The sequence below is a fragment of the Streptomyces sp. CNB091 genome, from assembly GCF_000377965.1.
Genome location: NZ_KB898990.1, coordinates 634878 through 692548, shown reverse-complemented (window position 1 = coordinate 692548; position 57671 = coordinate 634878). Strand labels below are relative to the sequence as shown.

General features: G+C 72.5%; 42 protein-coding genes and 1 pseudogene (1 of these 43 only partly in view). 21 read left to right on the top strand and 22 right to left on the bottom strand.

The features are described from left to right. The 4 genes from D581_RS0102915 to D581_RS0102900 form a co-directional block, all read left to right on the top strand. Nucleotides 1–335 carry the 3' portion of an AMP-binding protein gene (locus tag D581_RS0102915; protein ID WP_018955731.1) on the top strand. The gene continues 1297 nt to the left of window position 1, outside the view, so the window shows 335 of its 1632 coding nt (coding positions 1298–1632); its start codon lies beyond the left edge, outside the window; its stop codon occupies nucleotides 333–335. A gap of 147 nt (nucleotides 336–482) precedes the next feature. Continuing rightward, nucleotides 483–5243 carry a non-ribosomal peptide synthetase gene (locus tag D581_RS0102910; protein WP_018955730.1) on the top strand — a complete coding sequence of 1587 codons (4761 nt, stop codon included), beginning with the start codon at nucleotides 483–485 and terminating at the stop codon, nucleotides 5241–5243. Beyond that, complete coding sequence (locus tag D581_RS0102905) at nucleotides 5240–9991, top strand: non-ribosomal peptide synthetase (protein WP_026290133.1); 4752 nt, start codon at nucleotides 5240–5242, stop codon at nucleotides 9989–9991. Before D581_RS0102910 ends, D581_RS0102905 begins: the two co-directional genes overlap by 4 nt. After that, nucleotides 9988–17562 (top strand): non-ribosomal peptide synthetase, encoded by a 7575-nt coding sequence (locus D581_RS0102900; RefSeq protein WP_018955728.1) that lies wholly within the window; start codon nucleotides 9988–9990, stop codon nucleotides 17560–17562. Before D581_RS0102905 ends, D581_RS0102900 begins: the two co-directional genes overlap by 4 nt. 86 nt (nucleotides 17563–17648) lie before the next feature. Here D581_RS0102900 and D581_RS0102895 read toward each other — a convergent pair whose 3' ends face one another. Beyond that, the gene (locus tag D581_RS0102895) at nucleotides 17649–18686 is read right to left on the bottom strand and encodes an ABC transporter substrate-binding protein (protein ID WP_018955727.1); all 1038 of its coding nucleotides are present in this window, start codon (nucleotides 18684–18686) and stop codon (nucleotides 17649–17651) included. 424 nt (nucleotides 18687–19110) lie between these two features. On the opposite strand from D581_RS0102895, the gene D581_RS0102890 reads away from it, so the two are divergent. Then, on the top strand, nucleotides 19111–20040 hold the full coding sequence (locus D581_RS0102890) for a TauD/TfdA family dioxygenase (RefSeq protein ID WP_018955726.1): 930 nt from the start codon (nucleotides 19111–19113) through the stop codon (nucleotides 20038–20040). Between the two features lie 184 nt (nucleotides 20041–20224). Here the strand turns inward: D581_RS0102890 and D581_RS0102885 are convergent, their stop codons facing one another. After that, nucleotides 20225–21670: a dihydrolipoyl dehydrogenase family protein gene (locus D581_RS0102885; RefSeq protein ID WP_018955725.1), complete on the bottom strand. Its 1446-nt coding sequence runs from the start codon at nucleotides 21668–21670 to the stop codon at nucleotides 20225–20227. Between the two features lie 125 nt (nucleotides 21671–21795). Between D581_RS0102885 and trxA the strand changes: the two genes are divergently transcribed. Beyond that, entirely contained in the window at nucleotides 21796–22194 is a 399-nt protein-coding gene (gene trxA / locus D581_RS0102880) for a thioredoxin (protein ID WP_018955724.1), read from the top strand. A gap of 158 nt (nucleotides 22195–22352) precedes the next feature. Here the strand turns inward: trxA and D581_RS0102875 are convergent, their stop codons facing one another. Then, nucleotides 22353–22625 (bottom strand): hypothetical protein, encoded by a 273-nt coding sequence (locus D581_RS0102875; RefSeq protein WP_018955723.1) that lies wholly within the window; start codon nucleotides 22623–22625, stop codon nucleotides 22353–22355. Between the two features lie 55 nt (nucleotides 22626–22680). Then, entirely contained in the window at nucleotides 22681–23703 is a 1023-nt protein-coding gene (locus D581_RS0102870) for a LacI family DNA-binding transcriptional regulator (protein ID WP_018955722.1), read from the bottom strand. Between the two features lie 145 nt (nucleotides 23704–23848). Between D581_RS0102870 and D581_RS0102865 the strand changes: the two genes are divergently transcribed. Next, on the top strand, nucleotides 23849–24316 hold the full coding sequence (locus D581_RS0102865) for a type II toxin-antitoxin system PemK/MazF family toxin (RefSeq protein ID WP_018955721.1): 468 nt from the start codon (nucleotides 23849–23851) through the stop codon (nucleotides 24314–24316). A 150-nt stretch (nucleotides 24317–24466) separates the two neighbouring features. Here D581_RS0102865 and D581_RS1000000138485 read toward each other — a convergent pair. Next, nucleotides 24467–24899, bottom strand: a pseudogene (locus D581_RS1000000138485) (TIGR02452 family protein); the annotation flags it as partial. Nucleotides 24900–25045: 146 nt separating this feature from the next. Between D581_RS1000000138485 and egtA the strand changes: the two are divergent. The 4 genes from egtA to egtD are packed head-to-tail and all read left to right on the top strand — an operon-like array spanning nucleotide 25046 to nucleotide 29584. Next, nucleotides 25046–26470 (top strand): ergothioneine biosynthesis glutamate--cysteine ligase EgtA, encoded by a 1425-nt coding sequence (gene egtA, locus D581_RS0102850; RefSeq protein ID WP_026290129.1) that lies wholly within the window; start codon nucleotides 25046–25048, stop codon nucleotides 26468–26470. Beyond that, nucleotides 26467–27870 (top strand): ergothioneine biosynthesis protein EgtB, encoded by a 1404-nt coding sequence (gene egtB / locus D581_RS0102845; protein ID WP_018955719.1) that lies wholly within the window; start codon nucleotides 26467–26469, stop codon nucleotides 27868–27870. The genes egtA and egtB overlap by 4 nt, the downstream gene beginning before the upstream one ends. Next, complete coding sequence (egtC, locus tag D581_RS0102840; protein ID WP_018955718.1) at nucleotides 27870–28625, top strand: ergothioneine biosynthesis protein EgtC; 756 nt, start codon at nucleotides 27870–27872, stop codon at nucleotides 28623–28625. Before egtB ends, egtC begins: the two co-directional genes overlap by 1 nt. Continuing rightward, complete coding sequence (gene egtD / locus D581_RS0102835; RefSeq protein ID WP_018955717.1) at nucleotides 28622–29584, top strand: L-histidine N(alpha)-methyltransferase; 963 nt, start codon at nucleotides 28622–28624, stop codon at nucleotides 29582–29584. Before egtC ends, egtD begins: the two co-directional genes overlap by 4 nt. On the opposite strand, the gene D581_RS0102830 is transcribed toward egtD, so the two are convergent. The 3 genes from D581_RS0102830 to D581_RS0102820 form a co-directional block, all read right to left on the bottom strand. Then, complete coding sequence (locus D581_RS0102830) at nucleotides 29527–30408, bottom strand: lysophospholipid acyltransferase family protein (RefSeq protein ID WP_018955716.1); 882 nt, start codon at nucleotides 30406–30408, stop codon at nucleotides 29527–29529. The genes egtD and D581_RS0102830 overlap by 58 nt on opposite strands. After that, entirely contained in the window at nucleotides 30405–31241 is an 837-nt protein-coding gene (locus D581_RS0102825; RefSeq protein WP_018955715.1) for a GNAT family N-acyltransferase, read from the bottom strand. Before D581_RS0102825 ends, D581_RS0102830 begins: the two co-directional genes overlap by 4 nt. 291 nt (nucleotides 31242–31532) lie before the next feature. Further along, nucleotides 31533–32786 (bottom strand): extracellular solute-binding protein, encoded by a 1254-nt coding sequence (locus D581_RS0102820; protein WP_018955714.1) that lies wholly within the window; start codon nucleotides 32784–32786, stop codon nucleotides 31533–31535. A 204-nt stretch (nucleotides 32787–32990) separates the two neighbouring features. Here D581_RS0102820 and D581_RS0102815 point away from each other — a divergent pair, with 204 nt between their 5' ends. Beyond that, nucleotides 32991–33206, top strand: a complete 216-nt coding sequence (locus D581_RS0102815; RefSeq protein WP_018955713.1) for a dodecin — start codon at nucleotides 32991–32993, stop codon at nucleotides 33204–33206. Here D581_RS0102815 and D581_RS0102810 read toward each other — a convergent pair whose 3' ends face one another. Further along, nucleotides 33207–33674: a phosphatase domain-containing protein gene (locus D581_RS0102810; protein ID WP_026290128.1), complete on the bottom strand. Its 468-nt coding sequence runs from the start codon at nucleotides 33672–33674 to the stop codon at nucleotides 33207–33209. Between the two features lie 129 nt (nucleotides 33675–33803). On the opposite strand from D581_RS0102810, the gene D581_RS0102805 reads away from it, so the two are divergent. Both D581_RS0102805 and uvrA read left to right on the top strand, forming a co-directional pair. Then, on the top strand, nucleotides 33804–34874 hold the full coding sequence (locus D581_RS0102805; protein WP_032752458.1) for an MsnO8 family LLM class oxidoreductase: 1071 nt from the start codon (nucleotides 33804–33806) through the stop codon (nucleotides 34872–34874). A 109-nt stretch (nucleotides 34875–34983) separates the two neighbouring features. After that, a complete protein-coding gene (gene uvrA / locus D581_RS0102800) occupies nucleotides 34984–37398 on the top strand; it encodes an excinuclease ABC subunit UvrA (RefSeq protein ID WP_018955710.1) in 2415 nt (804 codons plus the stop codon). 66 nt (nucleotides 37399–37464) lie between these two features. Here uvrA and D581_RS0102795 read toward each other — a convergent pair whose 3' ends face one another. From D581_RS0102795 to D581_RS0102785, 3 genes are read right to left on the bottom strand one after another with little or no spacing between them, the layout of a single operon-like run. Then, on the bottom strand, nucleotides 37465–38211 hold the full coding sequence (locus tag D581_RS0102795; protein WP_018955709.1) for a succinate dehydrogenase/fumarate reductase iron-sulfur subunit: 747 nt from the start codon (nucleotides 38209–38211) through the stop codon (nucleotides 37465–37467). Beyond that, the gene (locus D581_RS0102790) at nucleotides 38208–40157 is read right to left on the bottom strand and encodes a fumarate reductase/succinate dehydrogenase flavoprotein subunit (protein ID WP_018955708.1); all 1950 of its coding nucleotides are present in this window, start codon (nucleotides 40155–40157) and stop codon (nucleotides 38208–38210) included. The genes D581_RS0102795 and D581_RS0102790 overlap by 4 nt, the downstream gene beginning before the upstream one ends. Nucleotide 40158: 1 nt before the next feature. Further along, nucleotides 40159–40827, bottom strand: a complete 669-nt coding sequence (locus D581_RS0102785; RefSeq protein ID WP_018955707.1) for a succinate dehydrogenase — start codon at nucleotides 40825–40827, stop codon at nucleotides 40159–40161. Between the two features lie 132 nt (nucleotides 40828–40959). Here D581_RS0102785 and D581_RS0102780 point away from each other — a divergent pair, with 132 nt between their 5' ends. Further along, nucleotides 40960–41856 carry a LysR family transcriptional regulator gene (locus D581_RS0102780; RefSeq protein WP_018955706.1) on the top strand — a complete coding sequence of 299 codons (897 nt, stop codon included), beginning with the start codon at nucleotides 40960–40962 and terminating at the stop codon, nucleotides 41854–41856. A 41-nt stretch (nucleotides 41857–41897) separates the two neighbouring features. Here D581_RS0102780 and D581_RS0102775 read toward each other — a convergent pair whose 3' ends face one another. Both D581_RS0102775 and D581_RS0102770 read right to left on the bottom strand, forming a co-directional pair. Continuing rightward, the gene (locus tag D581_RS0102775; RefSeq protein WP_018955705.1) at nucleotides 41898–44072 is read right to left on the bottom strand and encodes a putative bifunctional diguanylate cyclase/phosphodiesterase; all 2175 of its coding nucleotides are present in this window, start codon (nucleotides 44070–44072) and stop codon (nucleotides 41898–41900) included. Beyond that, entirely contained in the window at nucleotides 44069–44887 is an 819-nt protein-coding gene (locus D581_RS0102770; protein WP_026290126.1) for an SAM-dependent methyltransferase, read from the bottom strand. The genes D581_RS0102775 and D581_RS0102770 overlap by 4 nt, the downstream gene beginning before the upstream one ends. Before the next feature lie 1382 nt (nucleotides 44888–46269). Between D581_RS0102770 and D581_RS0102760 the strand changes: the two genes are divergently transcribed. Both D581_RS0102760 and D581_RS0102755 read left to right on the top strand, forming a co-directional pair. Then, the gene (locus D581_RS0102760; RefSeq protein WP_018955702.1) at nucleotides 46270–47034 is read left to right on the top strand and encodes a bestrophin-like domain; all 765 of its coding nucleotides are present in this window, start codon (nucleotides 46270–46272) and stop codon (nucleotides 47032–47034) included. Nucleotides 47035–47216: 182 nt separating this feature from the next. Continuing rightward, the gene (locus D581_RS0102755) at nucleotides 47217–47774 is read left to right on the top strand and encodes a hypothetical protein (RefSeq protein ID WP_018955701.1); all 558 of its coding nucleotides are present in this window, start codon (nucleotides 47217–47219) and stop codon (nucleotides 47772–47774) included. A 91-nt stretch (nucleotides 47775–47865) separates the two neighbouring features. Here the strand turns inward: D581_RS0102755 and D581_RS0102750 are convergent, their stop codons facing one another. Beyond that, nucleotides 47866–48348: a hypothetical protein gene (locus tag D581_RS0102750; protein ID WP_018955700.1), complete on the bottom strand. Its 483-nt coding sequence runs from the start codon at nucleotides 48346–48348 to the stop codon at nucleotides 47866–47868. A gap of 360 nt (nucleotides 48349–48708) precedes the next feature. Between D581_RS0102750 and D581_RS0102745 the strand changes: the two genes are divergently transcribed. Continuing rightward, nucleotides 48709–49371, top strand: coding sequence for a class F sortase (locus tag D581_RS0102745; RefSeq protein WP_018955699.1), 663 nt, complete (start codon nucleotides 48709–48711; stop codon nucleotides 49369–49371). Between the two features lie 32 nt (nucleotides 49372–49403). Here the strand turns inward: D581_RS0102745 and D581_RS0102740 are convergent, their stop codons facing one another. Further along, the gene (locus tag D581_RS0102740) at nucleotides 49404–50255 is read right to left on the bottom strand and encodes a polysaccharide deacetylase family protein (protein ID WP_018955698.1); all 852 of its coding nucleotides are present in this window, start codon (nucleotides 50253–50255) and stop codon (nucleotides 49404–49406) included. 152 nt (nucleotides 50256–50407) lie between these two features. Here D581_RS0102740 and D581_RS0102735 point away from each other — a divergent pair, with 152 nt between their 5' ends. Then, entirely contained in the window at nucleotides 50408–50869 is a 462-nt protein-coding gene (locus D581_RS0102735) for a universal stress protein (RefSeq protein WP_018955697.1), read from the top strand. 7 nt (nucleotides 50870–50876) lie between these two features. Here D581_RS0102735 and D581_RS0102730 read toward each other — a convergent pair whose 3' ends face one another. Beyond that, nucleotides 50877–52073, bottom strand: a complete 1197-nt coding sequence (locus D581_RS0102730) for a CapA family protein (protein WP_018955696.1) — start codon at nucleotides 52071–52073, stop codon at nucleotides 50877–50879. Between the two features lie 268 nt (nucleotides 52074–52341). Between D581_RS0102730 and D581_RS0102725 the strand changes: the two genes are divergently transcribed. Continuing rightward, on the top strand, nucleotides 52342–52914 hold the full coding sequence (locus tag D581_RS0102725; protein ID WP_018955695.1) for a sigma-70 family RNA polymerase sigma factor: 573 nt from the start codon (nucleotides 52342–52344) through the stop codon (nucleotides 52912–52914). Here D581_RS0102725 and D581_RS0102720 read toward each other — a convergent pair. After that, the gene (locus D581_RS0102720) at nucleotides 52848–53045 is read right to left on the bottom strand and encodes a zf-HC2 domain-containing protein (protein ID WP_018955694.1); all 198 of its coding nucleotides are present in this window, start codon (nucleotides 53043–53045) and stop codon (nucleotides 52848–52850) included. The two genes, D581_RS0102725 and D581_RS0102720, sit on opposite strands and share 67 nt — an antisense overlap. A 112-nt stretch (nucleotides 53046–53157) precedes the next feature. Here D581_RS0102720 and D581_RS0102715 point away from each other — a divergent pair, with 112 nt between their 5' ends. Continuing rightward, entirely contained in the window at nucleotides 53158–53658 is a 501-nt protein-coding gene (locus D581_RS0102715; RefSeq protein WP_026290125.1) for a hypothetical protein, read from the top strand. A gap of 9 nt (nucleotides 53659–53667) precedes the next feature. Here the strand turns inward: D581_RS0102715 and D581_RS0102710 are convergent, their stop codons facing one another. From D581_RS0102710 to D581_RS0102695, 4 genes are all read right to left on the bottom strand, one after another. Next, nucleotides 53668–54861 carry a histidine kinase gene (locus D581_RS0102710; protein ID WP_018955692.1) on the bottom strand — a complete coding sequence of 398 codons (1194 nt, stop codon included), beginning with the start codon at nucleotides 54859–54861 and terminating at the stop codon, nucleotides 53668–53670. Continuing rightward, nucleotides 54858–56363, bottom strand: a complete 1506-nt coding sequence (locus D581_RS0102705; RefSeq protein ID WP_018955691.1) for a sodium/solute symporter — start codon at nucleotides 56361–56363, stop codon at nucleotides 54858–54860. Before D581_RS0102705 ends, D581_RS0102710 begins: the two co-directional genes overlap by 4 nt. After that, nucleotides 56360–56722 (bottom strand): hypothetical protein, encoded by a 363-nt coding sequence (locus D581_RS0102700; protein WP_047180039.1) that lies wholly within the window; start codon nucleotides 56720–56722, stop codon nucleotides 56360–56362. Before D581_RS0102700 ends, D581_RS0102705 begins: the two co-directional genes overlap by 4 nt. Before the next feature lie 62 nt (nucleotides 56723–56784). Continuing rightward, nucleotides 56785–57537, bottom strand: coding sequence for a LytR/AlgR family response regulator transcription factor (locus D581_RS0102695; protein WP_018955689.1), 753 nt, complete (start codon nucleotides 57535–57537; stop codon nucleotides 56785–56787). Nucleotides 57538–57671: the final 134 nt, after the last annotated feature.

The following is a 57671-nucleotide window of genomic DNA, read 5'->3' as shown; positions in this document are numbered from 1 at the left end:
AGGGACGGGTGAAGGACGTCGTGAACCGCGGCGGTGAGAACGTCTCCGCCACAGAGCTGGAGGAGCACCTGCTCGCCCACCCGGCCGTCGCCCAGGCGGCGGTGGTGGCACTTCCCGACGTGACCATGGGGGAGCTGGTCTGCGCGGTGATCACCCTCGCCGCGGAGAGCGCTCCTCCCTCGCTGAGGGAGCTCGGCGCCCATCTCACGGAGGTCGGCCTCGCGACCTTCATGCACCCGGACCGGCTCGTCGTGCTCGACGCACTGCCGCTCACCGCTGTGGGCAAGATCAGCAAACGCGACCTGATCGACAGGCTGGCCGGCGGGGGCGACTGACCGCCCGCCGCCCGGGCCCGTACCACCGTGGCGCCCTCGCACCGCCCAGGCGACAGGGCGGCCGGCTCCGACCCGGCCTTGCCCTCCGACCACTGTCCGCCCCCCGGTCACCCCACCGATGCCGAAGCCGATGGAAGGCGAAGCCCCGTGACAACCGATGCTGCCCGGACGGAACGAGAAGCGCTGGAGCGCAGGCGCGAACTGCTGCGCCGGGCCAAGGCCCGCGCGCAGCTCGGCGAGGCGCCCGAGCCCCGGGCCGCGGGCGCCCCGGTCCACCGTGAGCTGCCGCTCTCGCCCGGCCAGCGCCGCATGTGGTCGATCCAGCAACTCCACCCCGACAGCGTCGCCTACAACGTGCTGATCGCCCTGGACCTCCGGGGACCGCTGGACGGCGACACTCTCGGCCGGTCCCTCGCCCGCCTCACCGCGCGGCACGACATCCTGCGCACCACCTACCACTCCGGCCCCGACGGCTCTCCGGTCCAACGCGTCCGGGCCGAGCTCACCGCCCCCTACGACCAGGTCGACCTGCGTCGGCTTCCCGCCTCCGAGACCGAACTCCGCACCGAGGAACTCGCCCGTTCCGCCGCCGGACACGTCTTCGACCTCGGTACGGACTCACCCCTGCTCGTACGGCTCATCCGCACCGGCGACGAGACGTTCAGCCTGGTCCTCGTCGCCCACCACATCGCCTGGGACGACGCCACCTCCGGTGTCTTCTTCGGCGAACTGATGGAGGAGTACCGCGGGCTCCTCGCGGGCAAGGAGTCGACGAGGGGGCCCGCGATGCAGTTCGCCGAGGCCGCCGCCCCCGAAACGCCCGTCGTCCCCCGGCCCGAAGGTCTGGCGTACTGGCGCGACCACCTCGCCGACCCACCGCCGCCGGTCGGCCTGCCCCGGCTCAGCGGCGGCAGTGGCGGCGCCGGGCGCTCCGGAGACGACCAGGCGCACCGGCTGCGGCCCGGCACCGGCCGCCGGATCCGGGAGTTCGCCCGTCGTCAGGGCGCCTCCCCCTTCATGGTGCTGTTCGCCGCCGTCAACGCGCTCCTCCACCGCTGCACCGGGGCACGGGACTTCGTCATCGGTGCTCCCGTCGTCAACCGGGACTTCCCACGCGCCGAGGAGGTCGTCGGCTACCTCGGCAACACCCTTGCCCTGCGTGCCTCGGTAAGCCCCGGCGACACCTTCACCGAGCTGGTCGCCAAGGCCCGCACCACCTGCGTCAGCGCCTACGAGCACCAGGACATCGAGCTGGACCAGGTCGCGCGCGAGGCGGACCCGCACCGGCGAAACGGCGAGCAGGGGCTGTTCAACGTCGTCCTGTCGCTGCGCAGCACGGTCCTCGAACCCTTCGCCGCCACCGGGCTGACCGCGACCCGCCGCCACGTCTACAACGGCAGTGCCCGCTTCGATCTGACCCTGGCCGCCGAGTTCATCGGCGACGAGGTGGGCGTCGAGGCCAACCACTGGGCGGACGACGGCGCCGCGGCCATGGCACGGCAGCTGCTCCAACAGCTGGACACCCTGATCGACGCGGCGCTGGAGCGGCCCGACACCCCCGTCTCCGCGCTGGAGCTGCTGGGTGCCGACGAGCGTCGGCGGATCGTCGCCGCCGGGCTGGGAGCAAGTCTCCCGGAGCTGTCAGGCATCCTGCTGCCGGCCCTCTTCGAGGCTCAGGCAGGGCGCACACCGGAGCGCACCGCCCTCCTCTCCCCCGCGGGCTCCCTGACCTACGCCGAGCTGAACGCCCGTGCCAACCGGCTCGCCCGCCATCTCATCGCACGCGGCGTCGGCCCCGAGAGCCTGGTGGCCCTCTCCGTACCCCGTTCCACGGACACCGTCGTCGCGGCACTGGCCGTGCTCAAGGCCGGCGCCGCCTACGTTCCGGTCGACCCGGCCTACCCGGCGGACCGGATCCGCCTGATGCTGACCGACGCCGCGCCCGCCCTGCTGCTCACCACCGTCGCGGCCGGCCCCGGACTGCCCAGTGCCGAGCAGGTGCCCCGGCTGCTGCTGGACTCCCCCGACACCGTCGCCGGTCTGACCGCGTACGGCGCGGACGACGTCGGCGACCGCGAACGGACCGTGCCGCTCCACCCGGACCACCCGGCCTATGTCATCTACACCTCCGGCTCCACCGGCACCCCCAAGGGCGTGCTCGTCGCCCACCGGGCGCTCGCCGCCCATCTGGAGTGGGCCGGACGGATCTTCACGGGCCTCGCCGGGCACACCCTGATGCACTCCTCGGTCTCCTTCGACTTCTCGGTGACCCCGATGTACGGCCCGCTGCTGCGGGGTGGAGTCCTCGAACTCTGCGAGGACACCCTGGACGCACTGGCCTCGGCCGCCGGGCGGGCGAGTTTCCTCAAGATCACCCCCAGCCATCTGCCGCTGCTCCCCGCCGTACGGTTCTCCGAGACCGGGCCGCGCACCCTGGTGATCGCCGGTGAGGCGCTGCACGGCGAGGCCCTGGAGGGATGGCGTCCGCCGGGGGACGGCTCCGTCGAGGTCATCAACGAATACGGTCCGACCGAGACGACGGTCGGCGCGCTCCTCCATGCCCTCGGCACCGCCGAGGACGTACCACCCGGCCCTGTCCCGGTCGGCCGGCCGGTGCCGCACACCGGCTGCCACGTCCTGGACTCCGCCCTCGGCCCTGTTCCCGACGACGTCACGGGCGAGCTGTACATCGGCGGGGTCCAGCTCGCGCGCGGCTACCTCGGCCGCCCCGGTCTCACCGCCGGCCGCTTCGTGGCCAGCCCCTTCGGGCCCGGTGAACGTCTCTACCGCACGGGCGACCTGGCGCGACGCCGCCCGGACGGCACGCTGGAGTTCGTGGGGCGTGCGGACGACCAGGTGAAGATCCGCGGATTCCGGATCGAACCCGGGGAGATCGAGGCGGTGGTCGCCGCCTTCCCCGGCGTCACCGCCGCCGCCGTCACCGCCCACCACGACGGCCCGGGCGGCTCCTACCTCGCCGCCTACGCCGTGCCGTCCGCACCCGACACGGTCGACGAGGCCGCGCTCCGCGAACATCTGACGGCCCGGCTGCCGGAACACGCCGTGCCGGCCGCGATCGTCCTGCTGGACTCGATGCCGCTCTCCCCGTCCGGAAAGACGGACCGCCGAGCCCTCCCCGCCCCCGGCTTCACCACGGCCGCACCGGCGCGGGAGCCCCGCACCGAGGCAGAGCGTGCCCTGTGCGACCTCTTCGCCGGGTTGCTGGGCGTCGAACACGTGGGCGTGGACGACTCGTTCTTCGAGCTCGGGGGCGACAGCATCGTCATCATCTCGCTGGTCTCACGGGCCCGTGCGGCCGGACTGCCCATCTCACCCGGTGACGTCTTCGCCCACCGCACCCCCGCCGCCCTGGCCGCGGCCTTCGCCGAAACGGCCCCCGACCCCGCTCCGCAGACGGCCGCCACGGGCGAGGACACCGGAACGGCCGCGCCCACCCCTCTGATGCTGGCCTTCGACGCCCGCCCCGGCGGGCTGCTCCCCCGCCACCACATGTCCACCCTCCTCAGGGTTCCCGGCGAGCTGCACCTCGTCGGCCTGACCGCTGTCCTCCAGGCCCTCATCGATCATCACGGCGCCCTGCGTTCCGTACTCGAAGCGGGGCCGAGCCTGACCGTGCGGCCCCGGGGCGACGTACGGGCCGGGACGCTACTGCACCGGGTCGACGTCACCGGGCTCCCCGAGCCCGAGTGCACCGCCATCGTCGAGCGGGAGCACACCGCGGCCCTGGAACGGCTCGACCCCGGGGCCGGAACCATGCTCCAGGCCGTCTGGTACGACGCGGGCCCGGACGACGGCCGGCTCTCGCTGGTCGTCCACCACCTCGCCGTGGACGGCGTCTCCTGGCGCATCATCACCGAGGACCTGGCCACCGCCTGGGAGTCGGTGCGAGCCGACAGGGCTCCTCGACTCCCCGACGTACAGACCTCTCTGCACCAGTGGACCGGCGGCCTCGCCGAAGCGGCCCACAGCCCCGCCCGCACCGCCGAACTCGATCTGTGGCACGCGGTCCTCGACGGACCCGACCCGGTGCTCGGCGCCCGGCGCCCGGACCCCGCTCTCGACCGGTGGTCCACGGTCCGGACCGTCACCGTCACCGTGCCGACCGCCACCACCTCGGCCCTTCTCACGACCGTGCCCTCCGCGTACTTCGCGGGCACCGAGGACATCCTGCTGACCGCGCTGGGCCTTGCCGTCACCGCCTGGCGGCGCGACCGGGGTGTCGCCGAACCCACCACCCTCGTCACCCTGGAGGGGCACGGCCGGGAGGAGAGCGCCGTGCCCGGCACGGATCTGACCCGCACCGTCGGCTGGTTCACCAGCCAGTACCCGGTCCGCCTCGACACCACGGGAGTCGATCTGGACGAGGCGCTCTCCGGCGGCCCCGCCGCCGGAACCGCCGTGAAGCGCATCAAGGAGCATCTGCGCTCACTGCCGGACCGGGGGCTCGGGTACGGCCTGCTCCGTCATCTCAACACCGACACCGCGCCCTCCCTCGCCGCCCTTCCCGAGCCCCAGATCGGCTTCAACTATCTGGGCCGGTTCCGCGGCGACACCGGGGAGAGCGCCGCGCCCTGGAGCTTCGGCCCCGGGGGTCTGACCGCCGCCTCCGACGCCGACATGCCCACGCCCTCCGCCGTCGTCGTGAACGCCCTCACCGAGGACGGCCCCGACGGCCCCCGGCTCACCGCCCACTGGACCCATCCCGCCGGGGTCCTCACGACCGGTGACGTCACCGCGCTCGCCGAGCACTGGCAGCGCGCCCTCACCGCTCTCACCGCCCACGCCGACCGCCCCGACGCGGGCGGTCACACTCCCTCGGACCTGGCCCTGGTCACCATCGACCAGAGTCGGCTCGACGCCCTCGAATCGAGGTGGCGCACCGCATGAACAGCCGTTCCCCGATCGAGGACGTCCTCCCGCTGACCCCGCTCCAGGAGGGTCTGCTCTTCCACTCCGTCTACGACGAGACCTCCGTCGACGTCTATGTCGCCCAACTCCTGGTCGACCTGACCGGCCGGCTCGACCACGCCCGGCTGCGCCGCGCCGCCGAGGCCCTGGTGCGCCGTCACACCTGTCTGCGATCCGGGTTCGTCCGCGACGGCGACTCGCCCCTCCAGGTGGTGCTTCGTGAGGTCACCGTCCCGTGGCGGCACACCGATCTCTCCGCACTCGGCGAGACCGACCTCGCCGCCGAGGTCGACCGGCTGGTCGAGGCCGACCGGCGCGACCGCTTCGATCTGGAGCAGCCGCCGCTCATCCGCTTCCTCGTCATCACCACCGGTCCCGGCCGGCACCGGCTGGTGATGACGAATCACCACATCGTCCTGGACGGCTGGTCCACCCCGCTGCTGATGCGCGACCTGTTCGCGCTCTACGCGGCCGACGGCGATCCGTCCGCCCTCCCCGCGGCGCGGCCGCACCGTGACTTCCTGGCCTGGCTCGCCCGCCAGGACCGGGAGGCGGCGCTGGACGCCTGGCGCGCCGCGCTCGACGGAGTGACCGGGCCGACCCTTCTCGCCCCGGACCGGCCCGACCGGCCCCAACTGCCCGACGAGGTCGTCGCGGAGCTGTCCGGCGAGCTCACCGGGCGGCTCACCGCCCTCGCCCGCGCCCGGGGCGTCACCCTCAACACCGTGGTCCAGGCGGCCTGGGGCATCCTCCTCGGCAGACTGACCGGACTGCGCGACGTCCTCTTCGGCGGCACCGTCTCCGGCCGTTCCCCCCTGCTGCCCGGTGTGGAACAGATCGTCGGGCTGCTGATCAACACCTTGCCCGTACGGATCCGGCTCGACCCCGGTGAGAGCGTCGAGGAGCTGCTCACCCGTGTCCAGGCCGAGCAGGCCGCTCTCATCGATCACCAGCAGCTCGGCCTCGCCGACATCCAGCGCATCACCGGCACCGGGGAACTCTTCGACACGCTCACGGTCTTCGAGTCCTTCCCGTTCGACGCGGACTCCATCGCCACGGCCCAGCAGGACTCCGGCCTCACCGCTGTCTCCACCACCCGGCCCATCGCCACCCACTATCCGCTCGCCCTGATGGTGATGCCCGGCCCCACCGGACTGGAGCTCACCCTCAAGCACCGCCCCGACGTCTTCGACGAGGCCGAGGCCAGGACCGTGCTGGACCGGTTCCGCCGCGTCCTGGAAGCCTTCGTGGACGCCCCCGGCGCGAGCTGCGCGAGCATCGACGTCCTCTCGCCCGCGGAGCGCCGTGCCCTGGCGGGGCCCTCCCGCGCACCGGAACCCTCCGATGCCACCCTGCCCGCGCTCTTCGAGGAGCAGGCCGCCCGCACCCCCGACCGGGTCGCGGTGGTCCACGACGGCGACCTGCTCACCTACCGTGAACTGAACACCCGTGCCAACCGGCTGGCGCACCGGCTGATCGGTCTCGGCGCGGGCCCCGAGCAGCTCGTAGCCCTCGCTCTTCCCCGCTCCGCGGAACTCGTGGTGGCCGTACTCGCCGTCCTCAAGACGGGTGCCGGATACCTTCCGGTCGACCCGGACTACCCCGCCGACCGGATCCGTCTGCTGCTCACCGACGCCGAGCCGACCGCTCTGCTGACTCTCTCCGGCGCCGCGCCCGGCACACCTCCCAGGCGCCTCACCGAGACCACTCTCCTGCTCGACGACCCCGAGGTGCTCGCCGACCTGGGCGCCCGCCCGGACACCGACCCGGACGACGGCCATCGCCGTACCCCGCTCCACCCGGACCACCCCGCCTACGCCATCTACACCTCCGGCTCCACCGGCACCCCCAAGGGCGTACTGATACCGCACCGCAATGTCGTGCGGCTCTTCACCGCCACGACCGCCCTGGTCAGCCCTGGTCCCGACGACGTCTGGACCCTCTTCCACTCGTATGCCTTCGACTTCTCCGTCTGGGAGCTCTGGGGTCCCCTGCTGCACGGCGGCCGACTGGTGGTCGTCCCTTCCTCGACGAGCCGCTCGCCGGAGGACTTCCTCGCTCTCCTCGACGAGCACCGGGTGACCGTGCTCAACCAGACCCCGTCGGCCTTCCACCAGCTCGCCCGCGCCGTCCACGACCGCGGCGGACCCACCAGGACGCTGCGCACCGTCATCCTGGGCGGCGAGGCCCTCCAGCCACCGCGGCTGGCCGAGTGGTACGCCGATCACGCCGGAGCGGACTCCCCGGACCTGGTCAACATGTACGGGATCACCGAGACCACCGTCCATGCGACCCACCAGCTCCTGCGTCCCGGGATGACCGCCTCGGCGGCCAGTGTCATCGGACGGCCGCTCCCCGGATTGACCGCCCATCTGCTCTCCCCCGAGCTGGGCCTCGTACCGCCCGGGGTGACCGGCGAGATATACCTCGGCGGCCCCCAACTCGCTCGCGGTTACCTCGGGCTGCCCGCACTGACCGCGGCCCGCTTCGTCGCCAGCCCCTTCTCCCCCGGGGAGCGTCTCTACCGCACCGGCGACCTGGCCCGCCTCGCCACCGACGGCACTCTGGAATTCGCCGGACGAGCCGACGACCAGGTGAAGATCCGCGGCTTCCGCATCGAGCCCGGCGAGATCGAGACCGCCGTGGCGACCCACCCCGGGGTCTCCCGCTGTGTCGTCCTCCCCCGCGACGACGGCACCGGCGGCACCCGGCTGCTGGCCTGGGCCGCCACGGCCGACGGCCCGCGGCCCACCTCAGCCGAACTGCGCGCCCACACCGCGGCGCTGCTGCCGCCCCACATGGTGCCCGCCTCCTTCACCGTCCTCGACGTTCTGCCACTCACCGCGCACGGCAAGGTCGACCACCGGGCGCTGCCCGCCCCCGACGCCGGGGGAGCCGAGGCCGCCAGGCCGCCCGCCGGGCCCGCCGAGACCGCCCTGTGCGAGCTCTTCCGCGAGGTCCTGCACGTGGAACGGGCGGGTCCTGACGACTCGTTCTTCGAGCTGGGCGGTGACAGCATCCTCGCCATCACCCTGGTTTCCCGCGCCCGCGCGGCCGGGCTGCCGTTCACCCCGCGGGATGTCTTCACCCGCCGCACCCCGGCCGCCCTGGCCGGCGCGGCTACCGCGACGGCCCCGGTCACCTCGCCGGCGGACGACGGCACGGGTGAGGTCGGCCCCACTCCCATCACCGCCTGGCTCGGCGCGCTCCACGGTCCGGTGGACGGTCTCTCCCAGTCCGCCGTCGTGGCCGTCCCGGCCGGAACCACCGAACGGCAGATCACCACCGCCCTCCAGACCCTTACCGACCACCACGACGCGCTCAGGCTCCGCACCGAACGCTCCGCGAACGGCTGGACCCTGCACGTCCGGCCGCCCGGCTCGGTGCCCGCCGCGCCCCGGCTGCGCCACGTGGAGTGCGCCGACGCGACCCCGATCGAGCTGCGTCGCACCGCACAGGAGCGTGCCGGGGCGGCCCGTGGGCGGCTCGACCCCGGCGCCGGAGCCGTTCTGGAAGCCGAATGGCTGGACCCCGGCCCCAGCCGCCCCGGCGTGCTTCTGCTCGTGCTGCACCACCTCGCCGTGGACGGCGTCTCCTGGCGCGTCCTGCTGCCGGATCTCGACCTCGCCCTGACCGCGGCCAGGGCGGGCACTCCCGCCGAACTCCCCGCCCGCACCACCTCCCTGCGACGCTGGGCTGCGCTCCTCGCGGAAGAGGCACACAGCCCGCGGCGCATCGCCGAACTCCCGTTGTGGACCGAGACACTCGCTTCCCCCGGGCCTCTCCTCGCGGGGCGCCGTCCCGACCCCGTACAGGACACCGCGGGCACCGCCGGGCGGCTGGAGCTGGAGCTGTCCGCCCGGCACACCGAGCCGCTGCTCGGCCGGGTCCCGGGCCTCTTCCACACCGGGGTCCAGGACATCCTGCTCGCCGCGCTGGCGGTCGCCGTCGGACAGTGGCCTCAGGGCGGTCTGCCCCTGGTCGTCGATGTGGAGGGCCACGGCAGGCACGACCACCTCTTCCCCGGTACGGACCTCTCCCGCACCGTGGGCTGGTTCACCACCGTCCACCCGGTCCGGCTGACCACCGGCCCCCTCACCGCCGAGGGGATGCGCGCCGACCCCGCTGCCCTCGGCCGCGCGGTCAAGGACATCAAGGAACAGCTCCGCGCCATCCCTGACAACGGCCTCGGTCACGGACTTCTCCGCCACCTCAACGCCGGCACCGCTCCCGCCCTCGCCGCCCTTCCCGAACCACCCCTCGGTTTCAACTACCTGGGGCGATTCGCGGATCCGGACACGGCAGCCTCGGCCCGGGGCGCGGGCGGACCAGTCGGCGGCGGAGCCGACCCCACCATGCCCCTCGGCCACGCCATCGAGGTGAACGCCGCCACCTGGGACACGCCTGCCGGCCCCCGGCTCACCGCCCGCTGGACCTGGGCCCCGTCCCTGCTCACGCGGGAACAGGTCCAGGACCTCGCCACCACGTGGTTCAGCGTCCTGGAGGCCGTGGTCGAGGGTGCCGAACTGCCCGGGACCGCCGGGCACACCCCTTCCGACCTGCCTCTCGTCGAGCTGACGCAGGACGACATCACCGCCCTGGAGGACGAGTTCGGCTTCGACGACGCCGACAGCACGGCGGCAGGACCCGACACCCCTGGGCCCGGCCCCTCGACGGCCTCCGCCCACGAGGACACCTCCATCGACATCGACAGGATGCCGTCATGACCCAGCAGTCCCGCATCGAGGACGTCCTGCCCCTGACCCCCCTCCAGGAGGGGATGCTCTTCCACACCCAGCTCGACGACGGAGTGGGTCCCGACGTCTACACCGTCCGGCTCGGCGTCGACCTCACCGGGCCCACGGACGCCCGCGCCCTGCGCCGCGCCGGACAGGCCCTGCTCGACCGGCACGCCAACCTCAGGTCCGCGTTCCGCACCAACGCCAAGGGCCGGCCGATGGCCGTGGTGCTCCGGGGTGTCGAGCTTCCCTGGGCCGAGCACGACCTGTCCGGCCTGGACGACGCCGGCCAACGCGCCTCTCTCGATGATCTGGCGGCCGGCGAACGCACCCGCCGCTTCGACATCCGTACCCCTCCCCTGCTGCGGATGGCACTGATCCGACTGGCGCCGGACCGTAACCGTCTCACCCTCACCTTCCACCACGTGCTGCTCGACGGCTGGTCCTCCCCTCTGGTGCTGCGCGAACTGCTCGCGCTGTACGAGGGGTTCGTCTCCGGCCCCACCCCGGCAAGGCTGCCCGCCGTCACCCCCTACCGCGACTACCTGGCCTGGCTCGACGGCCGGGACCGGGCTGCCACCACCGCCGCCTGGGACGAGGCACTGGCCGGTCTGGAGTACCCGACCCTGCTCGCCGGCCCCTCCCCGGCCCGCGCCTCGGTGCTCCCGCACCGCTACGACCTCACCACCCCGCCGAACCTCGCCGCCGCCCTGCACGCGCTCGCCCGCGGCCGCGGGCTGACCACCAACACCCTGGTCCAGGCCGCGTGGGGGCTGCTGCTGGCCCGTCGCACCGGCCGGAGCGACGTGGTCTTCGGCGGTGTCGTCTCGGGCCGCCCCCCGGAGATCCCCGGCGTCGAGTCGATGATCGGGCTCTTCATCAACACCGTCCCGGTCCGTGTCCGGCTCGATCCGGCCGAATCCGTCGGCACCCTGCTGGGCCGGATCCAGGAGGAGCAGTCCCGCCTGCTCGGGCACCAGTACCCGAGCCTGTCGGAGATCCGGCGCTCGGCCCCGGCGGCCGACAGCGGCGAGCTCTTCGACACCCTGGCGATCGTGGAGAACTACCCGCCGGCCACCACCGGGGAGGCCGTGGCCGGCCTACGGGTCACCGGGCTCGACGGCGAGGACTCCACGCACTATCCGCTCACCCTCACCGCCGTCCCCGACCGCGCCACCCCGGGCGGCCTCCAGCTCACTCTGGACTTCCGGCCGGGCACCTTCGACCGGGACGAGGTCGCGCTCCTGGGCGAACAACTCCTGCGGGTACTCGGCGAACTGACCAAGGATTCCGAGCGCCCCACCGGGAGCATTGAGGCCGTCGCACCCGAACAACTGGACCGGATCCTGGAGAGCTGGCGCGGCGAGAGCGCGCCGTCGACCGCCGAGACGCTGCCGGAGCTCTTCCAAACGCAGGCCGCCGCCGAACCGGACGCCGAGGCACTGGTTCACGAGGGCCACAGGCTCACCTACGCCGAGCTCAACACCCGCGCCAACCGGCTCGCCCGGGTCCTCACCTCGCGCGGTATCGGCCCCGAGGACACCGTCGCGCTGGCGCTGCCGCGCTCGCCCGAACTGGTCACCGCGATCCTCGCCGTGCACAAGGCCGGAGCCGCGTACCTGCCGATCGATCCGGACTATCCGGCCGAACGCGTCACCCTGATGCTGTCCGACGCCCGGCCCGCTCTGCTGCTGACCCCGCCGGATGCCCCCGGCGGCACCGACCGGCCCGCGACACCTCGGCTGGCCGTCGGCCCCGACACCGGCCGTGAACAGCCGGGGCACGACCTGCTTCCCGGTGAGCGGACCGCGCCGCTCCACCCCCTCCACCCGGCCTACACCATCTACACCTCCGGCTCCACCGGCCGTCCCAAGGGCGTCACCGTCCCGCACACCGGAATCGTCAACCGGCTCCGCTGGACCCAGCACGCCTATCCGCTGGGCCCCGGCGACCGGGTGCTCCAGAAGACCTCCGCCGGGTTCGACGTCTCCGTCTGGGAGTTCCTGTGGCCGCTGGCCTCCGGGGCCACCCTGGTCCTGGCCCGCCCCGGGGGCCAGGGGGACCCCGCCTACCTCGCGGAACTGATCCGGTCCGAAGGCGTCACCACCGCCCACTTCGTCCCTTCCATGCTCGACGCCTTCCTGGAGGAACCGGCCGCGGCCGACTGCCGCTCCCTGCGCCTGCTGCTCTGCAGCGGCGAGGCCCTGCGCCGCGAGAGCGCCGACCGCTGCCACCGCGTGCTGGGGCTGAACCCGCACAATCTCTACGGGCCCACCGAGGCCTCGATCGACGTCACGGCCCACCCGCACGACCCCGGCGCCCCTCCCACCGCGACCGTGCCCATCGGCAGGCCCGTGCACAACACCCGGGTGTACGTCCTGGACCGCGCGCTGCGTCCGGTCCTGCCCGGTGTCACCGGCGAACTCCATCTCGCCGGGGCCCAGTTGGCCCGCGGCTACCTCGGCCGCCCCGGCACCACCGCCGAACGCTTCTGCGCCGACCCCTTCGGACCCCCGGGGACCCGGATGTACCGGACGGGCGACCTGGTGCGCTCGGACCGGGACGGTGTCCTGGAGTTCATCGGCCGCACCGACGACCAGGTGAAGATCCGCGGCTTCCGGATCGAACCGGGAGAGGCGGAAGCCGCACTCACCGGTGCGCCGGGAATCTCCCAGGTCCGTGTCGTCGCACGGGAGGACCGCCCGGGCGATGTCCGCCTGGTCGCCTACGCCGTGCCCTCCGCCGGTGTCCCGGCCGAAGAGGCGGACCTCGAAGGGCTCCGCGCCCACGCCACTCGCCTCCTGCCCGAACAACTGGTGCCCGCCGACTTCGTCGCGCTGGCCGCCCTGCCGCTCACCACGAGCGGCAAACTGGACCGCCGCGCCCTGCCCGCCCCGGGGCGCCGTCCGGCGGACGGGCGCCGGGAGCCGCACACCGCGCGCGAGCGGCAGCTGTGCGCGCTCTTCGCCGATGTCCTGGGACTGCCCGCCATCGGAGTGGACGACCACTTCTTCCGCCTCGGCGGGCACTCCCTGCTCGCCGCCCGGCTGGTCAGCCGGATCCGTACGGAACTGAACACCGAGGTGCCCCTGCGCGCCGTCTTCGACGCGCCCACACCCGCGCGGCTGGCCCTCGTACTGGATGGCGGGCCCGCCACCCGGCCGCCGCTCGCGCCCGCCGTCCGGCCCCCGGCGATTCCGCTCTCCTTCGCCCAGCGGAGGCTCTGGTTCCTCGACCGGCTGGACCGGGAGGGCACCACGTACAACATCCCCTGGGCCTGGCGGCTGACCGGAAGGGTCGACTCCGCCGCGCTCCAGGCCGCCCTCGGCGACCTGACCGAGCGCCACGAGGCCCTGCGCACCGTCCTGCCCGACAGCGACGGCGTACCGCGCCAGCAGGTCCTGCCCCCGCACGAGGCCCGTCCCAAGTTGCACACGGAGGAAACGACCCCGGCGGAGCTGCCCGAACGGCTGGCCGCTGCCGCGGGCCACCGCTTCGCCCTGGACCGGGAGATGCCGTTCCGCGCCCATCTGCTGACCACAGGACCCGATGAACACCTCCTGGTCCTGCTCGTTCATCACGTCGCCGCCGACGGCGCCTCGCGCGGACCGCTGCTGCGCGATCTGGACACCGCCTACTCCGCCCGCCTGAGCGGCCGCGCTCCCTCGTTCGCACCGCTGCCCGTCCAGTACGCCGACTACACCCTGTGGCAGCGTGACCTGCTGGGACCGGAGGAGGATCCGGACGGCCTCGGCCGCCGCCAGGAGGAGTACTGGACCACCACCCTCGCGGGCCTCCCCGAGGAGCTGGCCCTCCCCGCCGACCGTCCCCGGCCCGCCACCGCCGGTCACCGGGCCGAGGCCGTCGCCTTCGCCGTACCGCCCGCTCTCCACCGGGCGGTGAAGGACCTCGCCCAGGGATGCGACGCCAGTGTCTTCATGGTCTTCCAAGCCGCGCTGGCAGCCCTGCTGACCCGGCTCGGAGCCGGAACCGACATCCCGCTCGGCACTCCGGTGGCGGGCCGTGCCGACGAAGCCCTCACCGATCTGGTGGGGTCCTTCACCAACACCCTCGTCCTGCGTGCGGACACCTCCGGCGACCCGGGTTTCCGCGAGCTCCTGGGCCGGGTGAGGGAGACCGGCCTCGCCGCCTACTCCCACCAGGACCTGCCGTTCGAGCGGCTGGTGGACCTGCTCAACCCGGCCCGTTCGCTCGCCCGGCACCCGCTCTTCCAGGTCATGCTGGCCCATCAGGTCGCCCCGCCCCCGCGCCCCACGCTGCTGGGCGTCAGCGCGACCCAGCACGACACCGGACTGCGTACCGCCAAGTTCGACCTCGCGCTGGACCTCACCGAGCACCCGGACGGGGGTGGCGTCAGCGGTCGAATCGACTTCCGCCTCGATCTCTTCGACCCGTCCTCGGCCGAGGCGCTGGCCGAACGGCTGGTACGGGTGCTCGAGGCGGCCACCGCCGACCCGGACCGGCCGCTCAGCCGGATCGAGGTGCTCTCCGCCGACGAGCGCGCCAGGCTCCTCGGCGAGTGGAGTGGCGCCGGGTCGGTCCAGACCCCGGTCACCCTGGTCGACGCCTTCCAACAGCAGGCCGCGCTCCGGCCCGACGCGGTCGCCATGGTCCTGGAACGGGAGGAGGTCACCTACCGCGAGCTCGACGAGCGCGCCAACCGCCTCGCCCGACTGCTGCTGGCGAGCGGCGCGGGCCGGGAGAGCCTGGTCGCGCTGGCGCTGCCCCGCTCCATCCACACCACGGTGGCCCAACTCGCCGTGGTGAAGGCGGGCAGCGCCTATCTGCCGCTGGACATCGACCATCCTGCCGAGCGCGTCGCCATGATGCTGCGGGACGCCGCTCCGCCCATCGTTCTCACCGTCGCCGGGCAGGCGGCCGGCCTGGCCGCGGCCTGGCCGGCCGCCGAGGTGCTCGCTCTCGACGACCCGGCCGTCACCGCGCGGATCGGGGAGCTCGCCACGGTGCCGGTCACCGATGCCGAACGCGGTGGGCCGGTACTCCCGGAGAACGCCGCCTACCTCGTCTACACCTCGGGCTCGACCGGCCGCCCCAAGGGGGTTCTGCTCACCCACGCCGGAGTGGCCGGGCTGATCGCCACGCAACGGGAGCGCTTCGGGGTGGGCCCCGACACCCGGGTTCTCCAGTTCGCCTCGCCCGCCTTCGACGTGGCGTTCTGGGAGATCTGCCTCGCCCTGTGCACCGGCGGACGGCTGATCATGGTGCCGAAGGAACGGCGGGTGGCCGGACCCGAGCTGACCGAGTACGCCACCGAGCACGGAGCCGATCTCCTGATTCTGCCCCCCGCGCTGCTGGAGGCGTTGCCCCCCGAATGCGTGCTCCCAAAGGACTCGGTGCTGCTGGCCGGCACCGAGCGGGTCTCACCGCAGTTGGTCACCCGCTGGGGGGCGGGTCGCCGGCTCTTCAACGCGTACGGTCCCACGGAGGCCACCGTCAACTCCACCCTCGGCGCCTGCGATCCGGGCGAGTACGCGAACACCGCGCCCGGATCGGTGCCCATCGGGGTGCCGGACCCGGGCACCCGTGCCTATGTCCTCGACGCCGCGCTGCGTCCCGTGCCGCCATCGGTCCCCGGTGAGCTGTATCTGGGTGGCGCGGGGCTCGCCCGCGGCTATCTGGGCCGGGCCGCGCTGACCGCGGAGCGATTCGTCGCCGACCCCTACGGCCCCGCGGGGTCCCGGCTCTACCGCACCGGCGACGTCGTGCGCCGCCGTCCCGACGGGCGGATCGACTTCGTCGGCCGCTCCGACGACCAGGTGAAGATCCGCGGTTTCCGGATCGAACTCGGCGAGGTCGAGGCGGCGCTGACCGCGCTCGACGGGGTGGTGTCGGCGGCCGTGGCGGTCCGGGAGGACCTGCCCGGCGGACGGAGGCTGGTCGGGTACGCGGTCGGCGGCGGGGGCCCGGCCCTGGACCCCGAGGCACTGCGGACCGCGCTGGCTGCCGTGCTGCCCGGCCCCATGGTGCCGTACACGGTGGTGGTGCTCGACGCTCTGCCGGTGACGGGCAGCGGGAAGCTCGACCGGGCCGCGCTCCCGGCTCCCGCCCGGCGGAGCCCGCAGGACGCGGACCGGCCGTCCGACCCGGTTCGGAAGACGCTGGCCGATCTCGTCGCGGACCTGCTGGATCTGCCCCAGGTGGGTGTGAACGAGGACTTCTTCTCGCTCGGCGGGCACTCGCTGCTGGTGCCCCTGCTCCTGGCCCGGATCAGGACCGAACTGGGTGCGCGGGTGGAGACCCGGGCCTTCTTCGAGGGTCCGACGGTGGCGGAGCTGGCAGCGGTGGTGGAGGCGGCGCGGGCCCCCGTCCCCGCACCGGGGCCCGCCGCCGGGGACGGCAGGGGCGACCCGCTGGCCCAGCTCCGCCTCGACGCCCGGCTCGACCCGGCTCCGGTACGGCCTCCCGGAACCGTGGCGGCCGCGGATGCCCCCTCCGAGATCCTGCTCACCGGCGCCACCGGATTCGTCGGCGCCTTCCTGCTGGACACCCTGCTGGCCCGGACCGACGCCCGGGTGCACTGCCTGATCCGGGCGGCGGATCCGCAGCAGGCGGCCGTACGCCTCCGGGAGACCCTGGACCGCTTCGGGCTGCCGGCCCCGCCGGCGGACCGGGTCGTCGCCGTCCCGGGCGACCTCTCCCGGCCCGGTCTGGGCCTGTCCCCCGCCGACCACCGGGATCTCGCCGAGCGGATCGACACCGTGTTCCACAACGCGGCCTCGATCAGCCTGCTCCGCGGCTATCCGGCGCTCCGTGCGGGCAACACCCTGGGAACGGCCGAGATCGTGCGGTTCGCGATGACGGGCCGGTTCAAGCGGCTCCACCACACCTCGACGCTCTCGGTGATCCCCCGACTCGCGTCGGGAGCCGCCCGGTGGCCGGCCGAGGCGGAGCTTCCCGAACTCGACGGGTCCGGAAACGGCTATGTACTGAGCAAGCGGGCTGCCGAGTCGCTGGTGGCCCAGGCCGGACGCCTTGGGGTTCCCACTACCGTCCACCGGCTGGCCCGGGTCACCGGGCACAGCCGTACGGGGGCGTGGACCGTGGACGATTTCCTGGCCCGACTGCTGGTCGGCTCGCTGCGGGTGGGGCTGCTCCCCGCCCACGGACCGGCCGAGCTGTGGACACCGGTCGACCAGGTGGCCGAGGGCATGGTCCACCTGGCGCTGCGACCGGAGTCGGAGGGTGGCGTCTTCCATCACGCCGACACCACGGCGATCGCCATGACCGACCTGGGAGAATGGATGGCCGCCTGCGGGCGGCCGGTGGGCCTGGCGGAACCGGCGGAGTGGGCCGAGGCGCTGGCGGGGGACCCCGGTAATCCGGTGGCGCCGTTCCTGCCCCAGCTCCGCGGCGGGGGGCCGCGGCCCCCCGCTCCCTGGGTGCCGGAGCCGTTCGACACCGGGCGGCTGCGTTCCGGGCTGGCGGACTCCGGGCTCCTGCGCCCGGCGCCCGGCCCCCAGCTGTTGAACCTGTATCTGAGGTTCTTCGACGCCCAGGGGGCGCTTCCCCCGCGGTGACTCGAACCGGAGCGCCGTTCCGCCCGGTCGCGCGGCCCCGTTCGGGGCCGCGCGACCGGGCGGGAGCGGTAGTGCCCTCCGAGCGACTACTTCTTCTTCAGCGCCTCTGCGAGCAGGGGTTCGATGCCCTTCACCGCGTAGGGGATGCTCAGCACGGAGGAGCTGGACAGCGCCAGGCCGACCGAGGGGTCCGCGGGGAAGACAAGCCGGTTCTCCTTGGCTGCCTTCATGGCGGCGACCTGCGGATACTGCTTCAGCGTCTGGTCCAGGGGCAGTTGCTGCTGGCTCAGAAGAATCACCACGTCCGCGTCCGCCTCGCCGGTCTTCTCCGCGGAGAGCTCGGCGAAGTACTCCTCCGTGCCCAGGCCCTCGACGAACTCCGACGGCTTGAGTCCGAGTGCCGTGACCAACTGCATCCGCGTGTCGCCGGCCGTGTAGACGCCGATCTTGCCGCCGAAGGCGAGCAGGATGGAGACGGTCTTGCCGGCGAACGCGGGGTTCCTGTCGGCGGTGGCCTGCAGCAGCTCCTCGGTCTCCTTGATGAGCTCCTCGCCCTGCTTCGCCCGCCCCACGGCGCCGGCGATGACCCTGGTGGAGTCCCGCCACGGCACGGTGTTGGGTGCGGCTCCCTTCGGCAGACCGACGGTGCGGGCAATGTCGGTGAGCGTCCTGTACTCGGTCTCGTCACCGCCGGACTGCACGTTCACGATCAGGTCGGGGGCGAGCGATGCCACCTTCTCGAAGTCGAACGGCGGCTTCAGGAAGGCGGGTGTCTGCCCTCCCAGGGACTTCTCCGCCCAGCTGCCCACACCGCGCTTCATCACCGGAATGAACTGCCACACCCCTACGGGCACGATGCCCAGCGCCAGCAGCACGTCGTGGTCGGTACGACCGAGCGAGAGCACACGCTTCGGCTGTGCGGGGATCTCCACCGAGCCGAACTTGTCCTGGACGGTGACGGGGAAGGTTCCGGACCGCCCCGGGGCGGAACCTGCGGACCCGGCCGCCTTGGACGGTTCGTCCTTCCCGCAGGCCGCGAGGAGCGCGGTCGAGCCGAGCAGCGCGCCGAGCGAGAGCAGCCGTCGGCGGCTCAACGGAAGTTCGCGGTCGGTCGGTCTGGTCATGGCATAGCCCTGTCTGTGAGTGTCGAAGCGGTGGCCCGCCGGCCGCGCGTTGACGATGAGGCCCGGCCTTCCTCAGGTGCGGAACCACATGCACGCGGCCCTCCGGCGCACGGCCCGGTAGCACCGCGTGCGAGTCGCCGGGGCCGACCCTAATCAGGTAAGGCTCACCTTGGCAAAGAACGGGAGGCGAACGACAGCAATTGACGATGCGTCAATGACAGCGCGAAGCAATCCACTTGATCCAGATCCTGAGGTTCCCCCTTCGAGAACAGACATCTTAGGTTAGGCTACCTTTACTTGAGAGATCGGCACCGCCCGAGGTCCGCCCCTGAAGGCACCTCGACCCATAGTCACCGCGCGGATGAGTCGACGACGGCGCCGACCATGCGCCACGGTCCGACCAAGGCGACAGGAGATCACGTTGATGGCTGGTTCGACGCTCGCTCTGACGATCCAAGGGGACGGAGGCCCAGCCTCAGACACCATCCGCCGCGACCGCACGCAACTCCGGGAACTGCTGCACCAGCACGGCGCCCTGCTCCTGCGAGGCTTCGATGTCGGCGGTGTGGACGGCTTCGAAGCCGCGGTACGCGAACTCTCCGGGCCGCCACTGACGTACACGGAGCAGTCGTCGCCCCGCAGCGTCATCAAGGGCAAGGTCTACACGTCGACGGAGTATCCGGCCAAGGCCGAGATTCCGTTGCACAACGAGATGTCCTATCAGGCCACTTGGCCCCTGGTTCTCTACTTCCACTGCGTGGAGCCGCCCTTGACCCAGGGCGCCACCCCGCTCTCCTCCACCCGCGTCGTCCATGACCTGATCGATCCCTCCGTCCGCGAGGAATTCGTCCGCCGCAAGTGGATGGCGGTGCGGAACTACCGGGACGACATCGGGTTGCGCTGGTGGCAGGCCTTCAACACGAAGGACCGCGACGAGGTCGAGCGGCTCTGCGAGGACGGCGGCATCGAGGCCCAGTGGATCGGCAAGGACGGCCTGCGCACCCGCGCGGTACGCGAACCGGTGCATCGTCATCCGGTGACCGGTGACGCCGTCTGGTTCAATCACGTCGTCATCTTCCACGTCAGCAGCCTCCCCGCGGCCACCCGCACCGGGCTGCTGGAGATCTGCGGCGAGGACGGACTGCCGAACAACACGTACTACGGAGACGGCGAGCCGATCCCGGACGACGTCACCGACCATCTCCGCGACTGCTACCGCCAGGCATCGACCCGCTTCGACTACCGGCGCGACGATCTCCTGGTGGTGGACAACATGCTGGTGTCCCACGGCCGTGAGCCGTTCACCGGCCCGCGCAAGATAGCGGTGGCGATGGGCGAGGCATCCGACGCGTGAAACGGGGAGCGCGGTGGCGTACGCCACCGCGCGTCCGGCGTCCACGCCGGTAGACCCGTTGCGCGGGTCAGCGATCGAGGACTCCTCATCGTGGCAGGTCACAGCGCTGGCTGGCCTCTTCCGGGACATCTGACCAGCACAGCGCAGCCGGTCCGCACCCGGTGTGTGTACTCAACGGCGGTTCCTACCCCCTGAACGTCTCCAGCAGCCGCAGCCACACCTCACTGATCGTCGGATACGCCGGGACCGCGTGCCACAGGCGGGCGACGGGGACCTCCCCCGCGACCGCGATCGTCGCCGAGTGCAGGAGTTCACCGATGCCCGGGCCGACGAAGGTGACGCCGAGCAGGATCTCGCGGTCCAGGTCCACGATCATCCGGGCGCGGCCCCGGTAGCCGTCGGCGTAGAGGCCGGAGCCGGCGACCGAGGCGAGGTCGTGGTCGACGGCGCGTACGCGGTGGCCCGCGCGTTCGGCCTCGGCGAGGGTGAGGCCGACGGACGCGGCCTCCGGGTCGGTGAAGACGACCTGGGGGACGGCCGTGTGGTCGGCGGTGGCCGCGTGGGCGCCCCAGGGGGCGGTCTCAAGGGGGCCGTTCCGGGCGCGCGCGGCGATCGCCGCGCCCGCGATGCGGGCCTGGTATTTGCCCTGGTGGGTCAGGAGCGCGCGGTGGTTGACGTCCCCGACCGCGTACAGCCAGTCCGTTCCGTCGACGCGGCAGCTGTCGTCCGCGGTGAGCCAGGAGCCGGGTTCGAGGCCGATCGTCTCCAGCCCCAGGTCGTCCGTGCGTGGGGCCCTGCCCGTGGCGAAGAGGATCTCGTCGGCCTCGATACGGTCGCCGTCGTCCAGGTCGACGGTGACCGGGCCGTCCGGCGCGGGGCGGTGGACGGCGGTGACCGAGACGCCCGTACGGATCCGGGCCCCGGCCTCCGCCAGCGCGTCGGCGATCAGCTCGCCCGCGAAGGGCTCCATCTTCGGGAGCAGACCGCCGCCCCGGATCAGCAGCGTCACCTCGGAGCCCAGCGCCTGCCAGACGGTCGCCATCTCCACGCCCACGACGCCGCCGCCGACGATCACGAGCCGGCCGGGAGCCTCCTTGGCGCTGGTGGCTTCGCGGCTGGTCCAGGGACGGGCCTCCTCGACGCCGGGGAGGGAGGGGACCACGGCCCGGGAGCCGGTGCAGACGGCGACGGCGTGCCGGGCGGTGAGCCGGTGCTCCGTGCCGTCGGGGGCGGTGACGGTGACCGCGCGGGGGCCGGTGAGCCGCCCCGTACCCCGGTACACGTCCGCTCCGACGCTCTCCAGCCAGGCGACCTGGCCGTCGTCCTGCCAATGGCTCGCCTCCGCGTCCCGGTGCGCGAGGACGGCCTCCACGTCCAGGGGGCCCCGCACCGCGGCGCTCAGTCCCGGCACCCGGCGGGCGTCGGCGCGGGCGACGACGGGGCGCAGGAGCGCCTTGCTCGGCATGCACGCCCAGTAGGAGCACTCGCCGCCGACCAGCTCGGACTCCACCACCGCTGCGGAGAGCCCGGCGGCGCGGGCCCGGTCCGCCACGTTCTCCCCCACCGGGCCCGCGCCGATGACCACTACGTCGTACTCGGAGTGCTCGGAGTTCTTCCCTGCGTCAGTCATGGGAACAGTGTCCTCGCGGGTGTGCGCCCCGGCCACATGGGCAGGCGGAATAGCGCACGTGCAGTCACCGTTGTGCCGGGCAGGACCCGTGAGGACCCCACCGGCAGAGGAAGAGGTATACCCGTATGAGCACCGTCGAGCTCACCAAGGAAAACTTCGATCAGGTCGTCAGCGACAACGATTTCGTTCTGATCGACTTCTGGGCTTCCTGGTGCGGCCCTTGCCGGCAGTTCGCGCCGGTCTACGACTCGGCCTCCGAGCGCCACCCCGACCTCGTCTTCGCCAAGGTGGACACCGAGGCGCAGCAAGAGCTGGCGGCGGCCTTCGAGATCCGTTCCATTCCGACGCTGATGATCGTCCGCGACAACGTGGCGGTCTTCTCGCAGCCCGGAGCGCTGCCCGAGGCGGCTCTGGAGGACGTCATCGGGCAGGCCCGGAAGCTGGACATGGACGAGGTCCGCAAGTCCGTCGAGGAGCAGAAGCGGGCGGCCGAGGCGGGCCAGGGGCAGCCGGAGGCCCCGTAGTCCGGCCTACCCTGCGCCCAGTACGGCCCTGGGGCCCTGACCGACACCGTATAGACGGTGTAAGCGGTCGGGGCCCTCGGTCGTGCCCGGGGCGTCGAGCCAGGGTTTCCCCAGCCCTTCCTCTCTCCTCGCTCTCTCGCTCTCTCGCTCTCTCGCTCTCAGGACGCGGGGCGCTCCCCCTCGGCCCCGGCGACGCGGACCGACATGCCGTAGTCCAGTTCCTCGCCGTCGATGAGCACGGCCTCCACCGTCCGGGTCTCCGGGTCGATGTCCGCTGCCATGCCCTCGCCCGCGTACCGGGGGTAGCCCGAGGCCCCCGTCTCGCCGGTGGCGGCGACGACCGCGGACCGGATCGGCCGGCCGGGGGCTCCGGTCCGCGTCCTGCTGTGGTCGGGGATCAGGAGGAGCTCGTAACTCTGCGGGTGGCTCATGCCTCCGACGCTAGACATCCGCCGTGCGTCGCGCATGTCGTCGCGCCGGAGGCGGTCAGCTGGATTCGCGGTGCACGGCGCTGGTGCGGAGCAGGTCCTGGTGGACCGGTGGTCCGCCCGGGTGCTGGACCATGCGGTCGATCGTCTCGGCCAGCGGCTGCGGCATGGCGAGCTCCATCCGGACCGTGCTCAGCCTGGGACGCAGCAGCCGGCCGATGAGGGAGTCGTCGGCGCCGATCACCGCCGTGTCGGCGGGCACGGTCACCCCGGCGTCCTGGAGGGCCCGCATCAGCAGCATCGCGTACTCGTCGTTGTACGCGAACACCGCGTCCAGTCCCAGTTCCGGCCAGCGGGCGGCCAGCTGGTGAGCGGACTCCTCCTCGTACCGCAGCGGGAGGGGGCACACCCGGGCCCCCGCCGGTTCGGCGACGCGACGTGCCCCGATGAGGCGGGGCTCGGAGAAGGGCACCCGGCCCGGTTCCTGGGGCATGACCACGCCGATGTGGCGACGGCCGCGGGCCAGCAGGTGTTCCACCGCGCTGGCGCCGACCTGGCGTTGGTCCATGACCAGGCCGTGCGCTCCGGCCACCGGGCCGGGGCCCAGGGTGATCACCGCCTTGGCTCCGGAGCGGGTCAGGATGCCCGTGCCGTGGGGGGTGAGGGCGATGCCCGGCGGTACGACGACGGCGACGGGCCGCAGTTCGGCCCAGGCCGTGGCCGCCTCGTCGGCGGTGAGACCGACGCTGCCGTACTGGACGACGGTGTAGTCCAGGCGGCGCAGCCCGGACTGGAGTTCCTCGAAGAAGTACTGGTGCAGTGGTCCCGCGGGTATGTGGCCGGAGGGCAGCAGGACCATACGGCTGTGTCCGGCGCGCAGACTGCGGGCAGCCGCGTGCGGAACGTAACCGAGCTGGAGGGCTGCCTCCCTGACCCGGCGTCGGGTGGGTTCGCTGATCCGGACGGTGGCGTTGTTGTTCAGTACGTATGACACGGTGGCCCGGGACACTCCGGCGAGGCGCGCGACATCGGCGCTGGTCGGAACGGAGACTTCGGCGGGCTGCTTGGGTAACTGGCTCATGGCGTCGGGCAGTCTTCCAGACCCGTGGGAGCGGGTTTCGGCCCGGGGCCCGCAGCTCCGGTCACGGTGGCCGGAACGCCGCCCCGCGGTCCCGGCCCGACGCCCCGCTCCCGGGATCGGACGGTGAAGGTTCTACGGTGTTGCGATGACGTTCCACGACAGCGCGTACCGTTCCGACAACCCCTTTGACGTGCCCGGCAGCAGCGGGCCGACCGCCACGACGCAGGCCGACGCCGATGACGTGGGCTCCGTGCGCACCTCCTACTCCCCCGATCGCGACGGCGATCCCGACCCCGGTGAGATCGTCTGGACCTGGGTGCCTTTCGAGGAGAACGACGGGCGGGGGAAGGACCGGCCGGTGCTCGTCGTGGCCCGCGAGGAGGCGGGCACGCTGCTCGCTGTCCAGCTCTCCAGCAAGCAGCACGAGCGGGAGGACGAGTGGGTGGCGCTGGGCGCGGGCCCCTGGGACAGCTCGGGGCGGCCTTCCTGGGCGGGCCTAGAGCGAGTGCTGCGGGTCCACGAGGACGGGATGCGCCGGGAGGCGTGCGCCCTGGACCGGGAGCGGTTCGACCGGGTCGCCGGGCGGCTGCGAGAGCGGTACGGCTGGAGCTGAGCGGCGACGCGGCGGGCGGGAGGCGACGCAGCGGGCGGCGGGCGGTGGTGAGGCCCGCCGGGCATGGTCGTCCGGACGCCGGTCCCCGGGTCAGGTGAAGGTCCGGGCGAAGGCGGCCCGGACGGCGGATTCGGGGCCCCGGTCCAGGATGTGGATCACCCGGTCGGTGTAGAAGGCACGTTCGGCGCGGTGGTGCGCGTAGTACTCGGGGGCGCGCAGGAGGGTCGCGTGGAGGGCCGAGCCGCGGCACAGGGCCTCCTCCTGGGCCTGCGCGCCGTTGAGGTAGCCGCCGCCGAGGTTGCGGGCCGAGGCGTAGCTGAGGACGGCGACCCGGCCGGGTGCCTCACCGGTCATCCTGCGGGCCGCGGCGAGGCTGCTCTCGCCGGTGGCCTCGAAGCGCGGGGGTGCGGTCGGAGTCCAGGGCCGCGACGGGAACCGGGTCCGGCCCGTAGAGCCTGGTACCGGACAGCGCGGCGGCCACGGCCCGTGCGATGGACACGTCCTGACCTGCCGCGTTGCGGTATGTCCCGGCCTCGACGACCGCTTCCGTCCCGCGCGCGATTCCGCGCAGCCGCGCGCTCACCGGCGCTCCCCCGTGTGGTGCATACGGGGCATGCTGACGGGGAACCCGGCCTGGGCGCAACCGGATTCTTCCGACTCGGGGGCACCCTTGTGCGATCTCCGGGTACGGGTTTGGCTGGTAGGTACGCGGCTGAGAAGGAGGCCCCCATGGGCTTGGACATTCCCGGCGCAACCGGCTCGTGCCCGGACGCCGCCCCCCTCGACGAGAGCGGGGCAGAGGATTTACTGCGCGGCATATGTTTCAAGACGGGCCCGCCTCGAACTGTCGGGGTGGAACTCGAATGGCTCATCCACGACCGGGAACGACCTGACCTTCCGGTCGGCCAGGAACGGCTGGACAGCGCCGTCGAGGCGGTCCGCGCACTGCCGCTGAGCGCGGCGCTGACGTTCGAGCCGGGCGGGCAGCTGGAGCTCAGCTCGCAGCCCGCCGGCTCCCTCATGGAGTGCGTCGAGACCACCGCAGCCGATCTGGCGGCGGTCCGCGCCACGCTCGGCGCGGCGGGGCTCGCGCCGGTCGGGCTCGGCGTCGACCCGTGGCAGGCGCCGACCCGCAGGCTGCGGGAACCCCGCTACGAGGCGATGGAGGCCGCGCTGGACCGTACGGGACCGGCGGGGCGGGCGATGATGTGCACCTCCGCGTCGGTCCAGGTCTGCCTGGACGCGGGCGAGGAGGAGCCGGGGCCGCTCGGTTACGGGCGGCGCTGGCAGCTCGCGCACCTGCTGGGCGCGGTGCTGGTGGCCTCGTTCGCGAATTCGCCGTTCCAGCAGGGCCGCCGGACCGGCTGGCGCTCCACCCGGCAGTCGCTGTGGGCCGATCTGGACCCGGGCCGGACCCTGGCGCCGGGTTCCGGGCGCGCCCCGCGCGAGGCGTGGGCCGCGCACGTGCTGGACACGACCGTGCTGTGCATCCGGTGCGAGGAGGGCCCCTGGGACGTGCCGGAAGGGCTGACCTTCCGTGAGTGGATCCGTACCGGGTCGCCCCGGCCGCCGGTGCGGGCCGATCTCGACTACCACCTCACCACGCTGTTCCCGCCCATCCGGCCGCGCGGTCACCTCGAACTGCGCATGATCGACGCGCAGAGCGGGCCCGACGGGTGGCTGGTGCCGCTCGCCGTCGCCACGGCCCTGTTCGACGACCCGGAGGCCGCCGAGACCGTGTACCGCACCGTGAAGCCGCTGGCCGAGACGTCGGGCCCACCGGCCGCACCGCGCAATCCGCTCTGGACGGCGGCCGCCCGCGAGGGGCTCGCCGACCCGGAGCTGCGGGCCGCGGCCGTCGCCTGTTTCGGGGCGGCGCTCCCGGCGCTGGAGCGGATGGGAGCGAGCGGGGCGGTGCGCGACACCGTGGCCGCCTTCACCGACCGCTATGTCGCCCGGGGCCGATGTCCGGCCGACGACCTGCCCGAGCCCGGCGACCTGACCGCTCGGAGCCTGTCGGCCGCTCAGAGCCTGCTGAGCGGTCCGAACCTCCTGAGCGGTCCGAGCCCGCTGAACGGTCCGAGCCTGCTGGGCGGTCCGAGCCCGCTGAACGATCGCACCCCGCCGCGTCCCGGAAAGGCGGCCTCCGCATGACCGAGCACCGTGAAGACACCCGGCACCGCGAGCACTCCGACGCCTTTGATCCGGCCGGCTCCACCGCGTCGACCGGCTTCACCGTCCCACCCGGCATCGATCCGGAGGCGCTGCGGCGACGTGCCCTCGACGCGCTGCTGTCCGCGCGCGAGCGCACCGCGCTGCTCACCGACAGCGTGGACGACCATGAACTGACGGCTCAGCACTCCCCGTTGATGTCGCCGCTGGTCTGGGACCTGGCGCACATCGGCAACCAGGAAGAGCAGTGGCTGCTGCGCGCGGTCGGCGGCCGGGAGGCGCTGCGCCCGGAGATCGACGGGCTGTACAACGCCTTCGAGCACACGCGCGCCTCGCGCCCCTCGCTGCCGCTGCTGGCACCCGCCGAGGCCAGGACGTACGCCTCCGACGTGCGAGGGCGGGCACTGGACCTGCTGGAGGGCGCGCCACTGCACGAGGGCGGGCGCCCCTTGGAGCGGGCCGGGTTCGCCTTCGGCATGATCGCCCAGCACGAACAGCAGCACGACGAGACGATGTTGATCACCCATCAGCTGCGCGCGGGTCCCGCGGCGCTCACCGCGCCCGCGCCGCCCCCGCCCGTCGGTGCCGAGGCGCTCGGGGACGACGTCCTGATTCCCGGGGGCCCGTACACGATGGGGACCTCCGCCGAGCCGTGGGCCCTGGACAACGAGCGGCCCGCGCACCAATGCGAGGTGCCGGCGTTCCGTCTGGACGCCTCGCCGGTCACCTGTGGCGCCTACCTCCGCTTCATCGAGGACGGCGGATACGGGGAGAGGCGCTGGTGGACGCCCGAGGGCTGGGCCATGGTCCGTGAACACGAACTGACCGCACCGCTGTTCTGGCGGCGGGAGGCGGGAGTGTGGCTGCGCCGCCGGTTCGGGGTGACCGAGCCGGTGCCGGAGGACGAGCCGGTGCTGCACGTCAGCTGGTACGAGGCGGACGCGTACGCCCGCTGGGCGGGGCGGCGGCTGCCCACGGAGAGCGAGTGGGAGAAGGCCGCCCGCCACGATCCCGCCTCCGGCCGCTCCCGGCGCTACCCGTGGGGCGACGAGGACCCGACGCCGGAGCGGGCCAATCTGGGACAGCGCCATCTGCGTCCGGCACGGTCCGGCGCGTATCCGGCGGGACGTTCGCCCGTCGGGGTCGGGCAGTTGATCGGCGACGTGTGGGAGTGGACCTCCAGCGACTTCCTGCCCTATCCGGGGTTCGTGGCGTTTCCCTACCGCGAGTACTCGCAGGTGTTCTTCGGGCCGGGACACAAAGTGCTGCGCGGCGGCTCGTTCGCCGTGGGCGAGGTCGCCTGCCGGGGCACCTTCCGCAACTGGGACCTTCCGGTGCGGCGGCAGATCTTCTCCGGATTCCGCACCGCGAAGGATGCCTGATGTGCCGTCACATCGCCTATGTGGGCGAGCCGGTGGCGCTCGGCGACATCCTCCTGCGGCCTCCGCACGCCTTGGTGCGGCAGTCCTGGGCGCCGCGCCGCCAGCGTTTCGGCACGGTGAACGCGGATGGTTTTGGAGTCGGTTGGTACGCGGACGGGGACCCGGTGCCCGGACGCTATCGCCGTCAAGGCCCCATATGGGGCGATGAGACCTTCACCGATCTGGCCCGGGTGGTCCGCAGCACCGCGCTGCTCGCCGCCGTACGGGATGCCACCGAGGCGGGTGCGGACGGGGAGGCCGCGGCCGCGCCGTACACCTGCGGGCGGCAGTTGTTCAGCCACAACGGGATGGTGCGGGGGTGGCCCGGCTCACTCGCCGACGCGGCCGCCGCCCTGCCCGCCGAGCGGCTCCTGTCGCTGGCCGCCCGTAACGACTCGGCGCTGATCTGGGCGCTGATCCGCCACCGGACCGACGCCGGGGACGATGTGCCGCGCGCCGTCGCGGAGACCGTGCGGGAGGTCGCGGCCGCCGCGCCCGGCTCCCGGCTGAATCTGCTCCTCACCGACGGGGAGACGATCACGGCGACCGCCTGGGGCGACACCCTCTGGTACCTCACGACGCCGGGCCACCGCACCGCGGTCGCCTCGGAGCCGTACGACGACGACCCGCTCTGGCGCGAGGTCCCCGACCGCACACTGCTGGTCGCGACCTCCACGGACGTCCTGCTCACCCCGCTCAAGGAGCCCACCGCGTGAGTCCCTTCCTGCTGACCCGCACCCTGCCGGTGGACGCGACGGACGCGGCGCTGCGCGCCGACGTCCTCAGCGGCCTGACCCGGCATCCCAAGACCCTGCCGCCGAAGTGGTTCTACGACGCCCACGGCAGCGAGCTGTTCGAGGAGATCACCCGGCTGCCGGAGTACTACCCGACCCGCGCGGAGCGGGAGATTCTTCAGGCGCGTGCCGAGGAGATCGCCGCGGCGTCGGGCGCCCGGACGGTGATCGAGCTGGGCTCGGGATCGTCCGAGAAGACCCGTCATCTGCTGGAGGCGCTCCCCGAGTTGCACAGTTACGTCCCCGTGGACGTGAGCGAGAGCGCGCTGACGGGGGCGGCCGAGTCACTGCTCGCCGAGCACCCGGGGCTGTCCGTCCACGCGCTGATCGCGGACTTCACCGGGGGCCTGGCCCTGCCGGGGACACCGGGGCCCCGGCTGGTGGTGTTCCTGGGGGGCACGATCGGCAATCTGCTGCCGGAGGAGCGGGCGTCGTTCCTCCGGTCGGTACGCTCGCTGCTCTCGCCCGGTGACGCGCTGCTCCTCGGCACGGACCTGGTGAAGGACGAGGAGACGCTGGTGGCCGCGTACGACGACGCGGCCGGGGTGACGGCGGCCTTCAACAAGAACGTCCTCAACGTCGTCAACCGTGAGCTGGGGGCCGATTTCCCGCTCGACGACTTCGATCACCTCGCGGTGTGGAATCCGCGGGACCGCTGGATCGAGATGCGGCTGCGGGCCCGCCGGGCGCTGAGCGTCAAGATCCGGGAGCTGGACCTCGTGGTGCCGTTCGAGGCCGGCGAGGAGCTGCGTACGGAGGTGTCGGCGAAGTTCCGGCAGGAGGACGTCCGTGCGGAGCTGGCCGCCGCCGGCATGCGGCTGACTCAGTGGTGGACGGACTCGGCGGGGCGGTTCGCCCTGTCGCTGGCCACGGCGGTCTGACGGGACCGGAGGGGGCCTTCGGGTTCGAGGACGGCCGCTCGTGCTCTGCGGGCCAGGGCGCGGCGGCCGTCCTCGCCGCCCACGGGGATCGGCGCGAGGACGTCGATCCGGGCGGTGAGCCCGGCCGCCCGCACCACCCGCCACAGGGAGGCGGCGAGCGGGTCGGACCCGACGAACGCGACGGCGCCCGCGGCCGGTCCTGAGCGGTGCTCCGCGGCGCGGTAGGCGATGCGGACCGGCCGGACCGTCGCACCGGCGTCGATCGCCGCCTGGAAGACGGCGGGCCGGAAAGCGCCGCCGTCCCGTCCGCACCAGGTGCTGCCCTCGGGGAAGACCACGACCCGGGAGCCGGAACGCAGGGTCGCGGCGACGACCCGTACGGCGGCGGGCAGGGCGCGCAGCCGGTCGCGCTCGATGAACAGGGTGCCGCCGAGCGCGACCATCCGGCCGAGCAGGGGCCAGCGCCGGATCTCGCTCTTGGCGACCATCCGGCCGGGCAGTACCGAGGCGATCAGCGGGATGTCGAGCCAGGAGATGTGGTTGGCGACGACGAGTTCGCCGCCCGTGGCGGTTTCCGGAGCGTGCCGCCGCACGGTGACGCGTACGCCGAAGGCCCGGGGGACGGCGCGCGCCCAGCGCCGTGTCAGGCGCCGCCGCGGGGCGGGCCCGAGCAGCCGTACCAGCGGGACGCAGGCCACCCCCAGCAGGACCAGGGCGCAGCCGGCCAGCAGCAGGAGGGCGGCGGGCAGTGGAGCGCGTACGGCACCGGTGTGCCGGGCGCAGCCGTCCGGGGTGCAGGGGGCGACGGGCAGCCAGGGGCTCATCGCAACGGGGCCAGGGAGAGGAAGTGGCGCAGGTAGCGCGGGTCGGTGCGGCGCAGCGAGAGCAACACGTACAGGTCGGCGACGTTGAAGTCGGGGTCGTACGCCGGGGCACCGCAGATCTGGGCGCCGAGCCGGAGGTAGCCGCGCAGCAGGGGCGGGAGGTCGGCCCGGGAGCCGGTCTCCGGGCCGTGCCCGGAGGAGTCCCAGAGGCGGTGCGGGGTCACCCAGTACTTCTCCGGCGCGAGGTGCCCCGTGCGTACGGTGTTCCAGCTCCGGGCGGCCAGGGCGCCGCCGTCGGTCAGCGGCAGGGAGCAGCAGCCCGCGATCCAGGTGTGGCCGGTGCGCTCCATGTAGCGGGCGAGTCCGGCCCAGACGAGGGCGATGACCGCGCCGTCGCGGTGTGCGGGGTGGACACAGGAGCGGCCGACCTCGACGAGGTCGTCGCGGATCGGGGCGAGCCGGGTGAGGTCGAACTCGCCTTCCGCGTAGAGGCGTCCGGCGATCCGGGCCCGGTCCGGCGGCAGCAGCCGGTAGGTGGCGACGACCTCCCCGGTGGCGGTCTCGCGGACCAGGAGGTGGTCGCAGTACGCGTCGAAGGCGTCGCTGTCCAGGCCCGGTTCGGGCCCTTCCAGCCGGGCCCCGAGCTCCCCGGCGAACACGAGGTGGCGCAGGCGCTGGGCGGCTCGTATGTCTTCCTGGCAGCCGGCGAGGGATACCCGGTAGGCCGGTTCCGGGGTGCCGGCGGGGCCGGGGGCCGGGGCGGGGGCCGAGACAGAGGCCGGGGCTGAGGCCGGGGCTGAGGCGGGAAGCGGGGCGACGGGCAGCACGGTCATGGCGGTCTCCGGGGACTGAAGAGTGAGGGGCGCTGCCGGGCTGTCGCTGGGTGCGACGGCCCGGCCCCTTACTTCTTCCGTCACCGGCTGGATTCGACGTGACCGCCGTGGAGAGCGGGGATGTGCGACGGCTGAATCCCCAGGGACACGATTACCCGGGGACACCGCGTCGTACCCGGGGACACCGTGTCGCGAGGACTCCGTGCCGCGTGGGCCTTGTCCTGTGGACTCCGTGCCGCGTGGACCCCTTCTCCCGTGGACCTTTCCCCCGTGGACTCCGTCCGGGTGGGATCAGCCGCTGCCGGCGAGCAGGGCGGTGATGCGCTCGGAGGCGGCCTTGGCCTCGCGGGCCGGGTCGCCGCCCTCGAGCACGGCCGTCATGTAGGGCTTGATCGGGTTCTCCGCCTCGACCCTGGCCCACTGGGGCGAGTTGGGGGTGGCACGGCCGCGGGTGGCGCCTTCGGCCATCGCCGCGGTGCCCTCGTCGCCCTCGATGACATGGGCGAGGCTCGGCTTGTTGGGGACGTAGCTCATGCCCCGGGCGAGCTCCGTCTGCCACTTCTCGCTCGCCAGCGCCTTGACGACGGCGATGCCGGCGGTGCGTTCGTCAGCCTTCTTCGGGACGATGAGGTCGGAACCGCCGGTGAATACCGAGCCGGGGGCTTTCGAGGACTTGCCGGGAATGGGGAAGTAGCCGAGCTTTCCCTTGAGTTCGGGATTCTTCTGCTCGATGAGCGCGGCACTGCCCGGAGTCGAGATGATCTGCGCGACGTCGCCCTTGGCGAAGACGTCGGTCTGCGGGGGCTTCTCCTCGTCGGCATCCGTGGGTCCGTCGCCGAGCGCCTGCAGTTCCTGGTAGAACTCCATGCCCGCCAGGGCCTCCGGAGAGTCCAGGGCGCCCTGCCAGTCGCCGCCGTTCTCGTCGGCGAGTTCCCCGCCCTCGTCCCAGATGAAACCGGCGAGCACGTACCAGTTCTGACCTGCCAGGTAGATGCCCTGGTTGCCCGCCCTGTTGAGCTTCTCGGTGGCGGCGATCCACTCGGCGCGCGTCTTCGGGACGGAGTCGATGCCCGCCTCCTCGAAGATGTCCTTGTTGTAGATGACCACCCGGTTGGCCGCGTACCAGGGGATGCCGTACTGCACGCCGTTGATGCTGCCGGGCTGGGCCAGGCCGGGCAGCCAGTCCTCGCTGCCCAGGTCGCGCATCGATTCGAGGGTCAGATCGCGCAGACCGCCGCTCTCCGCGTACTGCGCGACCTGCGTGTTCCCGACCTCGATCACGTCCGGGGCGTCGCCCTCCAGCGCGGAGAGGACCTTGGGTCCGATGCCGCTCCACTCCTGGATCTTGAAGTCCAGCTCGATCGAGGGGTTCTCCTCCTCGTACGAGCGGGTGAACTTGTCCAGGAAGCCGGGCGAGACGCTGTCCTTCATCAGCCAGACCGTCACCGTGCGGTCACCGCCGCCCGAGCCCGGTATGAAGCCGCATCCACCGAGTGCGACGGACGAGACAAGCGCGATGGCTCCGGCCAGGATGCGGTTCTTCACGTGGTCACCTTCTGCGAAACGGCACAAACGAAATCGGGACCCGGTGTGGGGGGATTGCGGGCGGCGCTCGCACGGGTGGTTGGCTGAATTTTGGTATGGACCTTTCAGAAGGTCAAGGCGGACACCCGCCCCGATTCCCCCCGTTCTCCCCCTCGCGGGAGAGCTCGGATTGGGGCAACGTGGCCACAGGAGAGGAGACAAACAATGGCGAACCACACCTATCGGGTCACCGAGATCGTAGGAACCTCCGAGGAGGGCATCGACGAGGCGATCCGGAACGGCGTCGCAAGAGCGGCGGAAACGTTGCACAATCTCGATTGGTTCGAGATTAATCAAGTTCGAGGCCATATCGAAGATGGCCGAATCGCTCACTATCAGGTCGGCCTCAAAGTAGGCTTCCGGCTCGACGAAAGCGCCTGATCAGGTACGCCCCTCGCGTTCCTGGGCATCCTTCAGCACCGCCGACGGGTCGGCCCAGCGGGCGCGCACCACAGTGAATCCGGCCATCTGGGCCGCGTCGCAGACCAGCTCGTCGTCGTCCACGAGCATGCGCACCTGCCCCCTCCGCCCCAGCTGCCGGAGGATGTCCAGCTTCGTCCGGCGTGCGGGGCGCCGGTCGTCGTTGCGCCGCATGAACAGCGTGCCCTCGGGCAGCCCCTGACGGCTCAGCCAGCGCACGGTGTCGCGACGGCAACGCTCGGGGCGTCCGGTCAGATAGACGATTCGGCACTCCTCGGCGCTCGCGAGCACCATCCGTACGCCCTCCGCGAGCGGCGGGTCCTCCACGGCCGCAGCGAAGAAGCCGGCCCAGTCGCGCTTCGGGCCTTCCAGGAAGTGCTGCCGGTGGGCGGTGTCCGCGAGCGTGCCGTCCAGGTCGAATACGGCCAGCGGCCGTGCGTCGTTGTCCGCTCCCCCAGCTTAGGAAGCCCGTCGGCCCCCGGCGTCGGCCGTGGCGCGGAAATCCGGGAGCCGCGGCGTTCACGGGAATCCTGGGGGAGCGGCGGTGTTGAAGGGAGCGTGAGCTCTGTGATCGCCTCGACCCGCTTCTCCGTCCTGGACCGTTCCCGCACCCGTGAGGGGCACGACGCCTCCCGGGCGCTGCGCGACACCGTCGACCTGGCCCGGGAGGCGGAGGCGCTGGGCTTCCACCGCTTCTGGGTCTCCGAACACCACGGCGTGCCGGGGGTCGCGGGGTCCGCGCCGACGGTGCTGGCCGCCGCCGTCGCCGCCGCGACCTCCGCCATCCGGGTCGGCACCGGCGGGGTGATGCTGCCCAACCACCGGCCGCTCGTCGTCGCCGAGCAGTTCGGGGTGCTCGCCTCTCTCTTTCCCGGCCGGATCGACATGGGGCTCGGCCGCTCCGTGGGGTTCACCGACGGCGTCCGCCGGGCGCTCGGTCACGGCAAGGAGGACGCCGAGGACTTCCCCGGCCGGCTCGCCGAACTGCTCGGCTGGATCGACGGCACCCAGCAGGCCCACCCCGGGGTGCACGCCCGTCCGGCGGAGGGCCTGCGCATCCCCGCTTACGTCCTGGCGATCGGGGAGGGCGCGTCGGTCGCCGCGGCCGCGGGGCTCCCCCTCGTCATCGGTGATCTGCGCGGCCGGGAGAAGGTACTGCGCGCCATCGAAGTCTACCGCCGCGACTTCCGCCCCTCCGCCCGCGCCGAGCGGCCCGAGGTGATCGTCGCGGGCACGGTGGCCGTGGCCGGCACCGAGGAGGCGGCCCGCCGGCTGCTCGCACCGGAGGCGTGGGCCATGGCGTACTCCCGTACGCGCGGGGACTTCCCGCCGCTGGCCCCGGCCGAGCGCGTCGAGGCCCTCGCCATGACGGCCAAGGAGCGGAGCCTGTACGAGCGGGGGCTCGACGGCCATGTCCACGGCACCGAGGACCAGGTGGCAGGTCAGCTGGAGCGGGCGATCGAGGAGACCGGGGCAAACGAGGTGCTCGTCACGACCAGTACGTACGACCGGGAAGGCCTGGTGGACTCGCTGCGGCGGCTCTCCCGCATCGCCCGGCCCCGGGACCGGGACCGGGACCGGGACCGGGCCGACGAGCGGGCGCCGCTGCGGAGCCTCGACGTCCGATAGCCGCCGGGGCCCGGGGGCCGTCCTCGGTGCCGACGCCTAGAATCGGACTGTTTGTCCTGTCAGGCGTCCCGTCAGGCGTCAGAACCCACCCGTACGGAGCCGAAGCCCCATGCACTCCCCCCACGATCCGTACGTCCGCGTGCGCGGCGCCCGCGAGCACAACCTCAAGAACGTCGAGGTCGACATCCCACGCGACACCCTGACCGTGTTCACGGGCGTGTCGGGGTCGGGGAAGTCCTCGCTCGCCTTCGGGACCATCTACGCGGAGGCCCAGCGCCGCTACTTCGAGTCCGTGGCCCCCTACGCCCGGCGGCTGATCCACCAGGTGGGCGCGCCCGCCGTCGGGGAGATCACCGGGCTGCCGCCCGCCGTCTCGCTGGAGCAGCGGCGCTCCGCCCCGGGGGCCCGGTCCTCCGTCGGAACGGTGACGACGCTCTCCAACTCGCTGCGCATGCTCTTCTCCCGTGCCGGGGACTATCCGCCGGGGGCCGAGCGCCTCGACTCCGACGCCTTCTCCCCCAACACCGCCGTCGGGGCGTGCCCGGAGTGCCACGGGCTGGGGCGCGTCCACCGGACGGACGAGGAACTGCTCGTCCCGGATTCCTCGCTGTCGATCCGGGAGGGGGCGATCGCCGCGTGGCCCGGGGCGTGGCAGGGCAAGAACCTCCGCGATGTGCTGGACGCGCTGGGCCACGACGTCGACCGCCCGTGGCGCGAGCTGCCCGAGAAGGACCGGGAGTGGATCCTGTTCACCGACGACCAGCCTGTGGTGACGGTGCATCCGGTGCGGGACGCGGGCCGGATCCAGCGCCCTTACCAGGGCACGTACATGAGCGCGCGGCGCTATGTGCTGCACACCTTCGCCGACACCAAGAGCCGGGCGTTGCGGGCGAAGGCGGAGCGGTTCTTGACCAGTGCCCCGTGCCCGGTGTGCGGCGGGAGCCGGCTGCGGCCGGAGGCGATGGCGGTGAGCTTCGCGGGGCGGACCATCGCGGAGCTGGCCGGGCTGCCGCTGTCGGCACTGGCCGAGGTGCTGGCCGGCGCGGGGGCGGGCGGCGAGGAGACGGCCCGGGTGCTGACAGGTGATCTGCTGGCGCGGATCGGGACGGTGACGGAGCTGGGGCTCGGCTATCTGAGCCTGGACCGGACGGCCCCGACGCTGTCCTCGGGGGAGCTGCAACGGCTGCGGCTGGCAACACAGTTGCGGTCAGGGCTCTTCGGCGTCGTCTACGTTCTCGACGAGCCGTCTGCCGGGCTGCACCCGGCGGACACCGAGGCGCTGCTCGGGGTGCTGGGCAGGCTGAAGGAAGCGGGGAACTCGGTCTTCGTGGTGGAGCACCAGATGGACGTGGTGCGGCGGGCGGACTGGCTGGTGGACGTGGGTCCGCTGGCCGGCGAGCACGGCGGGCGGGTGCTGCACAGCGGGCCGCCCGAGGGGCTGGCCCGGGTGCCGGAGTCGGCGACGCGGCGGTTCCTGTTCGAGGAGGGGCCCGCGCCGGTACGGGAGCCGCGGACGCCGACCGGGTGGATCCGGCTCTCCGGCGTGGAGCGGCACAATGTGCGGGGCGTGGACGCGGCGTTCCCGCTCGGGGTGTTCACAGCGGTGACCGGGGTGTCCGGCTCGGGCAAGTCGACCCTGGTCGGCCAGGTGCTCGCCGGGGTGCTGGCGGACCGGCAGGCCGGCGAGGAGCCCGGGCCGGGTGCGCGGTACTGCGCGGCGGCCACCGGTCTGGAGGCGGTGGACCGGCTCGTCCAGGTCGACCAGAAGCCCATCGGCCGTACGCCCCGGTCCAATCTGGCCACGTACACCGGTCTGTTCGACGCCGTGCGGAAACTCTTCGCGGGGACGGACGCGGCGCGGGAGCGGGGGTACACGGCGGGGCGGTTCTCGTTCAACGTGAGCGGCGGGCGGTGCGAGACCTGCCAGGGCGAGGGGTTCGTCTCGGTGGAGTTGCTGTTCCTGCCGAGCACCTACGCGCCCTGTCCGGACTGCCACGGCGCGCGGTACAACCCGGAGACCCTGGACGTCACCCTGAACAGGCTGACGATCGCTCAGGTCCTGGAGCTGACCGTGGAGTCGGCGGCGTCCTTCTTCGCCGGGACACCGGCCGCCGAGCGCGCGCTGACCACCCTGCTGGACGTGGGCCTGGGCTATCTGCGGCTCGGCCAGCCCGCCACGGAGCTGTCCGGCGGCGAGGCGCAGCGCATCAAGCTGGCGGCGGAGCTCCAGCGCACCCGGCGCGGGCACACGCTGTATCTGCTGGACGAGCCGACGACGGGGCTGCATCCGGCCGATGTGGAGGTGTTGATGCGGCAGTTGCACTCCCTGGTCGACGCCGGGAGCACGGTGGTGGTCGTGGAGCACGACATGGCCGTGGTGGCGGGGGCGGACCAGGTCATCGACCTGGGTCCCGAGGGGGGTGACCGGGGCGGCCGGATCGTCGCGTCCGGCACCCCGGCGGAGGTGGCGCGGGAAGCCGGGAGCCGTACGGCGCCGTATCTGGCGAAGGCGCTGCGGCGCTGAACGTACGGCGTTGATCCCGTACGGCTCCGGGTGCGGGCCCGGGTCCGTACGGGATCAACTCCTCTGTCAGCGGCGGACTTTACGGGTCGCCCGCAGCCACTCCTTGTTCATCGCGGCGATCGAGGGCAGCGGGATGCCCTTGGGGCAGGCCGTGGCGCACTCGCCGGTCAGGGTGCAGCCGCCGAAGCCCTCGTCGTCCATCTGGGCCACCATGTCCAGGACGCGGGTCTCGCGCTCGGGTGCGCCCTGCGGCAGGACGTTGAGGTGGTTGACCTTCGCCGAGGTGAACAGCATCGCCGAGCCGTTGGGGCAGGCCGCGACGCAGGCTCCGCAACCGATGCACTCGGCGTGCTCGAAGGCGAAGTCGGCGTCCGGCTTGGGCACCGGGGTGGCGTGGGCGTCCGGGGCGGTGCCGGTGGGGGCGGAGATGTAGCCGCCGGACTGGATGATCCGGTCGAACGAGGAGCGGTCCACGACCAGGTCCTTGATGACCGGGAAGGCGGAGGCCCGCCAGGGCTCGATGTCGATCGTGTCGCCGTCGGCGAAGGACCGCATGTGGAGCTGGCAGGTGGTGGTGCGCTCCGGGCCGTGGGCGTCGCCGTTGATGACGAGGCTGCACGCGCCGCAGATGCCCTCGCGGCAGTCGTGGTCGAAGGCGACCGGCTCGTCCCCGGCGAGGGTGAGTTCCTCGTTGAGGGTGTCGAGCATCTCCAGGAACGACATGTCGGCGGAGATGCCGTCGACTTCGTAGGTGGCCATGGTGCCGGGCTCTTCGGCGTTGCGCTGGCGCCAGACGCGCAGGGTGAGCTTCATGCGTAGCTCCGCTGGGTGGGGTGGACGTACTCGAAGACGAGGTCTTCCTTGTGCAGGACAGGGGCGCCGCCGGTGGCGGTGAACTCCCAGGCGGCGGCGTAGGAGAACTCCTCGTCGCGCCGCTCGGCCTCGCCGTCCGGGGTCTGGGACTCGGCGCGGAAGTGGCCGCCGCAGGACTCGGCGCGGTGCAGGGCGTCGAGGCACATGAGCTCGGCGAGCTCCAGGTAGTCGACGATGCGGTTCGCCTTCTCCAGCGACTGGTTGAACTGTTCGCCGGTGCCGGGGACCTTGATGCGGCGCCAGAACTCCTCGCGGATCTCCGGGATCTTCGCGAGCGCCGTGCGCAGGCCGTCCTCGGTGCGGGCCATTCCGCAGTACTCCCACATGAGTTCACCGATCTCGCGGTGGAAGGAGTCGGGGGTGCGGTCGCCGTCGACGGAGAGCAGCAGGTTGAGCCGGTCCTCGGTCTCCGCCACGGCCTCCGCGACGGCGGGGTGCGCCGCGTCCACGGTGTCGGTGTGCGGATTGCGGGCGAGGTAGTCGTTGATCGTGGAGGGCAGGACGAAGTAGCCGTCGGCGAGGCCCTGCATCAGGGCGGAGGCGCCGAGGCGGTTGGCCCCGTGGTCGGAGAAGTTGGCCTCGCCGATGGCGAAGAGGCCGGGGATGGTGGTGGAGAGGTCGTAGTCGACCCAGAGGCCGCCCATCGTGTAGTGCACGGCGGGGTAGATCCGCATGGGGACCGTGTAGGGGTCCTCGTCGGTGATCCGCTGGTACATGTCGAAGAGGTTGCCGTACTTGGCTTCGACGGCCTTGCGGCCCATCCGGCCGATGGCCTCGGCGAAGTCCAGGTAGACCCCTTGTCCGCCGGGGCCGACGCCGCGCCCCTCGTCGCAGACGTTCTTGGCGGCGCGGGAGGCGATGTCGCGGGGCACCAGGTTCCCGAAGGCGGGGTAGATCCGCTCCAGGTAGTAGTCGCGTTCGTCCTCGGGGATCTTGTTGGCGGGGCGGTCGTCGCCCTTGGCCTTGGGGACCCAGATGCGGCCGTCGTTGCGCAGCGACTCGCTCATCAGCGTGAGCTTGGACTGGTGGTCGCCGGTGCGCGGGATGCAGGTGGGGTGGATCTGGGTGAAGCAGGGGTTGGCGAAGTACGCGCCGCGCCGGTGCGCCCGCCAGACGGCGGTGGCGTTGGAGTTCATGGCGTTGGTCGACAGGTAGAAGACGTTGCCGTAGCCGCCGGTGGCCAGGACGACCGCGTCGGCGAAGTAGGTGTCGATCTTCCCGGTGACCAGGTCGCGGGCGACGATGCCGCGCGCCTTTCCGTCGACCACGATCAGGTCCAGCATCTCGGTGCGGGCGTGGAGTTCGACGCCGCCCGACGCGATCTGCCGGGACAGCGCCTGGTACGCGCCGAGGAGGAGCTGCTGTCCGGTCTGGCCGCGCGCGTAGAACGTGCGGGAGACCTGGACGCCGCCGAAGGAACGGTTGTCGAGGAGGCCGCCGTACTCCCGGGCGAAGGGGACGCCCTGGGCGACGCACTGGTCGATGATCTCCACCGAGATCTGCGCCAGCCGGTGGACGTTGGACTCCCGGGCGCGGAAGTCGCCGCCCTTGACGGTGTCGTAGAACAGCCGGTGGATGGAGTCCCCGTCGTTGCGGTAGTTCTTCGCGGCGTTGATGCCGCCCTGGGCGGCCACCGAGTGGGCGCGCCGGGGCGAGTCCTGGAAGCAGAACTGGACGACGTGGTAGCCCTGTTCGGCGAGTGTGGCGCCGGCCGCTCCGCCGGCGAGACCGGTGCCGACGACGATGACGGTGTGTTTGCGCCGGTTGGCGGGGTTCACGAGTTTCGCCTGGAAGCGGCGGGTGTCCCAGCGTTCGGCGACGGGGCCCTCGGGGGCCTTCGTGTCGACCACGGGCTCGCCCGTGGCGTACTGCGTGTAGTCGGGCATGTCAGCTCACCACTCCGGTCATGACGGCGACGGGTACGGAGATGAAGCCCACCGTCAGCACTGCTGCGAGGAGGTTGGCGAGGGTCTTCAGGATGCGGTCGCGGGTCGCGTTGCCGACGCCCAGGGTCTGCGCGGCGCTCCAGAAGCCGTGCTGGACGTGCAGGCCCATGGCGAGCACGGCGACGATGTAGATGACGTTGCCGTACCAGGTCGAGAAGGTGTCGATGACGTTCTGGTAGGGGTGCCCGGCCTCGAAGCTGGTGTGCACGGTGCCGGTCGTCAGGTCGAGGATGTGCCAGACGATGAAGAGCGCCAGGATGATCCCGCCCCAGCGCATGGTCCGGGTGGCGTAGCTCGCCCGGGGCCTCTTGTGGACGTACTTGGCCGGGCGCGCCCTGATGTCGCGCCGGCTCAGCTGGTACGCGGAGACGCCGTGCAGCACGACGGCCGCGACCAGCCCCACCCGGACGAGCCACAGCGCCCACTCGTAGTGCAGTACCGGTTCGCCCATGGTGCGCAGCCAGTGGGCGTACCCGTCGAACTCGCCGGGTCCGAAGAAGATCTTCAGGTTGCCCACCATGTGGGCGACGAGATATCCGAGCATGACCAGACCGGTCACGGCCATGATCGTCTTCTTGCCGACGGTCGAGTCCCAGAGCGTACGCGTCATCGACGGCCGTCGGTCCGTCCGCGTTGCCAATGCCATGGACACGACGGTAGGGGCGAACAGCCCGATCAGTCCAAGACATGGCCTGGCTCATCTCCATAGGCGTTCGCTATCGACAGCCGGTAGGGTCGAAGGGTGCACTTCCAACAGCTCACCTACTTCGTGGCCGTCGCCGAGGCCCGGCACTTCACCCGGGCCGCCGAGGCGGTGCATGTGTCGCAGCCCTCGCTCTCCCAGCAGATCCGGGCGCTGGAGACGGAGTTGGGCGCTGATCTGTTCAGCCGGGCCCGGGGCAACATCGCCCTCACCGACGCGGGCGAGGCGCTGTTGCCGCTCGCCCGGCGGATCCTCGCCGACGCGGAGACGGCGCGGCAGGAGGTCCAGGAGCTGGTCTCGCTGCGCAGCGGCCGGGTGCGGCTGGGGGCGACGCCGAGCCTGTGCACCGGGCTGCTGCCGGACATGCTGCGCGCCTTCCACGACCGTCATCCGGGGGTACGGCTGCTGCTGGAGGAGGGCGGCTCGCACGACCTGGTGCGTCAGCTGGCGCGGGGCGCGCTCGACCTGGCGCTGGTGGTGCTGCCCATGCCGGCCGCCTCTCCCGCGCTGACCACGGTGGAACTGCTGCACGAGGACCTGGTGGTGGTGTCCTCGGCGGCTGAACCGCCCCCCGGGCGGGGCGGCCGGATCCGGATCGCGGATCTGGAGGGGGCGCCGCTGGTGATGTTCCGGCACGGGTACAACCTGCGGGAGCTGACCGTGGCCGCGTGCCGCGCGGAGGGCTTCGAGCCCACGTTCACGGTCGAGGGCGGCGAGATGGACGCGGTGCTCGGTTTCGTACGGGCGGGGCTCGGCATCGCCGTGGTGCCGAGCATGGCCGCCGCCCGGGCGGGCAGCGACCTGCGGAGGACCCCGCTGGCCGGCGCCGGGCTGCGGCGCACGATCGCGCTGGCGCACCGCAGCGACGTGGCTCCGCCCCGGGCCGCGCGCGAGCTCCAGCGGATGCTGCTGGAGCTCCGGCCGGCTCCGGGCTGACCGGGCCGGGGCGCGAAGGGTCCTCCGCGCCCCGGCCGGACTCAGACCGCGTCCGCCAGCAGCAGGGCGTGGATGCGGTCCGGAGCCCCGGGGCGGGCGTAGTACCAGCCCTGTGCGGTGTCGCAGCCCAGCAGCCGCAGCTGCTCGGCCTGGGCGCCCGTCTCCACGCCCTCCACCGTGACGGCCAGCTCCAGGCTGTGGGCCAGCGACACGATGCCCTCGACGATCTTCAGATCGACCGGGTCCGCCGGGTGCTGCTGCATGCCCCGGGTGAACGAACGGTCCAGCTTGAGCACGCTCACCGGCAGCCTGCGCAGGTTCGCCAGGTTCGAGTAGCCCGTGCCGAAGTCGTCGAGCGCGATGTCGACGCCCATCTCCGCGAGCTGCCGCAGCGGCTTGAGGAGATCGTCGTCGGCGCCGATCAGGGCGGACTCGGTCACCTCCAGGCAGAGCGCCCCCGGTTCGAGACCGGAACGTTCCAGCACGTCGACGGTCTCGGCGACGAGGCGGGGGTGGTGCAGCTGGGTCGGCGAGAGGTTGACGTTGATCCGCAGCGGTCCTCCGTCGCTGTGCCGCTCCTGCCAGAAGTTCGCCTGCCGTACGGACTCCTCCAGCACCCAGCGCCCGAGCGGCACGATGAGCCCGGTGTGCTCGGCGAGCGGGATGAACCGGTCGGGGCCGAGCACCCCGTGCTGCGGATGGCACCACCGTACGAGGGCTTCGGCGCCGTGCACCGTGCCGTCGCCCAGGTGCACGAGCGGTTGGTACTCGATGAAGAACTCGCCCCGGTCCAGGGCGGCCGGGAGCGCGGTCGTCAGCCCGTGCCGCGTGATGGCCCGCGCGTCGGCCTCGGCGTCGGCGAGCTGGTAGCGGTTGCCGCCCGCCGCCTTGGCCCGGTACATCGTGATGTCGGCGCTGCGCAGCACCTCGGCGGCGCTGCGCTCCCCGGAGGGCCCCTCGACGACGCCGATGGAGCCGCGGACGGTCAGCTCTCGGCCGTCGAGGCGGATGGGGGAGGCGAGCGCGTTGAGGATGCGGCCGGCCAGCTCGTCCACCTCCTCGGCCGTGTCCGGTCCTGTGGTGAGCGCGACGAACTCGTCGCCGCCGAGCCGGGCGACCATCTCGCCGGGCGCGGTGGCGCAGCTCTGGAGCCGGTCGGCGACCTCGACCAGGAGGCGGTCGCCGGCCGCGTGGCCGAGGCTGTCGTTGATGGCCTTGAAGCCGTCGAGGTCCAGGTAGCAGAGGCCGAAGCGGATTCCCTCCTGGGCGGCGAGGGCCTTCTCCAGGCGCTCGAAGAACAGCGTCCGGTTGGGCAGCCCGGTGAGCGCGTCGTGGGTGGCCTCGTAGCGCAGGCGCAGATGGAGCAGCCGCCGCTCGGTGGTGTCCTCCATCAGTGCGAGCTGGTACTCGGGACGGCCCTCGGAATCCCGCAGCAGCGAGACGGTGAGGTTGGTCCACAGCACGGTGCCGTCGTTGCGGTAGTACGCCTTCTCGACCCGGTAGTGGTCGCGTTCGCCGCGTACCAGCTCGTCGTAGTACTTCCACACCTGCGGCGAGTCCTCGGGGTGGACCCACTCGTTCACCTTGTGGCTGCGGACGTGGTGCTCAAGACCGCCGAACATCTTGGTGAGGGTGTCGTTGATCTCCAGGATGTTGCCGTCCAGGTCGGCGACGCCGATGCCGACGGCGGCGTCCTCGAAGACCGCGCGGAACCGGGCCTCCGTGGCGTGCAGGGCCTGTTCGGCGTCCGAGCGGGCGGTCAGCGCCGAGCGGGCGATGGCCTCCTGCTCGGCGAGCGTGCGCTCGCGCAGGGCCCCGGTGAAGCCGGCGGCGAGGGTGTGCTGGATCCGGGCGCAGCGGGCCCGGCCGTCCTCGGTGGACAGCGCGCCGGGCCCGGTGCCGCCGCAGTACAGGACGAGGTAGGAGTCGACGACGCCGAGCGTGGAGCTGAGGGCGTCCGGGTCGGTGCAGTGCGCGTCGATCAGGGCTTCGCCGATCCGCTGGGCGGGCGAGGCGTCGAAGGGGTGGGCGTGCAGGATGCCGTTCAGCTCGCGTGCCAGGGGCAGCAGATGCTGTTCGAACTCCGGCCGGGTGAGAGAGGTGGCCGTCAGGGGGAAGATGGCCCGGCTCCAGATTCTGGCGAATCTCCGCAGCCGGCCTTCCGGACCGTCGGGTTCCGCGTCCGGTTCCCCGGACGTCTGGGCGGGAATGGTCACGCCTTGCGCCCAACCCCTGCGAAGCCCGAGAAGGCGTACGGGTCTTCCTGCTCCGGCGCCTGCGGGGTGTCGGGCCGCCATTCGGGCATCGACACGAGCCCCGGCTCGACCATCTCGTAGCCCTCGAAGAACTGGCCGATCTCCTCGCGCGAGCGCATGATCAGCGGGTTGCGGATGTTCTGGTAGACGCCGACCGTGCCGGCGGCCTCCTCCTCGGGCAGCGGGATGCCCTCGTACGAGGCGTGGGTCAGGACGATCAGGCTGCCGGGGGCCAGTGACTCGCGCAGCTCGGCGACCGCGCCGCGCGGGTCGTCGGCGTCCTCCACGAAGTGGAGGACCGCGACCAGCAGCAGCGCCACCGGCCGCTCCAGGTCCAGCAGCCCGGTGATCTCCGGGTTCGTCAGGATCTCCTTGGGACGGCGCAGGTCGGCGGCGGCGATGACCGCGCGGTCGACGCCCTCCAGGACGGCCCGGCTGTGAGCGACGGCGACCGGGTCGTGGTCGACGTAGGCCACCTTGGCCCCGGGGTCGGCGGCCTGGGCGACCTCGTGGACGTTGCCGAAGGTCGGTATGCCGGAGCCGATGTCCAGGAACTGGTCGATGCCGGTGTCCACGGCGTAGCGGACGGCCCTGCGCATAAAGGCGCGATTGGCCTGCATGATCTTGGGAAGGCCCGGAAGGAACTCCATGGCCTTGCGCGCGGCTTCCCGGTCCACCTCGAAATTGTGCGATCCGCCCAGATAGAAGTCGTACATGCGAGACACGCTTGGCACCGAAATGTCAATGCCCTGCGGTGCCCAGGCGGGACGCTCCATCGATGTCTCCAACAAGTCGCCACGGCGATCCGGCCATGTTCATGGTCAGTGTTGACCAGAGGCTACTGATCGGCCGCCAAGAGAGCGAGTGGAAACGGAAATTAGCGATCCGTTATTGGTCACACTCCGGTGGCATCTGCGGGCGATCCGTCGCTGCGCGTATGCGAACAGCGACGGACCGGCACTCCGGACGCCGTTTCCCTGTGATTCGGGGCCACTTGGGGCTCCTGGGCGGTGTGTCCTCGTCGAACCCAAAGAGCGTGAAGCCCGCACTGTCGGTGAGCGCCCTTCCGAGCTTCCTGCCCTCCTGAACGGCGAGTTGACCGGTCTCCCCGGATTCCGCCGCCTCCGCCTCCGCCTCCGCTTCGGCCTCGGCCCGTATCCACCGCCCACCGGTCCGTACCCGCTGCCGGCGGGCTGCTGGACCGGAGCGGCGCTGCCCACGGACTGGCGGCGGGTGGTGCGTCGCCCCGCACCCGAGCGCACGCCGTCGTGAGCGTCGACCGAGCCGCGGCGGTGGGCGCGAGCGAGGCGTCGCGCCAGGTGTTCATGTCGACTCCCCTGGTGCTTCGTCGTACCGCTTCCCGGTGCGGGACCGCGCCGTTCATGCTCCTGGGTGCGAGACGCCGACGGGGGCGTGTTCAAAGGAATGCCGAGAAGAATTCGGCGAGGCGACGTCCACCGGTCAAACACGAATGGCCCATTAACCGCACGATCAGGCGAATCAACGGCAGGTGTCGCGTGTTCCCCCGCAGCGTGGATCATGCTCGCGGACGTGTACGGATCACGCATCGCGCGGCTCACGACGGTCGCCGCACTTCTCTGGCTGACAGCCGTACCGCTGCCCGCCACCGCCGACAGCTGCGCGGTGGCCACGATCGGGCAGGGAGACGGCAGTTCGTCGGTCGCCGTGGCGGGCGACGGAGACTGTGTCGCGGTCTCCGAGCCACCACCACCGCCACCACCGAAGCCGCCACCCCCACCGCCGCCTCCCCCGCCGCCTCCGCCGCCACCCCCACCTCCACCGCCGCCGCCGGTGGTCGCGGAACCGCCGCCTCCACCGCCGCCGCCGGTGGTCACGGAACCGACGCCTCCACCTCCGCCTTCACCTCCGCCGCCTCCTCCCCCGCCACCGGCACCCGCTCCCGCTCCCGCTCCCGCGCCCGCACCGCCATCGAATCCCTCGCCGTCGCCGGAGCCACCGGAGCGGACCGAGCCACCGCGCCCCCGGTCCGTCGCGCTGCCGGCGTACCGCAAACCGGCCCGCAAACAGCCGCGGAGCGGACCGTCGCTGGTGTCCCTGACGCTGCTCATCACCGCCCCGGCGGTGTTCGCCGTTGCCGTGCTGCGGCCGCGATCATCCCGCTGACCAGGAGAGATGCATGTCCGAATGGCTCGTCCTGAGCATTGCCATGGCGTCCGCCTGCGCGGTCGTCCTCACCATCGCCGTCCTGAACAACCGGCGGATCGGGGATGACGACGACCCGTCCGAGACGCCCGACGTCATCGAATACATGACGATGATGATCGGCGTGGTCTACGCGATCGTCCTGGGGCTCGCCATCGCCGGGGTCTGGGAGGGACGCAGCGCCGCCCAGGAGTCCGTCCGCGTCGAAGCGCAGGCGCTGCACGAGGTGCAGGCGCGCGCCTCCGTCTACCCGGTGGAGGTCCGCGACCGCATCCGCGCGGACGTCGACGCCTATGTCAGCCATGTGGTGCACGACGAGTGGAAGGTGATGTCCGAGCACAACACGCTCACCGAGCGCGGCACCGAGTTGCTGGACAAGGTACGGGCGGACGTCACCGACTACGCGCCCAGGACCGATCACGAGGGGCAGGCCTACCAGCCGCTGGTCGACCAGGTGGCGGCTGCGGACGACGCCCGCAGCACACGCGCGCAGAACGCCGGGGCGACGATGCCGGGGGTGGTCTGGTTCGGGCTGATCATCGGGGCGCTGGTGACCGTGGGGCTGATCTTCACCCTCCAGATCCGCAGAACGTTCCGCGAACTGCTCCTGGCCGGCCTGTTCAGCGCGTTGATCGCCTTCCTGCTCTTTCTGATCTGGGACTTCGACGCGCCCTTCGGCCGGGGCATCTCGGCCACCGCGGACCCGTTCCTCGACATGTTCCCGGGGGCCGCCCGCTGAGTCGGCGCCCCGGCCGGTGAGCCGGCCGGTGAGCCGGCTGGGGGACACCGCTGACCCATTCGCCGGACCCCGATCGCGGGCCGGGGAGACCCCTCCTAGCGTGTCGGGCATCGAGGTGCATTTTTCCTGCTATGTGGAAATTGGTTCCGCAGCTGCCCCTCGGCGAACCCGGAGGATCCACCATGCGCGCGATACGTGTCGCACCGCTCGCCCTGCTCGGCGCCAGTGCCCTGACGCTGCTGGCCCCGTCCGCCGCCCACGCCGCGCCGGACGGGGCGACCAGCACGTTCAACCCGACGATCGCCCCGTCGGTCATCGCACCCGGCGGCCGGGTCACCCTCGGCGCCGGCGGCTGCACGGGCGAGACGACCGTCTCCTCGGGCGTCTTCGACACCACCACCATCCCGAGCGGCTCCACGACGGCCACCGCCACCATCGACACGGACGCCCGCCGGGGGGCGGTGTACGCGGTGACGTTCGCGTGTGGCTCCACCGGCACCTCCCGCAACGTCAACCTGACGATCACCGGCGGCGCCACGAGCACCCCCACCCCCAGGCCCACCACCGTTCCGACCGCCAGCTCGACGGCGCTCATCCCGGGCGGCGTGCGCGGCGGCCTCGGCGGAAGCTCCGGCTCCACCGACACGGTGGAGGTCGCCGCCGGAGCGGCCCTGGTGGCCGTGGCGGCCTCGGGCACCCTCTACTTCGCGCGCCGCCGCACCGCCGACCGCCGCCACTGACCGCGAGCATGCGGCGCACGACAGTCGCCCCGGGTCCTGATCCAGGACTCGGGGCGACGGGCGTATCGGGCCGGGCGGGAGGTTCGACGCCTTAGAACGCCGCATGGCTCGTCGTCCGGCGCCGGACGAGGAAGACCGCGCCGCCGACGGCCGCCGCGGCCACCAGACCGCCGCCGACCTGCATCTCCACGGAGCTCGGCCCCATCGAGCCGCCGAGCCCGCCCTGCGAGGGGTTGCCGGCGAGCACGGTGAACTTGTGCGTCGCGATCCGGTCGTTGTCGCTGCACTTCACGGAGAGGTGGTACTGCCCCGGCGTGGTGTTGTTCCGGACTCGGGCATGGGCGTAGTTGGTGCCGTCACCCGGCGAGAGGGTGGTCGTCGGGAACGCGTTCGACCAGACCTTGCCGCCGTGACCGCAGCCCTGCGCGGTGATCTTCAGCGTGCCGCCCTGGTGGACGGAGTGAGGGTTGACGGCGACGTTGACCGGGCCGTTGGTGGCGGCGGCCATGGGAGCCGCCAGCCCGACGGCCGCGAAAGCGGTCGCGGTGACCGCGAGAGCGCGTGAGACACGCATCGTGTGAACCTCCAGCGGGAAACGCCCCCGGGGGCTTGTCCCCCGGGCTGGATCGACGAGAACGCCTCCCATGACGAACACTCACCAGCGGACCGGAGGCTCGCACTTCGGCGTTGCTCCACCCCGGTGACGCGACACGCCGTACGAAAACCCGCGGAACTGACGGAGTCGCAGGTCACAGCCCGTCAGAACTTTTATCTGCTCATTACTCCGATGGGCAGGCATCCGGCAGGCATCCGGCAGGCATCCGGCCGGGGCCCGGCAAGGGGCCCGCCCCCGCCGCCACCCGTTCGCCCCTCTCTGATCGCCGCCCGGACCCGACGCCCTTAGCGTTCACAGCGTCGCGACGAAGGGAGAACCATGGGCCGGGACTACGCTGGCGCCGAGCGGACCAGACGTGTGCCATGGGGTGCGGTCGCCCTGGTGCTGCTCAGCGGCCTCGCCCTCATGCGCAACGGCACGGAGTTCGGGGAGGCGGGCCCCCCGCAGCCCGCGGCGGCCGCCTCGCTGGACCTGGGCAAGGACACCGCGGGGCCGCCGGTGGAGGGCGAGGCGGTGCAGCCGCTGCCGTACGCCCCGGCCTCCCGGGTGAAGGTTCCGTCCATCGACGTCGACGCCCCGGTCATCGACGTCAACCTGGACGCCAACGGGTGGATCGACGCCCCGCCCGCCGAGGACCCCAACCTCGCCGGCTGGTACCAGAACGGCATCGCCCCCGGCCAGCGCGGCACCGCCGTGGTCGTCGGCCACGTCGACAACATGTCCGGGCCCGCGGTCTTCTACGGCCTCGGCTCGCTCCAGAAGGGGCACCGGGTCGAGGTCGCCCGCTACGACGGCCGGGTCGGGATCTTCGAGGTGTACGGGGTGGAGGTCTTCTCCAAGAACGACTTCCCCGGCCCCCGGGTCTACGGCGACACCGGCCACGCGGAGCTGCGGGTCATCACCTGCGGCGGGGGCTACTCCAAGGCGGGCGGCTACGACGGCAACGTGGTGGTCTTCGCCCGGCTCGTCGACACCCGCTGACAGCGGCGCTCCCACACGACGGCGCCCCCGGCTCAGAGGCGGCGCGGCACCGTGATGCGGTAGCCGGAGTCCAGCAGCCGGGGAAGATAGCGGCGCAGGGCCGCGACGCTCTGCGAGCGGTCGCCGCCCGCGTCGTGCGACAGGACGACGACGCCGGGCGCCGCTCCGTCCAGCACCCGGCGGACGATTCGGCCGGTGCCCGGCGTCTTCCAGTCGAGCGTGTCCACGGTCCAGGCCATGGGCTCCATGCCCAGCTCGGCCCCGATCTCGAAGGAGTTGCGGTTCCACGCGCCGTAGGGCGCGCGGTACCAGAGCGGCGGGGCCCCGAGCGCCCGGTCCACCACCTCGCTGGTGCGCCCCAGTTCCTCGCGGATCGCACGGCGGGAAAGCTTCGGGATCAGCGGGTGCGACCAGGAGTGGTTGCCCACCACATGCCCGTCGTCGGCCATCTCGCGCAGCAGGTCCGGGTTTCCGTCGGCCATCTCTCCGCAGACGAAGAACATCGCGCGGACCCGGTGCTCGCGCAGGGTGGCCAGGATGTCCGGGGTGTAGAGCGGGTCGGGTCCGTCGTCGAAGCTCAGGACCATCGAGTGACCGATCTCGGGGAGATGCTCGAAGGGCCGGACGCGCACGGGCGGCCTGGCCGGTCTGAACCTGGGCGGGGTGTTCGCCGTCATCGGTTCGAGCCGGTACGGGGAGGGCCGGCCCCGGACGTGTCCCGGAGGTCCCGCGGCCGCGGCGGGCGGGGTCTTCGCGGCGAGTGCGGAGCGAGCGGGCGCCGAGGCCGGATCGGCGGCGACCAGGTGGACGGCGGTGGCGGTTCCGAGGCCGAGCGCGACCCTCAACAGGGTGCGGCGCTCGGGTCCGGTGTGATCACTTCTCATGGCCAACTGCTCGCACGGCCGGACGTCTGTTCCCGCCGCCGACACCGACCATCGACCGTTTTGTACACGATCGACGCAGTATGTTCATCTCCATTCGGGCCGGTCGGCGTCCCGGAGCCTCCCCTCCGGGACGAGCCGATAGCCTCGGAGCCGTGACAGAGCAGCAGCCTCACCGGTTCGAACGCGGCACGGACGGCCCCAAGATGATCGTCGCGGGGCTCGACGGCTCCGATTCGTCGATGCGCGCGGCGGCCTACGCCGCCGGACTGGCCCGCCGGCAGAACGCCATGCTGGCCCTGGTGTACGTCCAGCCCGTCATCACGGCGGGTGCGGCGCTGGGCGTGCCGGTGGGCGACACCACGGGCGAGGTCGCCAAGGACCTGGTCACCCAGATCCGCGAGGCGACCGAGCGCTTCAGTGACGCGTGGGACATGCGCTGGGAGTTCCACACCTTCCGGGGCGACCCGTACAACGGGCTGGTGACGGCGGCCGACGAGCTGAAGGCGGACGCGGTGGTGGTCGGGGCGTCGGAGTCGGCCGGGCACCGCTTCGTCGGTTCGGTGGCCGTGCGCCTGGTGAAGGCGGGGCGCTGGCCGGTCACCGTGGTGCCGTGAGGAGCGTTCACCTGCCCATGAGGAGCCCGTCGCTCTCCGCTCCGCGCCCGAGGACGACGGTACGGATGCGGTCGCGGACCTCGCGCAGGTGCTCGGCCCCCTCGTCGAGGGAGGCGTTGAGGTTGACGGCGCGCCCGGTGCCGGTGTCGTACCACTGCGGGACGAACTCCGCCTTCTTCACCGTCCAGCGCTCGCCGGGCTCGGCGGGCGGCGCGAAGGTGAAGCGGCCCATCGAGCTCTGGTTGCCGCGCGGATCCTGGACCCCCTCGTAGTTGATCATCGCTCCGGCGATCTGGTCGCCCATCCCGTAGACCACCCAGGTGCCGTTGACCTTCTCGTACGCCTGCGGCACATGGGCATGGGTGCCGATGATCAGGTCGATGTCGGGGCGGCCCCCGTCGGCGGACGCGGTGAGCCGCCGGGCCAGTTCCAACTGGGTCGCGTCGGGCTCGTCCTGCCATTCGGTACCCCAGTGCGCGGAGAGGACGACGACGTCGGCGCCGGCCCGCCGGGCCGCCCTGGCCTCCTCGATGATCCTGCGCTCGTCGGTCACGTTGACCGTCCAGGGCCGGTCGGCGGGGACCGGGATGTCGTTGGTCCCGTAGGTGTACGCGAGGTGGGCGACCTTGGCCGCGCCCTTCCCAGGCCCGGCGGGCAGGATCGTGGGCCGGGCGGCCTCGGCGGCGGTGCGGGCGGAGCCGGCGTGCCGGATGCCCGCCCCGTCCAGCGCGCCGAGCGTGCGCGAGACCCCCGCGGCCCCGTCGTCGAGGGTGTGGTTGGAGGCTGTGGAGCAGGAGTCGAACCCGGTGGCGCGCAGGGCGGTGGCGACCTCGGGCGGCGACTTGAAGCTCGGGTAGCCGGTGTAGGGGCCGCCCTCCTCGCCGTACACCGTCTCCATGTGGCAGAACGCCAGGTCCGCGGCGGAGACGACCGGGGCGACGCCCGCCAGCATCGGGGCGAAGTCGTAGCCGGTGCCGCCCGCGTCGGCGGCGGCCCGGTCGATCACGGAGGAGTGCGGCAGGATGTCGCCCGCGGCGAGGAGCGTGAACGGGCGGGGCCCCTCGGCGTCCTGGCCGCCGGCGCCGCGGGCGGCGGGGGGCCCGCTCGGCGCGGGGGACGGGGACTGCTGCCCGGTGCAGCCGGTGGCCGCGGCGAGCAGGAGGGCGATGGCGGCCGCGGTGCCCGGTCGGATGCGCTGCGTCATCTGCTCGACTCCATGTTCGGATGATTACGACCATCCGACTACACAGATCTTCATACCGGATAAGCAAGGAGCATTGCCGCATACCTAGCTGAACTGGTCGTACCGGCCGACCCCGACGGCCCCTCGACCGTTCACCGCACCATTCGCCGCACTGAGCGACCGCTCGTCGCACGCCTCGGCGCACCGCCTGTTCCCGCGCCGCCGAATGCGTTCGTATACGCCAAGTCGGCAACGAGGCCGCCAGGGGCCGCCGCGGGAGAGGGCGTACATGAAGACCACCACGACGACCGACGAGCGGACCCTCGCCGAGTTGCAGCGGGAGCACGGCCCCGCGCTGTTCCACTTCCTCCTCGGTCTGACCTTCGGGGACCGGCAGCGGGCCGAGGACTTGGTGCAGGAGACCCTGGTACGCGCCTGGCAGCACCCCGAGGCCTTCGACGCGCCCTACGCGTCGATGCGGCCGTGGCTGTTCACCGTGGGCCGCCGCCTCGCCATCGACGCGCGGCGCTCCCGGCAGGCCCGTCCCGTCGAGGTCAGCGACACCGTGCTGGAGAGCACCCCGGACGCCCTGGACACCGCGGACTCGGCCGTCCGCGCCCTGGACGTCCGGGAGGCGGTCCGCACCCTCAGCCCCGAGCACCGTGCGGTGCTGGTGCAGATCTACTTCCGCGGGCTGAGCGTCGGCGAGACGGCCGAGGCGCTCGGCATCCCGGCGGGGACCGTCAAGTCCCGCTCGTACTACGCCCTGCGGGTCCTCGCGCGGACGCTGCCCGGCTACTCCCGCAGGTCCTCCACCCGGAGCAGCGCCAGCAGGGCGGAGGCCTCGGCCATCTCCACGTAGACCCGGGCGCAGCCGTCGCAGCCCCGGAGGTGGCGGGCGACCCTACGGGTCTCCTCGGCGTCCAGGGCGTCCAGGACGTACGCGCCCAGCAGCAGGCGCACATGCGGGTCGTCGCCGGGGTCGACACTCATTCACTGCCTCGCATCTCCTGGGCGATCCTCCCCTTCTGCCCACGCGGGGCGCGCGCCCCCGGTTCAATGCTGCGTGAAGCCCGGCACCGAGCAAGGAAAGAGGCGAGACGGGATGCGTCCCGAGGATACGGATGGGAGCGGTGGGAACGGGCTCCAGGTACCGATGACCTGGCTGTCCACCGAGTATCTCGCCGACGACCTGTTACGGACCGGCGATCTGATGGAACCGACGACCCTGGAGTTCCGGGCGGGGCGCGAAGCCCTCGCGCTGACGATGTTCCTGTGCGGAGTCCCCCGGGACGCTCCCGCCCGCCGGGCCCTGCCCGGGCCGCGGGTGGACGAGCTGCGGAGCCTCACGGCGTACGAGTGCACCTGGCGCGCCTGGGTCTGCGAGCGGCTGGCGGAGGCGGGTCGGAACACCGAGCCGGGCGACCCCGATCTGGCGTTGGCGCGGGCGGCCTGGCGGTGGCTGGAGGAGACCGAACTGCTCGCGACGGACCTCGACGCGATCGGCCCCGGATGCTGCAAGACCGACAGCCAGGAGGTCCGCGTCTGGACGCCCGCCTGGCAGTTGGGGCTGCCGCTGGGGCATCTGGCCGTCCGCCTGTGCTGATCGCCTGCTTCAGGAACCGTGCACCCCGGCACGGTACTTGGGCAGCCGCAGCGTGATCTTCATGCCTGCCCCGACGCCGGTCTCGATGACCAGGCCGTAGTCGTCGCCGTAGACCTGACGCAGCCGCTCGTCCACGTTGAGCAGGCCGATGCCGGTGGAGGCACCGCCCTCGCCGCGCAGGATCTGCCGCAGCCGTTCGGGGTCCATGCCCGTTCCGTCGTCCTCGATGACCACCTCGGCCTCGGAGCCGGCGTCCAGGGCGCTGATGGTGATGCGGCTGCGGGTGACCGCGCCTTCCAGGCCGTGCTTGACGGCGTTCTCCACCAGCGGCTGGAGGCACAGGAACGGCAGCGCGACGGGCAGCACCTCGGGGGCGACCTGGAGGGTCACGGCGAGGCGTTCGCCGAAGCGGGCGCGGACGAGGGCCAGATACTGGTCGATGGAGTGCAGTTCGTCCGCCAGCGTGGTGAACTCCCCGTGCCTGCGGAACGAGTAGCGGGTGAAGTCGGCGAACTCCAGCAGCAGTTCACGGGCCTGTTCGGGGTCGGTCCGGACGAACGAGGCGATGGCGGCGAGCGAGTTGAAGATGAAGTGCGGGGAGATCTGCGCCCGCAGGGCCTTGATCTCCGCCTCGATGAGCTGGGTGCGGGAGCGGTCCAGCTCGGCCAGCTCCAGCTGGACGCAGACCCAGCGGGCCACCTCCCCCGCCGCCCGGGCCAGTACCGCCGACTCGCGCGGGGCATAGGCGACCAGCGCGCCCAGGACCCGGTTCTCGACGGTGAGCGGAACGGCGACGGCCCAGCGCAGCGGGCAGTCGAGGTCGGCGCAGCCGCTGTCGAAGGCGGTGCGGCGGCCGTTGTCCAGGAGCACCTTCAGCTGCTCCATGACGTCCTTGCCGTGGTGGTGCCCGGCGCCGTCCCAGACCAGCACCCGGTCCCGGTCGGTGAGGCAGAGGGCGTCGGTGCCGAGCAGGGAGCGCAGCCGGCGGGCCGCGCGCCGGGCGCTCTCCTCGGTGAGGCCGGCCCGCAGCGGCGGGGCGGCCAGCGACGCGGTGTGCAGGGTCTCGAACGTGGCGTGCTCGACGGGGGTGCCGACGTCGCTGGGGCGCAGCGGTCGGGCGGTGCGGCGGCCCACCAGATACCCGGCGACGAGCAGCAGCACGGCCGGCACCACGACGAGAACGGCGATCGCGGCCCCGGTCATCGTTCCCGCCCCGCGGCGGACCGCGCCGAGGAGAGTGCCTCGGGCAGGTGGAAGCGGGTCATGGCGGCGTTGGTGCCGGGGGGTATCCGCCCCGGTGTGGCGAGCGAGACGAGGATCATCGCGAGGAACCCCACGGGGACGGACCAGACGGCGGGCCAGGCGAGCAGGGCGTGCGGCCAGCCCGGCGGGCGTACGGCTCCGCTGACGGTGACGGCCACCGCGACGAGCGCGGAGCCGCCGCCCAGCAGCAGCCCCGCCACGGCCCCGGGCGGGGTGAGCCGCCGCCACCAGATGCCGAGGACGAGCAGCGGGCAGAAGGAGGAGGCGGAGACGGCGAAGGCCATGCCCACCGCGTCGGCCACCGGCACCCGGCTCACCAGCAGGGAACCGGCGAGCGGTACGGCGATGGCGAGGACGGTGGCGAGCCGGAAGTGGCGGACCCCGCGCGAGGGCAGGACGTCCTGGGTGATGACTCCGGCGACGGCCATGGTGAGCCCGGAGGCGGTGGACAGGAACGCGGCGAACGCCCCGCCGGCGATCAGCGCCCCGAGGAGGTCGCCGCCGAGTCCGCCGATGACGCGGGCGGGCAGGAGGAGGACGGCGGCGTCCGCGTCTCCGCCGTACCGCAGTTCGGGCGTGTAGAGCCGGCCGAGGGCTCCGTAGATCGGCGGCAGCAGGTAGAAGAGGCCGACCAGAGCGAGAACGGCGACGGTGGTGCGGCGGGCGTCGCGGCCGTTGGGGCTGGTGTAGAAGCGGACGACGACGTGCGGCAGACCCATGGTGCCGAGGAAGGTCGCCACGATCAGCCCGTAGGTGGCGTACAGCGGATGGTCGGCGCGGAAGACGGCGAGCTGGTCGTCGAAGCTGACCCGGGGCCGGCCGTCGCCCTGCCAGGCGAGCACCAGGAAGAGAGCGGGGACCAGGAGCGCGGTGAGTTTCAGCCAGTACTGGAAGACCTGGACGAAGGTGATGGAGCGCATGCCGCCGGCGGCGACTGCGGCGGTCACGACGGTGGCGACGAGGACGTCGCCGAGCCACCCCGGAGCGCCCGTGAGGATCTTGAGGGTGAGGCCGGCGCCCTGGAGCTGGGGCACGAGGTAGAGCCAGCCCGCGCCGACGACGAGGGCGCTGACCAGTCGGCGGACCTGCCGTGATTCGAGCCGTCCCTCGGCGAAGTCCGGCAGGGTGTACGCCCCCGAGCGGCGCAGCGGGGCGGCGACGAAGACCAGGAGCACCAGGTATCCGGCGGTGTAGCCGACCGGGTACCAGAGCATGTCGGGGCCGTGGACGAGGACGAGCCCGGCGACGCCGAGGAAGGAGGCGGCGGAGAGGTATTCGCCGCTGATCGCGGCGGCGTTGAGGCGGGGCCGCACGGTGCGCGAGGCGACGTAGAAGTCGGAGGTCGTACGGGAGATGCGCAGGCCGAAGCCGCCGACGAGGACGGTGGCGAGGACGACGAGGGCGACCGCCACCCAGGACGCCATGTGGTCGGGGGTGCTCACGGGGCGGGGCGGCCCTCCACCAGCCGGGCGAAGTCGCGTTCGTTGCGCTCCGCCCTGCGGACGTACCACCAGGCGGCCAGGGTGAGCGGCGGGTAGGTGGCGAAGCCGAGCACCGCCCAGACGAGGGCGGAGCTGTTCAGCGCGGCGAAGAGGAGCGGCAGGGTGCCCGCGACAAGGGCGAGGACGCCGAAGACGGTGAGCCCGGCGCGCAGTTGGCCGCGCATCAGCGATCGCACATAGGCGCCGCCGAGAGCGGTCTGCTCGTCGATCTCCGACTGGGTGCGGTAACGGGGCAGCGGGCGCACCCGCCGCGGCTCCCCCGTGACCACTTCGCGCCGGGGCGATGGCTCTGCGGACATGGGCTCGGAGTGTAGGCGTCGGCGGGCCGTGCTGGGAAGGGTTCGGCGAAGAACCCCCCAGGTCAGCGGCCGCCCGGGCGCATCAGGAGGTCGCGCAGGGCGCGGGTGTGGCGGCGGCTGACGGCCAGCTCCGCCTCCCCGATGCGCACGCTCATGCTGCCCGCGTCCAGGCGCAGCTCGTCGATCCGGCCGAGCGCCACGAGGTGGCGGCGGTGGATCCGGACGAAGCCCCGGGAGCGCCACCGCTCCTCCAGGGTGGTGAGCGGGATGCGGACGAGGTGGCTGCCGGCGGCGGTGTGCAGACGGGCGTAGTCGCCCTGGGCCTCGGCGTACGCGATCTCGTCGATGGGGATGAAACGGATGACGCCGCCCAGCTCGACCGGGATCTGGTCACCCGCGCTGTCGTGGACGGGTGCGGACCGCTCCCCCACCTGCTCGGCGACCCGTCGGACGGCTTCGGCGAGGCGTTCGCGGCGGACCGGCTTCAGGACGTAGTCGACGGCCTTGAGGTCGAAGGCGTGGACGGCGAAGCCCTCGTGCGCGGTGACGAAGACGATGAGCGGGGGTGCGGCGAAGCCGGCGAGGAGCTGGGCGACGTCGAGGCCGGTGAGACCGGCCATGTGGATGTCGAGGAAGACCACGTCGATCGCGGACGGGTCGTCGGGGCCCGCGTCCACCGCGCCACCGATGCGGCGCAGTGCCTCGGTCGCGCCGGTGGCTCCCTCGGCGCTGCGGACACGGGGGTCGGCGCGCAGGAGGTAGAGGAGTTCCTCCAGGGCGGGTTGTTCGTCGTCGACGGCGAGTACGCGCAGCATGAGGCCGGAGTTTAGGGGGTGCGGGGCGGATCAGGGCCGGGACGTGAACGGATCCCGGGTCGTACCCGTACCGCGGCACGCGGCACGCGGCACGCGGCACGCGGCACGCGGCACGCGGCACGCGGCACGCGGCA

Bases quoted from the DNA above. Each gene is read 5' to 3' on its own strand.
- D581_RS0102905 (WP_026290133.1), top strand. From the start codon at position 5,240: ATGAACAGCCGTTCCCCGATCGAGGACGTCCTCCCGCTGACCCCGCTC.
- D581_RS0102900 (WP_018955728.1), top strand. From the start codon at position 9,988: ATGACCCAGCAGTCCCGCATCGAGGACGTCCTGCCCCTGACCCCCCTC.
- D581_RS0102895 (WP_018955727.1), bottom strand. From the start codon at position 18,686: ATGACCAGACCGACCGACCGCGAACTTCCGTTGAGCCGCCGACGGCTG.
- D581_RS0102890 (WP_018955726.1), top strand. From the start codon at position 19,111: ATGGCTGGTTCGACGCTCGCTCTGACGATCCAAGGGGACGGAGGCCCA.
- D581_RS0102885 (WP_018955725.1), bottom strand. From the start codon at position 21,670: ATGACTGACGCAGGGAAGAACTCCGAGCACTCCGAGTACGACGTAGTG.
- trxA (WP_018955724.1), top strand. From the start codon at position 21,796: ATGAGCACCGTCGAGCTCACCAAGGAAAACTTCGATCAGGTCGTCAGC.
- D581_RS0102875 (WP_018955723.1), bottom strand. From the start codon at position 22,625: ATGAGCCACCCGCAGAGTTACGAGCTCCTCCTGATCCCCGACCACAGC.
- D581_RS0102870 (WP_018955722.1), bottom strand. From the start codon at position 23,703: ATGAGCCAGTTACCCAAGCAGCCCGCCGAAGTCTCCGTTCCGACCAGC.
- D581_RS0102865 (WP_018955721.1), top strand. From the start codon at position 23,849: ATGACGTTCCACGACAGCGCGTACCGTTCCGACAACCCCTTTGACGTG.
- egtA (WP_026290129.1), top strand. From the start codon at position 25,046: ATGGGCTTGGACATTCCCGGCGCAACCGGCTCGTGCCCGGACGCCGCC.
- egtB (WP_018955719.1), top strand. From the start codon at position 26,467: ATGACCGAGCACCGTGAAGACACCCGGCACCGCGAGCACTCCGACGCC.
- egtC (WP_018955718.1), top strand. From the start codon at position 27,870: ATGTGCCGTCACATCGCCTATGTGGGCGAGCCGGTGGCGCTCGGCGAC.
- D581_RS0102830 (WP_018955716.1), bottom strand. From the start codon at position 30,408: ATGAGCCCCTGGCTGCCCGTCGCCCCCTGCACCCCGGACGGCTGCGCC.
- D581_RS0102825 (WP_018955715.1), bottom strand. From the start codon at position 31,241: ATGACCGTGCTGCCCGTCGCCCCGCTTCCCGCCTCAGCCCCGGCCTCA.
- D581_RS0102815 (WP_018955713.1), top strand. From the start codon at position 32,991: ATGGCGAACCACACCTATCGGGTCACCGAGATCGTAGGAACCTCCGAG.
- uvrA (WP_018955710.1), top strand. From the start codon at position 34,984: ATGCACTCCCCCCACGATCCGTACGTCCGCGTGCGCGGCGCCCGCGAG.
- D581_RS0102795 (WP_018955709.1), bottom strand. From the start codon at position 38,211: ATGAAGCTCACCCTGCGCGTCTGGCGCCAGCGCAACGCCGAAGAGCCC.
- D581_RS0102790 (WP_018955708.1), bottom strand. From the start codon at position 40,157: ATGCCCGACTACACGCAGTACGCCACGGGCGAGCCCGTGGTCGACACG.
- D581_RS0102785 (WP_018955707.1), bottom strand. From the start codon at position 40,827: ATGACGCGTACGCTCTGGGACTCGACCGTCGGCAAGAAGACGATCATG.
- D581_RS0102770 (WP_026290126.1), bottom strand. From the start codon at position 44,887: ATGGAGCGTCCCGCCTGGGCACCGCAGGGCATTGACATTTCGGTGCCA.
- D581_RS0102760 (WP_018955702.1), top strand. From the start codon at position 46,270: ATGTCCGAATGGCTCGTCCTGAGCATTGCCATGGCGTCCGCCTGCGCG.
- D581_RS0102755 (WP_018955701.1), top strand. From the start codon at position 47,217: ATGCGCGCGATACGTGTCGCACCGCTCGCCCTGCTCGGCGCCAGTGCC.
- D581_RS0102750 (WP_018955700.1), bottom strand. From the start codon at position 48,348: ATGCGTGTCTCACGCGCTCTCGCGGTCACCGCGACCGCTTTCGCGGCC.
- D581_RS0102745 (WP_018955699.1), top strand. From the start codon at position 48,709: ATGGGCCGGGACTACGCTGGCGCCGAGCGGACCAGACGTGTGCCATGG.
- D581_RS0102740 (WP_018955698.1), bottom strand. From the start codon at position 50,255: ATGAGAAGTGATCACACCGGACCCGAGCGCCGCACCCTGTTGAGGGTC.
- D581_RS0102730 (WP_018955696.1), bottom strand. From the start codon at position 52,073: ATGACGCAGCGCATCCGACCGGGCACCGCGGCCGCCATCGCCCTCCTG.
- D581_RS0102725 (WP_018955695.1), top strand. From the start codon at position 52,342: ATGAAGACCACCACGACGACCGACGAGCGGACCCTCGCCGAGTTGCAG.
- D581_RS0102720 (WP_018955694.1), bottom strand. From the start codon at position 53,045: ATGAGTGTCGACCCCGGCGACGACCCGCATGTGCGCCTGCTGCTGGGC.
- D581_RS0102715 (WP_026290125.1), top strand. From the start codon at position 53,158: ATGCGTCCCGAGGATACGGATGGGAGCGGTGGGAACGGGCTCCAGGTA.
- D581_RS0102710 (WP_018955692.1), bottom strand. From the start codon at position 54,861: ATGACCGGGGCCGCGATCGCCGTTCTCGTCGTGGTGCCGGCCGTGCTG.
- D581_RS0102700 (WP_047180039.1), bottom strand. From the start codon at position 56,722: ATGTCCGCAGAGCCATCGCCCCGGCGCGAAGTGGTCACGGGGGAGCCG.
- D581_RS0102695 (WP_018955689.1), bottom strand. From the start codon at position 57,537: ATGCTGCGCGTACTCGCCGTCGACGACGAACAACCCGCCCTGGAGGAA.